Annotated in this window: 46 protein-coding genes (1 of these 46 running past the window's edge); 22 read left to right on the top strand and 24 right to left on the bottom strand. The window is 57.5% G+C overall.

Annotated features, from left to right (window positions below; all coding sequences use genetic code 11):
* Together AB0O97_RS08605 and AB0O97_RS08600 are read right to left on the bottom strand one after the other, a co-directional pair.
* Positions 1-2112: the start of a DUF3320 domain-containing protein gene (locus AB0O97_RS08605; protein WP_363881754.1), read on the bottom strand. The gene continues 3396 nt to the left of window position 1, outside the view; only the first 2112 of its 5508 coding nucleotides appear in the window; its start codon is at positions 2110-2112; the stop codon falls past the left edge of the window.
* Positions 2113-2432: 320 nt separating this feature from the next.
* Positions 2433-3944, bottom strand: coding sequence for an acetyl-CoA hydrolase/transferase family protein (locus tag AB0O97_RS08600; protein ID WP_363881752.1), 1512 nt, complete (start codon positions 3942-3944; stop codon positions 2433-2435).
* A gap of 284 nt (positions 3945-4228) precedes the next feature.
* Here AB0O97_RS08600 and AB0O97_RS08595 point away from each other — a divergent pair, with 284 nt between their 5' ends.
* Genes AB0O97_RS08595 through AB0O97_RS08585 form a run of 3 tightly spaced genes read left to right on the top strand, consistent with a single transcriptional unit; the run spans position 4229 to position 5398 of the window.
* Positions 4229-4594 (top strand): hypothetical protein, encoded by a 366-nt coding sequence (locus AB0O97_RS08595; RefSeq protein ID WP_363881750.1) that lies wholly within the window; start codon positions 4229-4231, stop codon positions 4592-4594.
* A complete protein-coding gene (locus AB0O97_RS08590) occupies positions 4594-4947 on the top strand; it encodes a hypothetical protein (protein WP_363881749.1) in 354 nt (117 codons plus the stop codon). The genes AB0O97_RS08595 and AB0O97_RS08590 overlap by 1 nt, the downstream gene beginning before the upstream one ends.
* Before the next feature lie 52 nt (positions 4948-4999).
* Positions 5000-5398 (top strand): hypothetical protein, encoded by a 399-nt coding sequence (locus tag AB0O97_RS08585; RefSeq protein WP_363881747.1) that lies wholly within the window; start codon positions 5000-5002, stop codon positions 5396-5398.
* On the opposite strand, the gene AB0O97_RS08580 is transcribed toward AB0O97_RS08585, so the two are convergent.
* On the bottom strand, positions 5391-6311 hold the full coding sequence (locus AB0O97_RS08580) for a DNA methyltransferase (RefSeq protein WP_363881745.1): 921 nt from the start codon (positions 6309-6311) through the stop codon (positions 5391-5393). The two genes, AB0O97_RS08585 and AB0O97_RS08580, sit on opposite strands and share 8 nt — an antisense overlap.
* A gap of 132 nt (positions 6312-6443) precedes the next feature.
* On the opposite strand from AB0O97_RS08580, the gene AB0O97_RS08575 reads away from it, so the two are divergent.
* A complete protein-coding gene (locus tag AB0O97_RS08575) occupies positions 6444-8954 on the top strand; it encodes an excinuclease ABC subunit UvrA (protein WP_363881744.1) in 2511 nt (836 codons plus the stop codon).
* 62 nt (positions 8955-9016) lie between these two features.
* On the opposite strand, the gene AB0O97_RS08570 is transcribed toward AB0O97_RS08575, so the two are convergent.
* From AB0O97_RS08570 to AB0O97_RS08535, 8 genes are all read right to left on the bottom strand, one after another.
* The gene (locus tag AB0O97_RS08570; RefSeq protein ID WP_363837230.1) at positions 9017-9574 is read right to left on the bottom strand and encodes a hypothetical protein; all 558 of its coding nucleotides are present in this window, start codon (positions 9572-9574) and stop codon (positions 9017-9019) included.
* Positions 9575-9718: 144 nt separating this feature from the next.
* Positions 9719-10501, bottom strand: coding sequence for a glycosidase (locus AB0O97_RS08565; protein ID WP_363881742.1), 783 nt, complete (start codon positions 10499-10501; stop codon positions 9719-9721).
* A gap of 82 nt (positions 10502-10583) precedes the next feature.
* Positions 10584-11423, bottom strand: a complete 840-nt coding sequence (locus AB0O97_RS08560) for a DUF3883 domain-containing protein (RefSeq protein ID WP_363881740.1) — start codon at positions 11421-11423, stop codon at positions 10584-10586.
* A 233-nt stretch (positions 11424-11656) separates the two neighbouring features.
* The gene (locus AB0O97_RS08555) at positions 11657-13177 is read right to left on the bottom strand and encodes a DNA cytosine methyltransferase (protein ID WP_363881738.1); all 1521 of its coding nucleotides are present in this window, start codon (positions 13175-13177) and stop codon (positions 11657-11659) included.
* A gap of 68 nt (positions 13178-13245) precedes the next feature.
* The gene (locus AB0O97_RS08550) at positions 13246-15066 is read right to left on the bottom strand and encodes a DUF1998 domain-containing protein (protein ID WP_363881736.1); all 1821 of its coding nucleotides are present in this window, start codon (positions 15064-15066) and stop codon (positions 13246-13248) included.
* Positions 15047-18163: a helicase-related protein gene (locus AB0O97_RS08545; protein ID WP_363881734.1), complete on the bottom strand. Its 3117-nt coding sequence runs from the start codon at positions 18161-18163 to the stop codon at positions 15047-15049. Before AB0O97_RS08545 ends, AB0O97_RS08550 begins: the two co-directional genes overlap by 20 nt.
* An 80-nt stretch (positions 18164-18243) precedes the next feature.
* Complete coding sequence (locus tag AB0O97_RS08540) at positions 18244-19764, bottom strand: NERD domain-containing protein (protein WP_363881732.1); 1521 nt, start codon at positions 19762-19764, stop codon at positions 18244-18246.
* Entirely contained in the window at positions 19764-24407 is a 4644-nt protein-coding gene (locus AB0O97_RS08535) for a DEAD/DEAH box helicase family protein (protein ID WP_363881730.1), read from the bottom strand. The genes AB0O97_RS08540 and AB0O97_RS08535 overlap by 1 nt, the downstream gene beginning before the upstream one ends.
* Before the next feature lie 563 nt (positions 24408-24970).
* On the opposite strand from AB0O97_RS08535, the gene AB0O97_RS08530 reads away from it, so the two are divergent.
* Positions 24971-26635: an NERD domain-containing protein gene (locus tag AB0O97_RS08530; RefSeq protein ID WP_363881728.1), complete on the top strand. Its 1665-nt coding sequence runs from the start codon at positions 24971-24973 to the stop codon at positions 26633-26635.
* A gap of 35 nt (positions 26636-26670) precedes the next feature.
* Entirely contained in the window at positions 26671-28233 is a 1563-nt protein-coding gene (locus AB0O97_RS08525; protein ID WP_363881726.1) for an SIR2 family protein, read from the top strand.
* A 65-nt stretch (positions 28234-28298) separates the two neighbouring features.
* Here AB0O97_RS08525 and AB0O97_RS08520 read toward each other — a convergent pair whose 3' ends face one another.
* Positions 28299-28964: an NUDIX domain-containing protein gene (locus tag AB0O97_RS08520; RefSeq protein WP_363881724.1), complete on the bottom strand. Its 666-nt coding sequence runs from the start codon at positions 28962-28964 to the stop codon at positions 28299-28301.
* A 110-nt stretch (positions 28965-29074) separates the two neighbouring features.
* Here AB0O97_RS08520 and AB0O97_RS08515 point away from each other — a divergent pair, with 110 nt between their 5' ends.
* Together AB0O97_RS08515 and AB0O97_RS08510 are read left to right on the top strand one after the other, a co-directional pair.
* Positions 29075-29989, top strand: a complete 915-nt coding sequence (locus tag AB0O97_RS08515) for a DUF6569 family protein (RefSeq protein ID WP_363881723.1) — start codon at positions 29075-29077, stop codon at positions 29987-29989.
* A 76-nt stretch (positions 29990-30065) separates the two neighbouring features.
* Complete coding sequence (locus AB0O97_RS08510) at positions 30066-31577, top strand: ADP-ribosylglycohydrolase family protein (RefSeq protein ID WP_363881721.1); 1512 nt, start codon at positions 30066-30068, stop codon at positions 31575-31577.
* Here the strand turns inward: AB0O97_RS08510 and AB0O97_RS08505 are convergent.
* From AB0O97_RS08505 to AB0O97_RS08495, 3 genes are all read right to left on the bottom strand, one after another.
* The gene (locus AB0O97_RS08505) at positions 31574-31963 is read right to left on the bottom strand and encodes a hypothetical protein (protein WP_363881719.1); all 390 of its coding nucleotides are present in this window, start codon (positions 31961-31963) and stop codon (positions 31574-31576) included. The two genes, AB0O97_RS08510 and AB0O97_RS08505, sit on opposite strands and share 4 nt — an antisense overlap.
* Positions 31964-32002: 39 nt before the next feature.
* Positions 32003-32194 carry a hypothetical protein gene (locus AB0O97_RS08500; protein ID WP_363881717.1) on the bottom strand — a complete coding sequence of 64 codons (192 nt, stop codon included), beginning with the start codon at positions 32192-32194 and terminating at the stop codon, positions 32003-32005.
* 191 nt (positions 32195-32385) lie between these two features.
* The gene (locus AB0O97_RS08495; protein ID WP_363881716.1) at positions 32386-33057 is read right to left on the bottom strand and encodes a DUF6308 family protein; all 672 of its coding nucleotides are present in this window, start codon (positions 33055-33057) and stop codon (positions 32386-32388) included.
* Positions 33058-33311: 254 nt separating this feature from the next.
* On the opposite strand from AB0O97_RS08495, the gene AB0O97_RS08490 reads away from it, so the two are divergent.
* A complete protein-coding gene (locus AB0O97_RS08490; protein WP_363881715.1) occupies positions 33312-34271 on the top strand; it encodes a hypothetical protein in 960 nt (319 codons plus the stop codon).
* Positions 34272-34349: 78 nt separating this feature from the next.
* Here AB0O97_RS08490 and AB0O97_RS08485 read toward each other — a convergent pair whose 3' ends face one another.
* A complete protein-coding gene (locus AB0O97_RS08485) occupies positions 34350-34661 on the bottom strand; it encodes a hypothetical protein (protein WP_363837288.1) in 312 nt (103 codons plus the stop codon).
* Between the two features lie 341 nt (positions 34662-35002).
* Between AB0O97_RS08485 and AB0O97_RS08480 the strand changes: the two genes are divergently transcribed.
* The 3 genes from AB0O97_RS08480 to AB0O97_RS08470 all read left to right on the top strand — a co-directional run bounded on the left by AB0O97_RS08480 (position 35003) and on the right by AB0O97_RS08470 (position 39080).
* Complete coding sequence (locus tag AB0O97_RS08480) at positions 35003-37528, top strand: sigma-70 family RNA polymerase sigma factor (protein ID WP_363881713.1); 2526 nt, start codon at positions 35003-35005, stop codon at positions 37526-37528.
* Positions 37529-37678: 150 nt separating this feature from the next.
* Complete coding sequence (locus tag AB0O97_RS08475; RefSeq protein WP_363837293.1) at positions 37679-38152, top strand: hypothetical protein; 474 nt, start codon at positions 37679-37681, stop codon at positions 38150-38152.
* Positions 38153-38264: 112 nt separating this feature from the next.
* Positions 38265-39080, top strand: coding sequence for a TspO/MBR family protein (locus AB0O97_RS08470; RefSeq protein WP_363881711.1), 816 nt, complete (start codon positions 38265-38267; stop codon positions 39078-39080).
* Between the two features lie 47 nt (positions 39081-39127).
* Here AB0O97_RS08470 and AB0O97_RS08465 read toward each other — a convergent pair whose 3' ends face one another.
* Positions 39128-40627 carry a SulP family inorganic anion transporter gene (locus AB0O97_RS08465; RefSeq protein WP_363881709.1) on the bottom strand — a complete coding sequence of 500 codons (1500 nt, stop codon included), beginning with the start codon at positions 40625-40627 and terminating at the stop codon, positions 39128-39130.
* Positions 40628-40883: 256 nt separating this feature from the next.
* Between AB0O97_RS08465 and AB0O97_RS08460 the strand changes: the two genes are divergently transcribed.
* Positions 40884-41051: a hypothetical protein gene (locus AB0O97_RS08460; RefSeq protein ID WP_363881707.1), complete on the top strand. Its 168-nt coding sequence runs from the start codon at positions 40884-40886 to the stop codon at positions 41049-41051.
* Positions 41052-41078: 27 nt separating this feature from the next.
* Here AB0O97_RS08460 and AB0O97_RS08455 read toward each other — a convergent pair whose 3' ends face one another.
* A complete protein-coding gene (locus AB0O97_RS08455; protein ID WP_363881705.1) occupies positions 41079-42098 on the bottom strand; it encodes a LacI family DNA-binding transcriptional regulator in 1020 nt (339 codons plus the stop codon).
* A 161-nt stretch (positions 42099-42259) separates the two neighbouring features.
* On the opposite strand from AB0O97_RS08455, the gene AB0O97_RS08450 reads away from it, so the two are divergent.
* Genes AB0O97_RS08450 through AB0O97_RS08440 form a run of 3 tightly spaced genes read left to right on the top strand, consistent with a single transcriptional unit; the run spans position 42260 to position 45023 of the window.
* Complete coding sequence (locus tag AB0O97_RS08450; protein ID WP_363881703.1) at positions 42260-43003, top strand: nucleoside/nucleotide kinase family protein; 744 nt, start codon at positions 42260-42262, stop codon at positions 43001-43003.
* On the top strand, positions 43000-43989 hold the full coding sequence (locus AB0O97_RS08445) for a zinc-dependent alcohol dehydrogenase family protein (protein WP_363881701.1): 990 nt from the start codon (positions 43000-43002) through the stop codon (positions 43987-43989). Before AB0O97_RS08450 ends, AB0O97_RS08445 begins: the two co-directional genes overlap by 4 nt.
* The gene (locus AB0O97_RS08440; protein WP_363881700.1) at positions 43986-45023 is read left to right on the top strand and encodes a zinc-binding dehydrogenase; all 1038 of its coding nucleotides are present in this window, start codon (positions 43986-43988) and stop codon (positions 45021-45023) included. The genes AB0O97_RS08445 and AB0O97_RS08440 overlap by 4 nt, the downstream gene beginning before the upstream one ends.
* A 94-nt stretch (positions 45024-45117) precedes the next feature.
* On the opposite strand, the gene AB0O97_RS08435 is transcribed toward AB0O97_RS08440, so the two are convergent.
* Both AB0O97_RS08435 and AB0O97_RS08430 read right to left on the bottom strand, forming a co-directional pair.
* Positions 45118-45942, bottom strand: a complete 825-nt coding sequence (locus AB0O97_RS08435) for a class II fructose-bisphosphate aldolase (RefSeq protein WP_363881698.1) — start codon at positions 45940-45942, stop codon at positions 45118-45120.
* 78 nt (positions 45943-46020) lie between these two features.
* A complete protein-coding gene (locus AB0O97_RS08430) occupies positions 46021-46785 on the bottom strand; it encodes a DeoR/GlpR family DNA-binding transcription regulator (RefSeq protein ID WP_363881696.1) in 765 nt (254 codons plus the stop codon).
* A gap of 250 nt (positions 46786-47035) precedes the next feature.
* On the opposite strand from AB0O97_RS08430, the gene AB0O97_RS08425 reads away from it, so the two are divergent.
* The 6 genes from AB0O97_RS08425 (at position 47036) to AB0O97_RS08400 (ending at position 53685) form a co-directional block, all read left to right on the top strand.
* Entirely contained in the window at positions 47036-48403 is a 1368-nt protein-coding gene (locus AB0O97_RS08425) for a sugar ABC transporter substrate-binding protein (RefSeq protein WP_363881694.1), read from the top strand.
* A gap of 88 nt (positions 48404-48491) precedes the next feature.
* A complete protein-coding gene (locus AB0O97_RS08420) occupies positions 48492-49439 on the top strand; it encodes a sugar ABC transporter permease (RefSeq protein WP_363881692.1) in 948 nt (315 codons plus the stop codon).
* A complete protein-coding gene (locus tag AB0O97_RS08415) occupies positions 49436-50290 on the top strand; it encodes a carbohydrate ABC transporter permease (RefSeq protein ID WP_363881690.1) in 855 nt (284 codons plus the stop codon). The genes AB0O97_RS08420 and AB0O97_RS08415 overlap by 4 nt, the downstream gene beginning before the upstream one ends.
* 97 nt (positions 50291-50387) lie before the next feature.
* Positions 50388-51896: an FGGY family carbohydrate kinase gene (locus tag AB0O97_RS08410; protein ID WP_363881688.1), complete on the top strand. Its 1509-nt coding sequence runs from the start codon at positions 50388-50390 to the stop codon at positions 51894-51896.
* The gene (locus AB0O97_RS08405; protein WP_363881686.1) at positions 51893-52693 is read left to right on the top strand and encodes a DeoR/GlpR family DNA-binding transcription regulator; all 801 of its coding nucleotides are present in this window, start codon (positions 51893-51895) and stop codon (positions 52691-52693) included. Before AB0O97_RS08410 ends, AB0O97_RS08405 begins: the two co-directional genes overlap by 4 nt.
* Positions 52690-53685, top strand: coding sequence for a PfkB family carbohydrate kinase (locus tag AB0O97_RS08400; protein ID WP_363881684.1), 996 nt, complete (start codon positions 52690-52692; stop codon positions 53683-53685). Before AB0O97_RS08405 ends, AB0O97_RS08400 begins: the two co-directional genes overlap by 4 nt.
* A gap of 87 nt (positions 53686-53772) precedes the next feature.
* Here AB0O97_RS08400 and AB0O97_RS08395 read toward each other — a convergent pair whose 3' ends face one another.
* The 4 genes from AB0O97_RS08395 to AB0O97_RS08380 all read right to left on the bottom strand — a co-directional run.
* Positions 53773-54642, bottom strand: a complete 870-nt coding sequence (locus AB0O97_RS08395) for a sugar phosphate isomerase/epimerase family protein (protein ID WP_363881682.1) — start codon at positions 54640-54642, stop codon at positions 53773-53775.
* An 82-nt stretch (positions 54643-54724) separates the two neighbouring features.
* A complete protein-coding gene (locus AB0O97_RS08390) occupies positions 54725-55507 on the bottom strand; it encodes a class II aldolase/adducin family protein (protein ID WP_363881680.1) in 783 nt (260 codons plus the stop codon).
* Positions 55488-57005, bottom strand: a complete 1518-nt coding sequence (locus AB0O97_RS08385; protein ID WP_363881679.1) for an FGGY-family carbohydrate kinase — start codon at positions 57003-57005, stop codon at positions 55488-55490. The genes AB0O97_RS08390 and AB0O97_RS08385 overlap by 20 nt, the downstream gene beginning before the upstream one ends.
* Positions 57006-57014: 9 nt before the next feature.
* The coding region (locus AB0O97_RS08380) for an SDR family oxidoreductase (RefSeq protein WP_363881677.1) at positions 57015-57671 on the bottom strand (657 nt) is incomplete at its 5' end.

Here is a 57671-nt window from a genome sequence, read left to right as displayed (position 1 = left end):
CCTTGCGCTGTCATCCAGGGCCCCATGGACGGCCGGGTTGAGCCAATCGACTTCCGGCCGGTTGCCAGCCAGGCTCAGTTCCGCCAGTGAACAGAGCACGGCAAGGGTGCGCAGACTGATGGCATTCGGGTCGGCTTCAAAGAGCCCGGCCAGCTTGATGGCATCCGGTGCCAGAGCCTGAATTTCAGCGCTCATGGCACGGATGCGGCCCTGCGCCGCGAGGGCACCTTGGACGGTGAGATTGGCCAGCCCGCCCGGCAGTGGAAGCTCAGGTTTGGCCGAGAGCATCTTTTCCAGCGGGCCCCGAAGGCTGTGATCGGCCGGCTGCCACTGGGTGAAAGAGGCGCCAAGTTGGGCCTGCCACTGAGTGCGGTCGGCGATGCACTGACGCCACTCGGCGGCCCTGTTTTCCACCGGGGAGAACGGCCCGGTGAGCCAAGCATCCGGAACAGGCGGGCGGGCTTCCAGCAGCTCCAGAGTACGTCGCCGGATCTCCAAGCTGGCGTGGCTGACGTCCAGCGTGAGGAAGGGCAGCTTGCCGTCAAAGCCGAAGGCCTGCTCCAAGACCTCCTGTGAGAACTGCGATACCTGCAGCGCGGCGAGGGCAGCGGACTTGGCCCGATCGGCGTCGAGCTTGGTGCCCGCCAATCCGCGCCAGAGGAAGTCCTCTTGCTCCAGAGCCGGGCGCCACGCACGGGAGAGATCCTCACCGTGACGCTGCACCTCGCCCAGCATTTCGGCACTGAGCCCGGCAAAGTGAGCCTTCTCCCCCGTGGGAAATTTCTCAACATCGGCCAACTGCAGGATCCGGCCCAGGACGCTGTGCAGGCTCCGGCCCAGCGGCTGCCGGATCTGATTCATGGCCGCGGCATATCCGCTCAACGCCAGTCGCGACGCCTCCAGCCGCGACTGATCGGTCCCGTCAAACTTGCTGCGGGCCATGGGCTTTTGGGTGAGTTCCTTGCTCAGGGTCTCAACCACTTGCTTCCGGGTGGCCTTGTGGCTGTGAAGTTCCAGCAGGAACGGATCGAGTTTGCGCGCTGAGAGCCTGTCCCGCACCACGTCCAGCGCGGCGGCCTTCTCGCTGACAAACAGCACGGTCTTACCCACCGCCATGAGTTCGGCGATGATATTGGCAATGGTCTGGCTCTTACCGGTGCCGGGCGGGCCGTCCATGACAAAGCTGCGGCCTTCGCGGGCGGCAATGATGCATTTGCGCTGGCTGCCATCGGCGTCCAGAATGCTGTGCAGTGTTTCCGGGGCCACCAGCTCATCGAGTTGGGAATCGTCCGCGAGCTCGAACGCAAAGCTGTCGGCGTTGCCGGCCTCCGGGCCCAGCGCCATGACGCGGATGAGGCCGCTGGCCATAATCCGTTCCTCGTTGTCAGCCAAGTCCTTGTACATGGCCTCCTTGTGGAACGTGAACGGCATCAGGATGCTGCGCGTATCCACCGACCAATCAGTTTCACCGGCTATCGCCTCGGCGGTCTGGTCAATCACGTCCTGAACCGTGAAGTCGGAGTCCTCAAACGTGGGCATCTCAAGGGCAAAGTCCCGCGCCATCTTCAGGGCTAGGGAGGAATTCACCACGGCCTCATCGCCGGTGCGCCGCAGGGTGAACCGGGTCCCGGCCCGCTCCAGCCGGACGGGGATCAGCTTCAACGGGCTGCTCACGCGTTTCCCGTCGGCCGGATCCACCCAGTTGAGCATGCCGAGCCCGATGTACAGGATCCAGACACCACGGTCCGCGAATTCCTGCTCGGAGCGCTGATGCAGGCGTTTGCAGGTGCTCAGAATTTGGGATTCGTTCTTGCCCTGCACGGTGGCCACACGTGTTTTCTTGCCCGTGGGCAGCCCGAGCGTCTCGGCCGTAGCACGGTCTTCAAGTTCGGTCTCGTGGGAGATCAGGTGCACGGCGCCGGCTTCGAGCCAGCTTTCCAGTTCCCCCATTTTGGGGAGCAAGAATTCCAGCGAGCCGACCTTGGGATGCTGAAAATACAGCAGCTTCTGACGCCGGTCCAGGGCCATCAGATCCTCGCGCCACGCCTTCATCTGACCCTGCAGCTTGGCCAGCTCGGCCCCCGATGGCACGACGCCCACTGCCGAACCCATAGTTTTCCCCTTCGGTGACGCGCACGAATCAGAGGCCGCACCCGTTAGTATTGACCCTGCTATTTAGGGTGCAGGCGCAGTGCCGAGACCGGCAATTTCCCCCTATTGTCTCACCGGCGCTGCCGCTGCTTCGCATCTTGGACCCCGTACGACGCCGGCCCGTCACTGAACGCCTGCACCCTGCGTTCCAGCCACCAACAGTGGGCGAGGAACGGGGCATTTTCCCGGAACCGACATCGATCCGTGAGGAAAGGCTGCTTAGAACGTTCTAAGCAGCCTTTCCTCACGGATCGATGAATAAGCGGGCCCCAAAAGTGGAGCTACAGCCGCATGTCCCCGGTTTCGATGTAGCGCTGGTGCCAGGACAGTGCCTCGCCCATCAGGTGCGGGGTGTGCTTGCCGTAGGAATCGCGCAGTGCACGGGTGAAATAGTCTTCCAGCATCGGCTTATAGTCCGGGTGCGCCAGCTTCTCAGTGATCAACCGGGCGCGCTGCTTCGGGGACAGTCCGCGAAGATCCGCAAAACCGCGCTCGGTAATGAGCAGCATGGTGTCGTGTTCGGTGTGGTCAACGTGGCTGGCGAAAGGCACAATGCCGGAGATGCGCCCTTCCTTGGCAACCGACGGGGACATGAACACGGAGAGGAAGCCATTGCGGGCAAAGTCGCCGGAACCGCCAATGCCATTCATAACGTGCGATCCCACGACGTTGGTGGAGTTCACGTTGCCGTAAATATCGGCTTCGATCATTCCATTCAAGGCCACACACCCCAGACGGCGGATGAGTTCAGGGTGGTTGGAAATCTCCTGGGTGCGCAACACAATGCGTGAGCGGTAGAAGTCCACGTGCCGGTTGAATTCTGCGATTCCGGCCTCGGACAAGGAGAAGGACGTGGCGGAGGCGAACTCAATGGTGCCGTCCTTGATCAGCCCCAGCATGCCGTCCTGAATCACCTCGGTGTAAGCCTTCAGCCCGCGGTATCCGCCACGAGAAAGCCCTGCCAGTACGGCGTTGGCAATGTTGCCCACGCCCGATTGGAGCGGCAGCAACTTATCGGTCATACGGCCAGACTTGATCTCCCCGTCTAGGAAATCCAGCAGGTGGTCGGCAATCTGGTTCGAGGTGGCGTCAGGCTCAGCGAAGGCAGAAAGTCGGTCCGGTGCATCAGTTTCAACCACGGCGATGATCTTGTTGATATCAACGTCCAGGTACGGTTGGCCAATCCGGTCTTCCGGCTCCGTCAACATGATGGGCTGGCGGAACGGCGGCAGTGCGGTGCCGTAGTAGACATCATGCATGCCTTCAAGTCCGGCGGACTGTTGCGAGTTGACCTCAATAATCACGGCGTCGGCCATGTCCAGCCAGGTCTTGTTGTTGCCAACGGAGGAGGAAGGAATCAGGCTGCCGTCTTCACGGATGCCCACCACTTCAATAATGGCAACGTTGATGTCGCCGTAGAAACCGAACCAAGTGTGCTGGGCAACGTGGCTGAGGTGAATATCCATGTATTCAATCTCGCCGTCGTTGATCCGCTTACGCAGCGCCGGATCGGACATGTACGGCAGGCGCAGTTCCATGCCGCCAGCCTTGGCGAGCACGCCGTCGAGTTCGGGGGCGGTGGAAGCACCGGTGAGGATCCTGATCTTAAAATCAGTGCCCGCGGCAGTTGCCGTCTCCACCTGTGCCGCCAGCGCTTGCGGCACCGCCTTCGGGTAACCGGCGCCGGTAAAGCCGCTCATGGCGACTGTCATTCCGGGCTTGATCAGCGCTGCTGCCGCCTCGGGCGACATACGCTTTTCCAACAATCCGGAGTGGCGGATACGATCGTGCACAGGGCCCTCTTTCACGTATTTCTTCGGAACATCCGTCCAAAGTCATCCAGACCACTCTAGACGGTGATGCAGGATACACGTAGCCCGGTAGATAGTCCATAGTTTTTTCGCGTTTAAAGTACGACGGCGCCTACCGCCCTCGTCTGCGCCCGTCACCGCAAACAGACGTCACCGAAAACAGACGTCACCGCAGGCAGTACAAAAATGGCGTGCCCGATCGAGCCTGCTCCTGTAGCGGTGCCACGAACTGTAGAACCTTGGAACATTGCTGATAGAACTAGAACATGACTGAGAACCCCAGCCTTCCCTCCACCCCCGGCAATCACGTGCGCCATGAGCGCTCCCCGCTTGCCGGCGCCGTGGTCTCACTCGTCGCTTGGGTCGTTGTGGTGTTGCCGATCATTTTGATGTCGGTCCTCATTTTTGCTGCCGTGATGGAACCCTCTCAGGGCATGGCGGCCCCAGCCCGGATCGCGCTGATCTTTGCCGGCGCAGTGCTGCTGTTCTGCATGATCGCTACCCCGCACCTGCTGGGCCAGGCCGTGCGATTCAAGGAAAAGGCCATGTGGCGGGCAGCCCTCATTACCGGCATCCCCACGGTCTGCGTGATTTTGTACTTTGTGTTCCGCTGGTTGAGTAACCTGGGCTGATGGCGTACCTGAGCCGTAACGGGGAAGAGCCGGCCGAGCAACCCACCGTCACCGAGCAAAAACCTACCGGCAGCGTCGGAGGTGCCATCGCCATTGCCCTCGGCGGCTGGCTGCTGTTTTCCCCAGCAGCACTGTTCTACGGCGTCTTCACACTCCTATCTGTCGGAATGGACTCCCCCAGCTCCAGCACCGCGAGCTTTTACGTCCAAGCCCTTTTTGTGGTTGCCTCGGCAGTGGGCGCACCGCTCTTGTTGGCACTGGCCCTGTACCTGCGCAAGAACAGCCTGTGGATTTTCGGTGCGATTGCAGCCATCCCGGCCATTATTGGCTTCATCCACATCACCACCGCATAGGCTCCTGAACTCAACACAGGAACCGTCCAGAGGTGCATGTCAGAATTAGTCCATGCCCCGTCCCCACCGCGAGATCCCTTCACAACGACTAGCCAGATCCGTTGCCACTTCGGCCACAACAGCCAAGCCGCACCGCCCACCGTGGCTGGCCATTGCCATCACTGTTGCCGGCTGGGCACTGTTGGCCTACCCCGCGATCCTGTTGGCGCTGCTCTCCTTCATCCTCATGACAGAGTCTGCGGACTCCACCTCTGCCGCTCCGAGCATCACCTTAGGTGTCTTGGGCTTTCTGGTGGCTCTGGCAATGCTTGCGTTCCCACTGCTGTTGGGCCTCGCCGTGAAGGCACGACGCCGGTCCCTCTGGATCGCCGCATGCCTCACCGGTGTGCTGACCGTCGCCGCATGTATTTATGTTGCGGTTGAGTGGCTGGTTCCCCTGGGTGTTATTTAGCGGCGTCGTGTTTGATGAAGGTGACCTGCTCCGGGTCCAGACGGTTGCGCATGACCTCAATAGATTCGGGGTTCTGGTCCACCATGACAAAGCGGCGTTCCAGCTCCAATGCAGCGGCGCCGGTGGTGCCGCTGCCGCCGAAGAAGTCTAGGACCCAGTCGCCGCGTTCGGTACTGGCCGAGATGATGCGGCGCAGAATACCCAGCGGTTTTTGGGTGGGGTAGCCAGTTTTTTCACGGCCATTGGGTGAGACGATCGTGTGCCACCATGTGTCGGTGGGCAGTTTGCCCAGTGCCACTTTCTCGGGAGTGACCAGGCCGGGCGCCATATACGGTTCGCGGTCCACTTCGGCGCTGTTGAAATAATAAGTCTTGGGATTTTTGACATAGACCAAGATGTTGTCGTGCTTGGCGGGCCAGCGCTTTTTAGACCGGGCGCCGTAGTCGTAGGCCCAGATGATCTCATTGAGGAAGCATTCGCGACCGAAGAGCGCATCCAGGAGAACCTTGGCGTAGTGCACCTCGCGGTAGTCCAGGTGCAGGTAAAGCGTGCCGTCGTCTTTGAGTAGACGCCAGGCCTCTTCCAACCGGGGTTCCAGGAACTCCCAGTAGTCGCCGAAGGAATCGTTGTAGCTCAGCGTGAGGCCCTTGATGGTCTCGTAGCTGCGGCCTTGGAAGCCCACACGGGATCCGGTTTCACTGCGCACATTGGTCATGTTCTGGCGGGCCTGAACCTTGCCGGTATTGAACGGCGGATCTATGTATATGAGCCGGAAGCTCTCATCCGGCAAGGTTCGCAGAAAGGTGAGATTGTCCCCTTCAGCAACGAGGTTTCCACCGTCTTCGTGCCAGGCCCCGGCAGGCTTTATCGCCGAGGCAGGGCTCAGGGTGGAATCGCTCGCGTCGCTTGTCATGCATCAAGGCTAGCCGTGCGGCAGGAATGCAACGAAACGTTGCCTCCCTCGGTGACCCGTTGTTGAATGCACGGCCGCCACGACACGCCACAGACCACAGCGCAGCTACGGGATTAGGTCTAGGGTCGAAGGATGGCTCTTCAGCACGAATCAGACATGCACTTGATGACAACGAACAAGGACCGCGCAGGCTTTCTACAGGTGCGCGGCGCCCGCGAGAACAACCTCAAGAATGTAGATGTGGATGTTCCTCGAGATGCCATCGTCGCATTTACCGGTATTTCCGGGAGCGGCAAATCCTCCTTGGCCTTCGGCACCATCTTCGCTGAAGCCCAACGTCGCTTCTTTGAGTCGGTGGCACCGTATGCCCGGCGGCTCATCCAACAAGGTAATACCCCTCATGTGGAATCAATCTCAGGGCTTCCCCCGGCAGTCGCCATGGCGCAGCGACGCGGCAGTCCCAGCACGCGCTCTTCCGTGGGAACTGTGACAACACTGTCGAACTCGCTGCGCATGCTGTTCTCCAGAGCGGGCGACTATCCCGAAGGTGCCGGCATCCTGTACTCGGATTCGTTCTCGCCCAACACTGTGGCCGGAGCCTGCCCCGTGTGCCACGGCTTGGGCACAGCCCATACGGTCACCGAGGAGTTGCTGGTACCCGATCCCAATCTCTCCATCAGGGACGGTGCCATTGCAGCATGGCCACGCGCATGGCAAGGGAAAAACCTGCGGGACATCCTCACGCACTTAGGCTACGACGTCGACCGTCCCTGGAAGAAGCTGCCCAAGAGCGAACGTGACTGGATCTTGTTCACTGAAGAACAGCCTGTTGTGGAAGTGACGCCGCAACGGGATCGGGTGGCGAAACCCTACAAAGGCAAATTTTGGAGCGCCCGCAGTCACGTGCTGCACACACTGGCTAATTCCAAGAGTGCGTCCATGCGTGAGCAGGCATTAGCGTTTATGCATTCGGGTCCTTGCCCAGTCTGCGGCGGGAGCGGGCTGAAGCCTGACGCGCTGGCGGTCACTGTGGCGGGCCACACTATCTCCGCCATGAACGCCTTGCCACTAACGGAACTCTCCGCGACGCTAGAAAACCTCAGCGCGGGCCCAGTGGGAGACGACGGCAGCCGTGAAGCGGTCGCAGCGGCGATCGCACAGGATCTAAATCACCGCATTGCCGTGCTGCTGAACTTGGGGTTGGGATATCTGAGCCTAGGGCGCAGCACGCCAACACTTTCCCCCGGGGAAATGCAACGACTGCGGATCGCAACACAATTGCGCTCTGGCCTGTTCGGTGTCATTTATGTGCTGGATGAACCCTCCGCGGGCCTACATCCGGCTGATGCCGAACCGCTTCTGGAGGTGCTGGGACAGCTCAAAACAACAGGGAACACGGTGTTCATTGTGGAGCACAATATGGACATGGTGCGTCGAGCGGACTGGCTGGTGGATGTAGGTCCGCTGGCCGGGGAACAGGGTGGGTGTGTTGTGTACAGCGGCCCCGTGGAGGGGCTTGCCGATGTTGCAGAGTCGCTGACGCGACCATTTCTGCTGGGCGAACTATCCCCCGCGGCGCCACTGTCAGCGCAGTCTGCTGCGACCACTGATGGCAGACGGGCCCCTGGCGGATGGTTGGAGTTGCGGGGCATCACCAAGCACAATTTGCAGGAGCTTGAGGCCCGGGTGCCGCAGCACGTGCTGGTGGCTCTCACGGGGGTTTCAGGCTCCGGGAAATCCACGCTGTTGCAGGTTCTAAACAGCGCTGCTGGCGGGCCATCCGATGCCGACGATCAAGGACTTGCCGCGACTGTGGCATGTGCAGGCTTTGATGGGGTTGATCGCGTGGTTCAGGTGGACCAGCGGCCTATTGGCCGGACTCCACGGTCAAATCTCGCCACGTACACCGGGATGTTCGACGCCGTCCGTCGTGAATTTGCCGCGGTGCCAGAAGCCCGGGCCAAGGGGTTCACGGCGGCTAGATTCTCCTTCAATGTTGCGGGCGGTCGCTGTGAAACTTGCCTGGGCGAGGGCTCGGTCGCCGTGGAGCTTTTGTTTCTGCCCGGCAGCTACGGACCGTGTCCGGTGTGCCACGGTTCCCGGTTCAATGAAGAGACGCTCACAGTGAAGTACCGCGGGAAAACCATTGCTGATGTTCTCCGGCTGACGGTGGATGCGGCAGCTGAGGTGTTGGCTGACATCCCGGCGGCGGTACGAAGTTTGGCGGCCCTGCGCGAGGTGGGCCTGGGCTATCTGCGTCTTGGCCAGCCTGCCACCGAACTTTCCGGTGGTGAGGCACAGCGGATCAAGCTGGCGACCGAGCTGCAGCGGCCCCGGCGCGGCCATTGCCTCTATCTGCTGGATGAACCGACCACCGGCCTGCATCCGGCCGATGTGCAGTTACTGCTGCATCAGCTCAACCGTTTGGTCGAGGCTGGAAACACGGTGGTGGTGGTTGAACACGATATGGATGTGGTGGCTTCGGCCGATTGGGTCATTGACCTTGGACCGTCCGGTGGAGCCGACGGTGGCCGCATCATGGCTGCTGGTACACCTGAGGAAATAGCGGGTGTCCCGCAGAGCCGCACCGCTGCCTATTTAGCCGCTGCCCTGCGACGTCGCAACAGCCTATCCGCAACGTAGCTGCCGCTCGGTGACTCGTTCCTGCCTACCGTGGGGCGGCAGGCAGGAACAATCAACAGTTGCTAGAGCGCACCTTTGAAGATGGCGGCTTTGTCAGTGAACATGTTGGGCCCACTGATCTCCACCCGGACAGCACCGGCATCGGCAGCGGCAATGCCTGCGCCGAACTTCACGGTCTGGGTCTCACCGGGCAGGATGGTGCTCAACATATTCAGGCCAAGGTCACTATCCATGTCGGTCACAGATTCGGTCTGGGCGTTCGTCTCACCGACGGTGACCTTCGGAAGCGACATGAGGGCAGCTTCGAGGTCCTCGTCGCTGCCATTCATGACGGTCAGTTCAAAAACGGCAGCCTGGCCTTCAATAGCGCCGTGCGCGTATTCGCCCACCGACTGGAAACCGAGCGAGGTCACGGTGACCTTCACTCCGCTTTCGTAGGTGACGGTCTCGCCCAAGGCAGCGGAGCGGTCTGCCGGCTTTTCGGCCGTCTCTGCAGCAGGCTTCTCGGCCTGGTTGACTGCCGAGTCGGCGCCAGCCAAGCTGTCGACGGTGGGTGCTGCACTGGAACAACCGGCCAACAAAAGTGCCGCCAGCGGCAAGGCAACTAACAACTTCTTCATGATTTCCCCTACGAGTGATGATGAAAGACCAACAGGACCGTTGAGAACGGTTCCGCAACCAAATCCGTGGTGGATTGGGCCTATTCACAACGTACGTTGAGGGTCTGACAAAGTTGCTCGTAGGGTGTCAGCTGCCGCTTATTGTCAGCCGCGCAGCACGTCCTTCGTGGCGTGGTTGTAGTGGAAGGTCACCGGTCCACCGGCGTGTGCGAACTCGTGGTTGGCGCCATCCAGTAGCCCAAATGCACCGTAGTTCTCATCCCAGTTACCGTTCACTACAGCCTTGTAGCTGTACTGCCCGGCGGGGAGATCGGCCGAGAGCTGCCAAACACCGTCAATGGAATCGAGCTGCATCTGCACGTTGGAGTGGCTGGGATCCCAGTTCGCCGCACCGAGCGCTTCGCCGAAGGTCCCGGCCAAGGCAACCGATGCGGGCTGGTTTTCCAGCACTGCACTGGGCTTCGACGTGTCAGCAACAGGCGCAGCTTTTGTGGGTGATGCCTTGGCGGCTGGCTTCTTGGTAGCTGCCTTCTTTGCAGGAGCCTTGGCCGCTGGCTTATCAGCCGGCTTTTCGGGCAGCGGAGTCCCCGCCGGAATCAACGTGCCGTTCTTCAGAGCATCAGCCAATGATTCAACGGTGTCGAAGGCTACCGTTGCGCGCAGTCCGTTATCCGTAATCTCCCAGCCACTGCGACCTTTAGTCATCCAGCCTGCCTTGACTAGGTCTGCGGTGGCCTTGGTTAGGTTCTTGTGACCGCGGGGAATGCCGCCTGAGAGGAGCTCTGACTCTTCCTTGGTAAAAGGAATGCGGGCCACGGCTTCAGCTAGGACCACTCCCCCGTTGGGCTTCTCATCTAGCCAAGATCCGGCTGCCATGATGTCTAGAACTTCTTTAAGTCGACGGTTGGTGTTGTTGCGAATGGCCACAGTGGTCCTCCTGTAGAAGCGGGTACAGAACTACTGTGGCACGCGCCAAAGTTACGGGACAGTAGATGACGCGGGGTGGCAACTACGCAGGGTATGCGTCAAAATCACGCGGCACCAGTGAACAGGACTCTTCCAATGAACCAGGCAATGTAAACAATCCAGGCGTCGACTTACCGAACCCAAAAACACGATACAGATGGAACTTCTCTGGAACTTCTGTGGATAACGACACCTCGTTGCGCGTAGCAACGAACGGCCAGGACTCCGCCCTACGAGTCGTCTTCACCTCGATTAGGCGCTCTGCACCAGTTGAATCAAAAGACAGAATATCGAAACCCAAACCATCACCTTGGGTAACTGAAATATGCTCAACCTCATTGGCCAGATTGGCCATTCCGGCCCGGCGCAGTCTTGCCTTCTCAAAATTTATTACTGCAAGTTCACCTGCCAATCCGAGCTCTCGCTTGCTGGCCTCTAACTGGACAAAGTCATGCTTTACGGCCTGCCGATGATAGATGCGGTCCGTCATTTCAATGACTGGTGCCACTGATTGGCGAAGCAAGAAATCTACTCCAGGCATATTTACCGGTTCATCGACCGCTTTAAGCATAAGCGCCTCAACTTCAGAATCGACTCTAAGGCGGCGTTCAACTTCCAATCGAAGCGACTTCTGCACATTGCTACGCGGTTTATAGCCATTAATGTAGAAGGATCTCAGCTGGTGGAGAACAGCGCTGATATTGGCATGTTTGAACTCAATGGCGCCCATGCTACGCCCAATTGCTTCTTGAAGATTGCGATTGAACTGGGATTTGTTCAGCACTTCTCCGGCCAGCTCAGCACGCAGCATCTCGAAATACGTGTCGACGGTCCGAGCGTTCTCCAAGTCGGTCCACGCGCTACCTACCGTGCTTGCTTCCATACGGCTAGGCTACCAGGGCCTGAAAATATCGCCCCTTTTATGCGATTACAGGATCCGTATAATTATTCAGGATCAAATTACCATTGATCGCAGCCTAAAATTGATAGAAGCAATTTTTAATATCGCCCATGATACATATCTGGTTGAACAATATCACGCAATCTGCCATCAAAGGAGAGAATTCAAAATCACTCAGGTCTACTTTTATTAAGAATCATTTGGCATCAATGATCTCATTGACGCAGATATCCATAAATTGATTCGGCAATCTTTTTCCCGAGAGCGATAGGCACAGCATTTCCAATTTGCTTGGCGATATCTGTTTTTGAACCACACCATTGAAAATCATCTGGAAAACCTTGAAGTTTCGCCGCCTCGTAGTGCGTAATTGGCCTATCTTCAGTTGGATGAAGATATCTGCCTTTCTCGGGCTTAAAGAATTCTGTTCGAATGGTAACCGACGGCATTCCAGATCTCACTCGCCCCATAACGTCACCCGCACCTGAATCATGATTATCCCACGATTTTGTCGACAAATATTCCACGGTGGCAAAACGAGTCGTTGAACCATTACTAACTTCGACACGAAATATTTCCGCCTTAACTCTCCGAGCGGATTGTAATTCGACACTCTTGTCAATCTCACACTCGGAAATAAAATATTCGTCGGAACCCACAATTCCGCCAACCACTATTCGATGATTTCCACTGGGGATCAATTGTCCTTCGAAATTCCGAAATTTTCCTATTTTCTCTAGGAGAATTTGTTCGCCATCGTCAAATTGACAGCTGTAGCGACCACGAAGATCTTTCCGGTTTCCATTGGCCGGGATGGCCCGGTATCGCGCTAGGGAAATTGGTTCCGGTCGTCGAGCAATATGTAATTCGGCCGTCAGAAATGGTCCTGCAATCTTGTCTGAGACACCTGGAATAGTCGTTGTCCGCCCAATCGGAAATTCCGTTTTTTCTAATTCCATTGTGGCACTTTTATCGAAGATGCTGTCAGCTGCCTGCCATGGGAGTATTTCAGATAGAACCGAGCGATTAGACTGCCCAGCACTCTGTTTAAGCATCCGGCGTGAGTGAGTCGGGGCTGGATACCGCATCTGCTCAATGGGGAGACTAACGTCTGTGCGAATGCCAATTACGATTACTCGCCTTCTGGCTTGTTTCGCCCCATAATCAGCTGCATTGAGCACGTATTGTCGTGCATTCTCATATTCTGTATCAGATTGTTTACTTCCGGGCGCCTCGACGAGTCGATAATTCGTGAGATCTCCACTGCCGATCCGCGATTGGAGATCATTGAACTCGACGGAACGTACGAAGCGGTCGACATTCTCAATTACGAAAACTTTTGGCTGCACCGCCCGGACTACTCGAATAAACTCAAGCCAGAGCTTGTTTCGTTCCACTCGGACCTTGTTGCGATTTAGACTTGAGAAACCCTGACAAGGAGGGCCACCTACGACGACGTCTATTTCGCCAGGCTTCCATTTGGGCTCCCATCCAACGATATCTCTGCGGTAGATCTCGGGAGGCTCGAAGTGTTGTTCTCGGCTCGATATCGCGCCAAAATTCATGGCGTACGACGCAGCCGCAGCAGGCTCCCACTCAACTGCACCTACACTCTGAAAAACAGGGCCGCTTATCCCATCAACACGGAATTGTCGAAATCCCTCAGAGAGACCGCCACATCCCGAGAACAAGTCGAGGACCTGAATCGGAGCCCGGTCAGTATTCTTTGGTCTCATAGGTCAATTCTATCTCCACAGCAAGGCAGGCCAGTCGCACAACCCCCTTCAAACTGGGGGGATAACGATCACGTCTCCCAGCTCGTTGCAGTAGCTCGAACCTCCTCCAGCACACCTTCGAGCAGGCCCCGAACACCACTCCCGCCTAAGACGAGTTGCCTATCCAGGAGCCGGTTGGCCGTTTCACACGATGTCTCACTCACAAGAGAACAACCATGACAGGCTGAAAGGTTGAGGCTGGTCGCACCCTGGCGATCACTTTCGATACAGACTGGATCGTTAGAGCACACGTCAGCGTCATCGATTGCAGCGATCACTAGTGGCATGAGTTTGTCAGGATCCCCGAGTCTGACGAGACCACCGAGAGTTCCCTGGGCATCGCCAGCCGCTGTATAGATCAAGATGCCCGCAGTTTTATCAGGCCGATCGGTGTGGGCATAGATTCGTTCTTGAAGCGATGCAGAGGAGTAGCCACTGGCAAACGACAGACGCCTAATCAAGAGGTGTGCGATCGTGTGGAGGGCAATAAATCGGGGTTCAGGAACGTCAAGTCGTTTTGCCCACTCCATACCGTTTCGTCGATCCATCAGAATGGCAGCCCGGGCCCGGACTTCGGGACGAGACTCCCACTCCGTCAGGAAATCTTCGTCAAATTGGATGAAAATTCCTTCCCCGTACACCTCGATCGCCGGAAACGTCGGTCGCCTCTTGCCATCAACCGAAAGATCAGCGCTGATGAGATTCGCTTCGGCAGTGTGTCGCCTGAATCCCTTCAGCGCGCGAACCTCGCGTACTCTCCTGACCTGTCCTACATTCCGAATGCGGGATGAGATTGTGCCTGATAGCTTCTCCAGCTGGTCCGCCGACCAGCTGTCGACAACAAAATCGCCCACGCTTTGGTCTCGTCCCGGCGTTTTCAATTTCTTGATGAATGCTGCCCACTCACCATCTTTGAGATCAAGTAAGATGTCATCATCGAGTTCATCATTATTATGTGCAACTTGGAACACTTCGTCTCGGGTCACCCCAAGCTCGTCAGCAATCCATCCGGCAACAACTTCAGCCTGCGGTCCACCATTATCGGCAACAAGCTTTTCAAAAAACATATGGCCGCGAATGGCGTCAGCCGACTGGATGGAATGCGGACGTTCTTCCGGAATATCTAGTGCAGATATCCTTTCAGCAATATAGTTGCCTGTTGCACCTCGCTGCACGGCGACGAGGCTATGTTCGCATGCACCGTCGGGTTCCGGTTGCTCCCAGGGTTGAACTCCCCTGCATCGAATGCCATCGCGACTGAGTGCCTCCGTTGTCACCAGCTCAGATAAAGGTCGCGACCGACGGCATCCGCCACATTCAACCCGCAACGACGATAGTCCTTCTCCGTGCATAGCTGAGCGAACGAACCGAAGTTCCTTGTACGAACGGCAAAAGCGCACAGCGTCCGTGGCCCCGGAATCCCAACCCCGGTGGGCCCACATGAACCAGGGGATGTCTTGAAGATGGCTGCCCTTCTCGCATACTGCTACAAATCGCATTGGAACGAGTAACCCTCCACAGGAGCATTTATTCGTCCATTTGCCCTTGTTCTTACCAGTCTGCGTAGAAAGACGCGAACACCGCTCACAGAACCGCCAGGTCGGGAACCGCCAATAAAGTAGGCCAGCCGTTTCTTTGCCCGCGCGTCCGGAGTGCGAAGGCGCCTCCCGCAAGGTGCTGGGCCCAAGCCGTTCGACTAGTCGCTGGCAATGAACTTCAGGAGAGAACCGTTTATCCCACCACGAGGTGTCGGGAGCGATGAGTGATTCCCCTCGGATGTCTACGATTGCCCCAACTCCGTAGGGGGCTATCGTTTCGGACAGTCTAAGGTCATGTTTGATTCGTTCCACGGGGCCCCTCCTCAAATGGTTCACGCACTTCAACGGCGACGTTTGGCTCAACAGACCGCATCGAGTCACCTACGAGCCAACCTTCACCTTGTTCACCGAAACGCTTGAGCAATGCGTTATCGTTCTTCTTGCGTCGGTCGTATAGCAATACGCCATCTGATCCTCTAACGATTTGAGCTCGTCGGTCCCAGTCGTTTAGGAGTCTCTGAATGCTTGCACGCGTATCAAGTGCTTCCAGTGGATCAGCACGGTGAACAATTTGTATAAATCGCTCGATCAAGTCACGTATCAGTTGGCTCTGACTGAGATTGGTCAAATCAAGCCTTCCGGCATCCTCATTTCCAGCCAGACCCGGCACTAAATGACGCACTAGTGTTACCAGTGCTCCCGCTAGCGAGCGTTCACGTGAAGCCAATGACCAAGGAGTCACACTTGTGGGTTCTACGCTGCGGTATAACGCCTCATGATAACCACGAAATGTTTCAAAATGTGATCTATCCCGCGCCCGGTTTGATCTGAAAAGAGTCGTGACAACCCCTCTAACCTCTCCGCGTCCAACCCGGCTGGTTGCCTGGATATACTCGGAGGTAGTTTTAGGCTGCCCGACCATGAGCATCAAAGCCAGTCGCGGAATATCGATGCCCACAGACAACATATTGGACGACAATACGACATCGATAGCCTCATTAGTTTCGTCTACGCTGCGTCCGAGTTCTCGTAAATCATTCGGTAGTTCTTCTGGACCGCGACGGCTAGTCAATTCGATCACTCTGCCGGCTCGGACGGTACGTACTTTATGCCCTAGACGCTCTGCCCGAGGCTCCAGCCGGCCATTAACGTCATCCACAACGAGAGTGCCGGAACGGCCCAACTCGCGAAGACTATTATGGTACATCACTGCGGTCCAATATGAATCTAGGCCGGTTTCATTATCCGAAAACTGCTCAAGCATGAATGGAATCTCGATGAGTGGCGTGGCCGCGGATACCGTTGCAGACATTTGCGAAAGCGCTTGGGGCATCAAACCAAGATATAAACGTCCTTCGCCGCTGGCCACCGGCCGGGAGAAAAATGTGCGGTCATCATCAAGCCCGGAAGGCGGATACAACGCCACCTCCCGACCATAAAGTCCCTGAACTTGCTCATGCGACGACCTAATTGTCGCAGTCGACGCAACAATTTTCGGAATTCCGCCACCTGACGCCAAAAGCATTTGCAGTATTGCATCAAATACTGCGACAGTTGTACCCAATGGTCCGGATAATAAATGTAGTTCATCCTGGATTATCAAAGACGGCTGATGATACGCCGTGTTAAGTCCTAACAGACGCCCAGCCTCAGGTAGGAATTGTAGACGAGCAAATTTATCTACTGTCGCAAGTAAGATCGTCGGCGGGTTCTCGTATAAGACTTCGTCAACCACAGCTACCGGGAGCTCGTCGCTAAATTCGCAGGTGTCATTAGTGCAATGAACTACTACGTCCTTACCAACTAGCTTCATGCCGTATTCATTCATTTTCGAAGAGCGAGCCGTGGGTAGTAGCGCAGTTGCGCACCACGGGCAGCTCTCAATCTGAAACTGATTAGCTTCTTCAGGGCGGGCTGCCTTATGCAAGCGCTCCAACGCTGCTTTTGCTTCCAGTCGAGTTCCAGGAGTCACCTCGTTCCCTACCCAAAGACCGATCGTGAATGCGGCCATCCCTCGTGCCCGTACGTCGCTAATCCGGTCCCGCCGCCGAAGCATCTCCATGGCGCAGACAAGCGATGCTGCTCGTTGAAATTGCTGCGAGGTGAGCAGCCGCAATGTATATCGAGTCAGGACGGCGGTGCCCCCGCCTGCGGGTCCATCCACGATTCGACGGCGAAAAATCTCAATCGCGGCCAGTGCCAAATATGCCTCAGTCTTGCCGCCACCAGTTGGAAACCAAATCAAATCAACGAGTTCACGTTCAGCATGTCGCTCGTCAACGGTGGAACTAAGTGCCACCAGCAAGAATCCAAGTTGAAACGGCCTCCACCGGGGCTCACTTGCTTTGCCACCAACGTTTATCGCGGACCGTTGCATCTGAATACGCATGGCGGCCATACCTAGGGCGAAAGCAGTGCGGATTTCCTTCTGATCAGCCTGACGCATCAGGTCAATCGTCTTCCGCATTCTGTCAAGGGCTGCTGCTGAACGATCTACGATTCGCCTAGCAATTACGGCATCTGAGCCGAACGAGCTCACTCGATTTGATTCAGAAATTACCCAAGTCCCAAAGGCTTCAACGAAGGCATCAAGTGAAGCCAAAACTTGTTCAGGATCTGAGTCCAATTGAGAAAGGTGTGTTAGATTCAGCGCTTTTGCTTCAGGCGTCGATTCGCTAAAGCCCACGGTTTCAACAGCTGGCACAACAAAAGAAGGGACAGGATCGAGTCGAACCTGGGTGCAGTTTTCACCCTCGTCGAGCTCCCAATCTGCGGCCATTCCGTGTCCCACAGCAAAGACACGCCGATTTCTATATCTCAGACGCAGTTCGGCAGATTCGTCGTCGAAATCGAATGCCTCTGTCAGGTTGTAGTTCAGAATTGTGCCGTTATCGGTAGGCGATACAGCAAGCGCGACTTGATACAGCATGTTGAGCGCATCCATACGTACGTCATTGGTTGCCGTTGCCAAGACTCTCACATGGACCGTTACAAGCGACGCTTCTCCAAATTTCCTCCACCTCGACCCGATCTCGATAGGGACGCCACCAGCCATGGTTTGATGGTGCTGCTGCTCCCGCGACAGTTCAACGTTGCGAAAATAAAACGGCTCTCGCTTCCATCGGGGAGGTCCATCGCCTCCCATCAAAACATATGTTGCACCTGTGAGGTCACACTGAACCGCGATGCTATTCGTAACAAAGGAAATCGCCGCCGACGACGGGCGCCAGTCCTCCGCAATGGGGACGCCAGTACCGGTTTCTTCTAGTTCATCGTTCGAGGCAGTTGCTCCATCTACGTCGACTTCGTCGTTGTCTGGGACGGCTGCACCTTCATCTGCTGTGGGAGCTGCGGTGTCAACTGGAAACAGCATTCCGACGGCATACTGACGGTTTGGTGAGTTGTCCAAGACTTCGTTCTCACCGCCATCCGGGCCCACGTAAGCCGACCTAAGGTGTTCGAGAACTCGATTTTGCACCCGGGTGAGCATCATTTCGTAACCATCCTCAGACGTACCAATTTTTGCAGACTTCGCCTGTCATCCTTGGACAGCACGATTTGAAGGGAAACGCGGGCTCGAGTGACGGCAACATAAAATGCCGCAGTGCCAACGTTGTCTAGGGATTCCGGCAACCCGCAGACAACAACGTGCTCGGCTTCAAGGCCCTTCGCGAATCTTGGACTTATAACAGTGAACCCGCCTGTATCGCTCACGGGAGGGCCATCGTAAGTAGGATCAATTATCCAAATATCTCTGCGGGGAACTCCGTCATCAACAAGCTGCCCAGCAACGACCACTGCGTCTGCAACACTCACTCGCCCAGATACAGTGTGCCAGTGTACTTTCTCGCCATGCACAATCCCAGGATCACCAATGTCCGCGCCAAGATACTCTTGGACAACGTGGACTATCGCGCGAGTGTTCCTTACGTTTAGGTCTAGATCGACCGTCACGGCCTCCTCGGCTACGATCGCAGCCACGTCTTCGTCGTAGTTTCCATCAACGTGAGCTTGATTGTTGGGGTCTAGGAACATACGCCAACGCCCTCCATCTCGACCGCCACGAATTACTGAGTCAATCTGGTCCATTGCCTCTACGGTCATCAGATCCTGGGCCTCATCGACCAGTACGACGTCATACCGTTCAGCTGCTCCTAGGTCGTTAAACGGGATTACGTCCACTGGCAGGGCGTCCAGATGTGGTGCAAAGTACTGCGCTAGCGCGGGAGATCGAAATGTCACTAGGACGGAGTGTCCTTGCTCGGCTTCCATCTTCGCAGCCTCAACTAGAACTAGTGATTTCCCTGTGCCGGCACCGCCATGAATTAGTACACGCTGATTTCGCGAAAGTGCCGCCAAGACTCGAGCCTGGCCTGCTGTTGCCCGATTTTGTTCGTCAATAACTGCACCTCGCTGCGCGTCGACGACAGGCATCCGCGCAAACTCACCGAACAGGCGAGTCCGCAAATCGCTTAGACGAGCTATTTTTTGTCCGTTTGGGGCCGTGCGAGACCCGATTGCGACGGTTTCGAGAGCATCTGTAATGCCAGACACTGTAATGCTGTCCCGCGCCAACCAATGTGAAGGAAGCCAACCGACTGCGTCAGGCGGCAAATCAATATCAGGAGTTACCACTACGGCTTCGTGAGCGTACCAACCAATCCCTTGCTCTTTGAAAATGTCTCTCAAGGCGAAGGCAGCAGAACGAGCCTGCTCCATGGGTGACGAAGACAGCTTATGCCAGTCCTTTCGCCGATCAATTGTGTACCAGACACCGTCGTGTCGACGCACTCCTCCACCTTTGACCTCAACAACGATCACCATTCCCCTCCACAGAATGACGAAATCAGCCTCAGCCTGCTGTTTATAAGAATGCGATCTAAGGTTGACAGAGAAGAAGGCAACGGCGTCAGGATCCGCGTCGACATCGCTCAATATTCGTGCGAAAGCTCGCTCGGCTGGACTGACTGATTTGCTCTCGATGTCAGCCAGCGTGGGGACAAGTATCATCAGCGTTGTTCCGTCCAGAGGTCAGCATATTCGTGGTATCCCAGGAAATCGTTCATGGCACCCCAATTGTCGGAAACATCAACGATGAGACATTCTTCCTTACCACCGTTCTCTTTTCCGCGCAGTCCGCGACCCGCCATCTGGATGTAGGCGCCGGGGCTAAAAGTGGGGCGGGCAATGTACAGGGCCCTCACACCAGGCGCGTCAAAACCCTGAACCAGCAAATCACAATTGGCGAGAACTTTGATCTCACCTTCCTTGAATTTCCTAATTACGTTTCTGCGTTCTTGGCGACCGGTCTGGCCGCTCACGGATGCCGCCTCCACTCCTCGGTAACGCAACGAAGCAGCGAGGACCTGTGCTGACAGCACACTCGGCGTGAAAACGAGGATTGGCCACTCCGGGTCCTGTTTCATGATGTGTTCAACAAGAACTCGCATTCGCTCTTCATTGCGACCGATTTGCTCGTAGACACTCCGATCAATGAGCCGCCGAGATTGAATCGTGTCGCGTTCCACATTGCTAAGTTCAACTTCAATGCCTGAAGGCAGTACCTCATGACGAACACTCGCCAGGACTCCAAGTTTTACGAGCTCCTGGTAGGCATCTGAGTCGAAAGCAGTAAGTCGCTTCGATCCAAACCTCGCCACAAGGTCTTTGGTCGCCTGGTCATCACCTGCTCGCCCCTTAAATGGTGTCGCCGACAGGCCAACAAGAGGACGTTCCCAACTGCGCCCGTCGACCCCAAGCCATCGTAGGATCGCGGTGTATCTGGTGGAACCACCAGCACGATGCGCTTCATCGATAAAGACTGCAGCTGGCTGACTCAGCCACTCATAGTCAGGTCGATCCATAATCGCTTCAATTTTCGCGTCCGTTGCAACTATAATCGAGAGGCCCGTTTCCGGTTCACGGACTGTATTTGTATCCCAGAGGCGGCCGATTGTTAGTGGCCGTTCATCGCCTAGATAACGCCAAACTGATTCAAAGGTCTGGACTGCCTGTTCACAAAGCTCAGCGGACTGCGCAATCCAAAGGACAGTCCCAGACAAGACTTCATCAAGAAACAGCCTGAGTACAGTCTCTGTCGCAACTCGCGTTTTGCCAGCACCAGTTGGTAGCTCAACCATTCCCTTCTGAGCAGGTCCGTACTCAGATTTCTGCGTGAGTACTGTCCGAAGATCTTCACTTATCTTCTTCTGATATGTATGCAACCTGTTGAGGTGAATAGCGCCTGGGACAACGAATTCCTGAGGTCGTTTTTGACTTCTCTGCCCCGCAAATTCTGGCCCAAAGCCCATCTTTCGTACCCAGGACATTGCTGCTGGGGTTCCTGCCCAAGCTGAAGGAACGTCGCCAAAACCTTCCTCTCGGAAACGGTCAGCCAACATAATCAACGAGTCAGACCCGTAAACAGTCACGAATAGATCCGCTACGGAGGTTTCATCATCAACAAGGCTTTGGGCTTCCAACGCCGTCCACAGCCCACTTGGCAGTGCGTCTCTTAAGTCATCCGGACCAATGTACAAATCTAGGCGCTCGGCGTCCGATTCGATGGTTTTCGCCTCTTGACGCAAAAGTTCGAGCCGGTGATCGAGCCCGGCCTGAAGGACTGCACTTAGCTGAGAATTGTCCAGGCGAAGTGTAAACGCCTCATTTATGAAATTTAAGATCCGTGCTGCGTCGGCGTCGCTCCGAACCACCAGCTCGGAACCGTCAAGGTGCCAGTCCAAGGGCTGATCCTCAACACCGCCTTCGGTTGTGACGCGCTTCGCAATCTGAATGGCTCGGGATACCCCGCAATTCCGCAGCCGGACACCAAATACTTGGCGCAGCCCGGTGTAAACATCTAGAATCCGTTGGGATTCCTGCACTCCCTCAATAACCATAGAAAATGAGAAGCTGTCTTCAAACCGTCGGCAACCAACGACTTCCACCATGGCATTAACATCTTCAAGCTTCACCCGCAGATAGGGCCGCTGTCGCGAGCGAAGAAATTCCTCCTGCTCATCTGTTGTGGCGAGATATACAGCTGACGGTTCGTGTGCTTCGACCATCTGTTTTATGCGGGCTGGAATTGTTGCTGGTCGAGTCCCGTCAAATCCAAACTCGCAGGCTGTCAATATAAATTGTGCCAACGTCTCGTCGTCAACTCTTGGAAAAGTATCCCCCTCGAGCATCTCACGCAGAACACGACCGGGCACATCTCCCAAATCGGCCGGCAAGTCAAGTGAGCTCAAAGCTTGCTGAGGACCCCTGTACAAAGGCAGGAGGCCAGCAAATCGTACTAGTGATGGCGCCACAACATCAGATACACGACGGTACCCCCGAGTTGTTTCAAGCAGCCCCACTTGGTCGACGGCCCACCGGAGCGGTGACGTCGCAGTGAAGGAACGACTCGAGTCAGTTTCCTCGACTATTAATTCACGGTCGCCAAGAGACAGTAAGGTTGATGTCCAGTTCGCCCGCACCTGAGATGGCGCGTCCGCATCCCGCAGCATGAATAGTACTGAAAACGGGCCCGGACCATCCGCTGTACTCAAATCTATGGCCTTAACTGGGAGATCACCTGGCCCCATCCTTGCATTCAAGTCTCGAAGAGTAGCATCCACGAAGGCTGCGAATTTAGGTTCATCTTCAAGAGCAAAATCCTTGACAGGTTTTTGGATAACGCCGATCTGATGGGCCACATCAGGCACACACCGGCTACGGTCCAGTAGACTGGCGGCTACGTCGTCAGACAAAGTGATGTCCAGATCAAACACTTGTTGAGGCCACGCCCAGCTGCCATCACGCGTTGGTACCTTGATTGAAGCCTGAGACAAAGCCATCATTTTGCCAGCTGCCGGGACAGGAACAGACAATGCCGCATCCCAGAGTTTAACAAGATCTTCGTCACTCGGAGTTATTGGGAGGGTGACAAGCCGCGCATTGAGAATTGATTCAGGATCAAGATCGCGGAAGCCATGTTCTCGCAGCAACCGCTCGATCCCAGCCTCTGCCAGGAAACCGGGCGTTACGAAGACTCCTCCCTCTACGTCGAGATCCTCATCTCGATGTAAGAAAACAACCGCGCTGTCCGCAAGCGCCCGCATTCCATCCGTGGTCGGCACCACTTTCGATAGCCTTATCTCGGCCAGACTTAGATTCTTTGTTACAGTACGGAAAGCATTGGCTGAGGATTTTGGGTCATCACCTTCTGCCCATTCACGAAGCCACGACAGGAGTCCTCTTTTGGGCATTGTTTCAAGCGCAGTTCTCGCGTCTCTAGCGCTGGGCTCCCAATCGGCATCAATGGCAGATATCAGGAGATCGCGCAGTCGACTTGCCCTCGTCGGTGAGGAATAGCAGCGCCAGTGAGGGACGTCGTTGCCCGTGTTCGGCGACTGAATCCACCCCTGGTGAACTTGCGAATCAAACCGAATACTCGAGTCGAGTGGTCGAAGATCAGATCCGTTCCGAAGCACCCCCTTTGCGTCCGGGATATAGTGGCCGAGACTCGCCATCCGCAGGACATGCGCTGCCAATATATCGTCCCCAAATCCGTGGCTTTCCTGACCACGTCCTCGCGCCGGCATGAAGTCCAGATGCGCAGCTGGGTCTTCACCGGTTTTTGCCGACGGCAGAAGCTCGACAAATATTTCAGCAAGTGACTTTAATATTTCACGGTTGTAGTCGTTCTTAAGCAAGGTCGTCCGATCGTCATTGACACTCCATGGAGCGTTAAACAATGCAGAAGCGGATGTCGTATCTTGCAAACGAAAATAGGACCAGAACTCACCAATTCGCAGCTTACTGTGCTCAACTGGGACAGCCACGGTCACTTTGACTTCTTCCCGTGAAACGGCCTCTCCAACAAGCTTGCGTGCGTCAACTGAAGGAACATGCATCCGGCTCTTTACGAACCAGTTCATACCTTCCCCATTGGGACGTTCGATTCTAAGCTGACCATTTCCCAGGTCCTTTGAAAAGTGGCTGGTCTCGAATGAATCTGGTCCAACTACCCGTAGTTTGACCTCGCGGACAGATCCCACAAACAGCAAGAATTCCGAACTAAAATCCTCAATTTCTAACCGAAGGCGTTCCATATTGGAAACGTTTGGAAGCTTCACGATCGTCGACGCCCAGCCCGCGAGTTCAGCAAGAATAGGGTCCTGTGCAATCTCTCGCGGACCATCTAAGACATTTGGTGTTCTCAAGACTGGAAAATTCTCAACCGCAGCGATACCTGCCATCGCTTGGCGCGCTTGCGGAGAGTTAAATCCGAATGAGACAGATCGACTTATCACCTGCGGAGATGTTGTTACCGCGAGCACTGATTTGAAACCCAGTCCGAAACGCCCGATTTCATCTCCACGTTTTGCGCTCAGAAACGCGTGCGTGATGGTGACTAAGCCGTCCTCCGTAAAAGGGAGGCCCGAGTTCGCGACATAGAGCGAACGAGATGCAGGGTCTAGGACTATCTCGATCTTTCCAACATCAATCTGGCCTGTGTCGCCAGCGCTAACGATCGCATCAGCTGCGTTCTGGGCCAGTTCAAGGAGCGTTCGTTGGGCGTATCCACCTGTCCGAATGGACTCCTCGTGATTCGCATGCTCGGTAATCAACGTGGGCTTGGCCTCGTACGACGCGATTGCGCTCATGAATTGTTCGTTAATTTCCCGAACCAGAGCCTCGTCCGCTACCCAGCTAGTCGATTTTTCCACTTTGAGTCCCCCACAGTCAATAAGATGTTGATACCATGTCAATGCAAAAATTACGTGTAATGAACCGCCACTAGGCAAGATTCCGACAGCAACTATCGGCGATTTTTTATCGAATGGCCGACATGGCTTCCTAGTCCCTATAGCAGTTCCTTGGCATGACAATAGTCGTATAGCGGTCCCCCATAACTCTGTTACATCACTTCGCAATATACAGCGAAGACTCCCGTCTGCACGTTGTTATTTTGCACGATGTTCGTGATATATGGACCTGTCAAATGCAGCACTGGTTATTTTGCACTGGCAGATCCACTTAGACCAGAAAAGGCATGTAACCAGTCACGTTGTCCACCCACAGGTAAGAGGTATCAAGACTTGTTCATGCCCCGCAGCAAAGCCGTGCCAAACTATGATTGCTGAATATGTCCCGTCGGTCAGCCCTGGCTGCGGTGTTGAAGCCGTAGATTGATGGCAATACCGTTCAACGTTGGAAGGACTCGTCCTTGCGCCTCATTCCGCCGAACCCTGACTTCACCGAGGACCAGCTTGCCGAGAAAGCTGTCTGGGACGTTCTGAAGCTCGATCTCCCCGATGACGTCGTGTTGGCGCATTCCGTCCAGGTGCGGCACGGCCGGGCCGAGCATGAGATTGACATTCTTGTGCTCTGGCCAGGTGTCGGAATTGCAGCCATTGAGGTGAAGGGCGGACTGGTCACCAGCGAGAGTGGGCAGTGGTTCCAGTCGGGTGGGCTCGACGGCAAGCGCAAACTTCAGGATCCGCTTGCCCAATCGCAGGGCTCCGCACATGCCTTGAAAGACTGGCTGGCCGACCAGATGGGTTCACTTTTGACCAGCCGCTTCGTTTACATGGCTGCCTTCCCCTATTCGGCCATGTCGCAGGAGTGGGTCAAATCAGGCAACCCCCGGGCACTCTTTCTTGATCAGAACGATCTGAAACATCCGGCCGAGAAGCTACGCCGCGCCATCGAGTCTGAAGGCGGCGGAACTGTACCGCTGGCTACGCGATTCATGGAAAGAATCCTTCCCCACCTCGAAGGGAACCTCGACCAGCCAACGGGTGCTGCTACCGGCCACGAGCAGGATGAGATTCTCCAAGACCACCTGACCGAGCGGCAGGCCGTGCTGCTGTCGGCCACGCGGTCGCTCCCCCGCATCCGGTTCACCGGCGGTGCCGGCAGCGGCAAGACGTGGCTGGCCGTGCAGAAAGCTCACGAACTGTGCAAGGACGGCAAGAATGTAGGGCTGTTTTGCTACAACAAGGGCCTCGGCATGCATCTGGCCAGCCAGGTGTCGAAGTGGCGTAGCGCGAAGCCTGCCTTCACCGGCGAGTTCCATGAATATGTACTGTCGCTGGGAGTACCGGAAGGCAAGGGGCAGGACTATTTCGACGTCGAAATGCCCCGGCTGCTGCAGGAGCTGGCCGCAGAGTTGCCGGATGGCGAGAGGTTCGACGCGATCATCGTGGATGAGGCGCAGGACTTCATGCCAAGTTGGTGGGATGCACTCCGGAACTGTCTGAAAGACCCGGAGAAGTCGGAGATCTACGCGTTCATGGACGACCGGCAGGACGTCTATAAACGCTGGGATTCAGCCAAGGCGCTCCAGGACCTGACGACGATCCACGTCGACGACAACCTCCGCAATACGAAGAAGATTGCCGAGACATTCAAGAGTTTTGCTGGGGACAAATTCACCCCGCGGGGCAGCACAGGATTGGACGTACGCCGGGTGGAATGTTCTCCGGAGGAGGCCATTGACGTGGCCAGCGACTGCGTCGACGCCCTCATCTCCGATGGCTGGGCCAATAACCAGATTGCGCTGCTGACCACCAATACCCGCCATCCGATTCACCAGGACTTCTTCGAGTCGGACACCATCGACGAGTATTGGCGCGAATTCCATGCCAACGAGGCCGAGTTCTACGGACATGTCCTGGGCTTCAAGGGCCTGGAACGCTCGGTGGTGATTCTCAGCGTAGATGGGTTCCGGGACATGGAACGCGCGGCCGAACGGCTGTACGTGGGGCTTTCTAGGGCGCGGACTTTGCTGGTGGTTGTTGGCGACTCGAAACAGCTTCGTGAAGCAGGCGGGAACCAGCTGGACCTAGCGTTGTCGCGCGCGCAGGCGTGGAGCCCTTACAAGAGCTGAAGGCAGTACTGAATATTTCTTACTCGAAAGGCACCATGAGCACTCCACATGTCTTCGTCACCATGGGCAATTTGCTCAACGTTAGGTGCGATGCCTGGTTACTTCCAACAGATTCGTCCCTTACCTTTAACCCGTATTGGACGACAGCGATGCCGCATTTGGTGGAGTTGGTGGCTGCACAGGATATGAGTTCCGTTGAGGCAGGCATGCAATTAGCTGTTGCCCTCGATGACTGGCCAGTCGAGGATCCTCTGCCAGTCTTGACAACCGTTCCGCTACACGGTGTCAGGGATCCCGAGGAACTCCGCCCGCGCTTTCGAAACTTTTTCGACGAATCCGTACGGGCGTTGAAACATCGTAGCTTGCTGGATCGTCCGTTCCCACTTCTAGCCGTACCATTCTTTGGAACCGGGCTGGGCGCCGGCAATATCTACCGCGGAGACATTCTCCGAGTTCTCCTCAGCGAGGCACATGAGGCTGCACGTGCGCTGCTAGTCGACGTAGTTTTTGTGTTCCAGGATCAAGCGGCCTACGCGCTAGCTCAACAGCAGCGCAAGGAATTCACTGTTCAATCGTGGGAAAACCTCAGCCCCCGACTGCAGGATCTTGTCCACGCGCTGGCTAATCGTGCAGCGCAAGGCCACGTGGTGCCATTCATGGGTGCCGGTGTGAGTGTGAGCGCGGGAGCCCCGGACTGGCAAGGACTCCTCAACATAGTCATGAGCAAGGGTCAGTTGCCAGAAGGACTACACGAGTCGCTGAAGAACCTCCCCGTTCTTGATCAAGCCGGCATCATCAAATCCCTCTACGAGTCAGATCCCACCCGCCAAAAATCGTTTGGCGAGCTGGTGGCCGAAGCAGTCGATGTGGACCGATACGGTCTAGCTCCAGCCCTTTTGGCAGCACTCCCCACCGACGCCGCCATCACTTTGAATTACGATCGCCTCTTCGAACTGGCGGCAAGCGATGCCGGGTCGCCTCGCACAGTCATCCCGGATGACATCTCAGCCAATACGGGTCGCTGGCTGTTAAAGTTGCACGGCTCTGTCACCAATCTAGGCTCAATTGTGCTGACCCGCGAGGACTATCTGGGGTACAACACCAACCGGGATGCCCTGTCTTCGATGGTCAAGGCCCACTTACTCACCCACCACTTGCTGTTCGTTGGTTTTGGCCTGACCGATACTCATTTCCACGAGATCATCTTCGACGTTCGGCGTGCAATCCCGCTCGATCAGCAGAAGCACTTCGGCACGGTTCTGACCCTTAGCTACGACGAAATGCAGAACAAGATATGGAACGGCCAACTGGACATTGTGCCAATGTCCGAAGCCGGCGAAGCCCTTTCGATCCCCGAAGCCGCCCACCGCTTGGAGATCTTCCTCGACATGCTAGCTGCTTGCTCCTCGGATTCACACGCATTTTTTCTTGCCCCTCACTACTCTGGCGGAATGTCGGCAGACGATCTGAAGTTGCGCAACCAGCTTCTCGATCTTGCAGAAGCCAACAAGGGCCAGATCGGTCAAGCTGCATGGCAGGTGCTGGAAGTTTCACTCAAAGCCATGGGCTGGGATCCACACCACCCATACACTCGCTGACTCACGTACGCCCAAGACCGGAAGCTGCAGCCGTCAGCCCGACATTCACGGAGATTTGAGGCCGACTACCCTCGCCGCACCCTGAACAACGCGGCTGGGCGACCCTGCGTCCCGTCCGACATCTCGCCCGTCGCCTCCAGTTCGCGTTCCATGGAGCGGCGGAAGGTATCGCGCTGGAGGGCCTCTCCCAGCACTGCCTCATGAACCTCTCGCAATTCTTTTAGTGTGAACGACTCCTTCAAGAGGCCGGCCGGATCTGGTGTTGTCGCGTACCGGCTGCGGACCTGCTCCACAGCGAAGCCAATGATCTGAGCATGGTCATAAGGGAGCTCGCAGTTGTGAATTTCCTCGACTGCCACCACTGTTGCCCGTTCACTATTTAGAGGCTCAAGCAGCGCTGACGCTGGCAACACGTCAACATGAGCCACGGACAACACCCAGCCACGTGCATCCCGTCCGGGTTCATCAAAAACATGCAGCTGCTGCGGAGAACGCCCAGTAACTCCCGCCTTTTCGCGAAGAGAGCGAAGGACAGCGTCAGCCAGCCTCTCCCCCGGATGGAGGAAGGTCCCCGGCAAAGCCCACCCGCCCCCAGGCGAGTGGACCAAGAGAACTTTCAGGCCGCCGTCGTGCGCTGTCAGTAGAGCAGTGTCCACCGCGACTGAGGGTCGGGGGTAGTCCTGCAAGGTCTTGCCATGCTGGTCCGTGGGCAACTCATGGGAGGAAGTCATGACTCTATTTTGCGCAGACTTGCGCAAAGTGTGCAACATGACTTACATTTGACTTAGCGCAGAAATGCGCAAATGATTATTTCACCGAGATTAGCTAAAGGAGAACCGCCATGAAACTGCCCCAACTTCACGTAGGCTTCGGCACCCAGTGCGGACCGGCCACCATCTTCCCGGTCTGGGCGGATTCCCCAGAAGCACAGGGCTTGGTGACAGGTTCCGATACCCAACTGGTAGTCCAAGAACTTCCCACACCGGAGGTCGGCCGACTCACCGTCACCAACGTGGGCGCCAAGGCGGCTCTATTGACGGAGGGGCAGCTGCTCGAAGGCGGCCAGCAACACCGCATCGCGGAGCAGACGGTTCTCATTGGCGCATCAGAAACTGCCGTCATCAATGTCCTGTGTGTAGAAAAGGGCCGTTGGAGTGGAAGCGCAGAGCACCGCAGCTCCGGACGACGCGCACCGCTTCAGGTCCACGCCGGACTTCACGGGAGGGGAACTGACCGCCAAAGCGACGTCTGGCACCGAGTTCACCGCTATGAGGGAAGCCGCACCACCAGCGCCACAGGCTCCCTGCTGGACCACCTCGACCAGCCCCGGCCGCAGGACATTGTGCTGCCGAACATCGTGGACGGCCAGCGCGGAGTCATCATCGGTTTTGACGGGCGGGTCTTGTCTCTGGAGCTCTTCGGTTCCCACAAGTTGTTCCGCCAGCACTACGCCGAACTCATGGAATCCATGGTGCCGGACCTGCTGCTTTTCAATACGCCTGCAGGCCGCGGTGTACCAACGATAGTGCGGGCGCAGTCTGCCAGGGACTTCATTGTCGCTATCGCGTCCAACGGTTTTGGTTTCCGAGACCATGCCGTGCACCGTAGCGGAAACCGCACCATTCCGGCACGGCGCTTTGAAGGCAACCACCCCCAGCTACCCCTCAAGGGCGTGAGCATTGGGGGAACGGACGGTGCTGACCCGCAGATTGCCCACCTCATTGCGTGGAACGGCAAACACAGCATGCTTGCCTAGCCGACAACTCCGGCTCAACAGATTTCAGGGCCTTAGCGGCCCGACCACCAGCTTTTGAGAACCGTAAGGGAGCACCATGAAACTCACCACCGCACAGCTCGACCGCGCAGCCGGCGTCCTCGTTGCCACCGCAGCAGGCGACGCCCTCGGCGCGGGCTACGAATTCGGCCCCGCACTCCCCTCCACCACGCCCGTCACCATGAAGGGCGGCGGCCCCTTCGGCTTCGCCCCTGCCGAATGGACCGACGATACCTCCATGGCGATCGTCATTGCCCACTCCATCCTTGACGGGTTCGACGCCGGACACGCACCTTCCGCTGGCACCACCCTCGCATCGATGGTCACCGGTTGGCAGGCGTGGGCCGCTGAGTCCAAAGATGTGGGCGCACAGACGAGTTCCGTCCTGCACCGGGCGGCTCGTCTCATGGTTGATGGCCTGGGCGACGACGCCGCTGCCGTCGCTGCAGCGCGTGCTCACCACGAGGCAAGTGGGCGGTCTGCCGGCAATGGTTCCTTGATGCGGACGGCTCCGGTCGCCTTGGCGCTGCTGGACTCAGATGTTGCCTTGTGGGACGCCGCAGCTCAGATCAGCGGGCTAACCCACTACGAGCTCGACGCCACGGAGGCCTGCCAGCTGTGGACTGCTGCCATCCGCCACGCTGTACTGACGGGTCGGCTGGATGTGCGGATTGGCCTCTTGCAGCTGGACAGCGAGCGGGCGCAGCTGTGGCTCGAACGGATCCGGACTGCTGAAGCATGGCAGCCACGTGACTTCACCCAGAATGGCTGGGTGGTGGAGGCGTTCCAGGGCGCATGGTCTGCGATTCACCACGGTGTTGCCGCGGCCGGATCTGTTGGCCCGGAGGCGCTGCGACTGTCCTTGGAGAATGCCGTTCGAGGCGGCAACGATACCGACACCGTTGCAGCTATTGCGGGCGGACTCATCGGAGCCGCTGCTGGCTACTCCGCTATCTCTTCTGGATGGCGCCGGAAGCTCCATGGCTGGGGTGCCGACGGCGAGCGCGAGCTCGTAGCGCTGGCACTGGAACTCGTTGCAGGTGGGAACCGACCGGGTTCGTGGCCGCGTCTTTCAGCTGTGGATTACAGCGGATGGCGGGGAATTGGCACGGTTGTGCAGCACCCCGATGATGCCGGCGTCTGGATTGGCGGCTCAGCGCAGCTGCCGTTCCTCGGTTCGGCTGAGGCCGCCACTCGCGGCCTGCCGGCAGCGCTGGGTGAGGTGTCCGCCGTCGTTAGTTTGTGCAGGGTTGGGCAGGAAGAGGCTCCTGCCATCGCGGCCGAGAATCACGCGACATTTTGGCTCATTGACAATGCCGATTCGGCTGAGAATACCCATCTGGAGTTTGTGTTGCGGGATGCGGCGAAGGCGGTGGCCCGGTTCCGTGCCGAAGGCCGGACCGTGTACCTGCACTGTGTCCAGGCCGAGAGCAGGACGCCCACGGTTGCCGCGCTGTATGGGGAACTGCTGGGAGGGCATGCCATGGAGTCGTTGGAGCGGATCCGCCGCACACTGCCCAACGCCCAGCCGAATGGTGCGTTTATGAAGGTGCTGCGGGGAACTGCCTAGTCACCCTGGGCAGGAGCAGGCGTTTCCTCGCTGGTACTGGGGGGCGCGGCGAAAAACGCGGCCCGCTTAGCAATCCAGTCGGCTCGGTATGGAGAGCGGGCATCTGCGATGTCTGCCTCCAGCACTGGCAGTGTGGCGGGCGCAAGCTCGGCGGCGTCTTGATCTTCAGTTGCGTACCCAACGCCCCATGGGAGGACAAAACGGTTGCGGAAGGTTTCGAGCCACAACACCACTAGATCTCTGTCGCTGGCGATGGTCTCTTCAGTGACGCTTCCTCTCTCGTGCCGGATGATGATCCAGCTGCCGCCGGTGCCCCGTTTGGCGGCGAATTCGGGATCCTGCCCCCAGTAGCAATCACCCCATTTTTGTGTGGGAGTGCTAGGCACTGCAGCCTGCGCGAGGGACTGAGCCAGCGATTTCGGGGTTCAGGGCGCAGGGAAACAGGTATCGAGACTGATTTGAAGTTCGTGGGGTGTCAGCCACTGCGGGAACTCGCTGACGCTCAGATGCTGCAGGCTGATGGAGGCGGAGAGGGACCGAGTCGGCAGTGCGGGGCCTCCGACATCAAGGAGTGCCAGGTGCGACTGCAGCATCTTGATGTAGCGCCGGTACTCCACTGCCGAGCTAGTCTGCCGAACGAAAAGGAGGAAGCGGGATGGAATCCACCACGAGGCTGCCCCACGGGGCCGTTTTGCTCAGGAAACTTATGTGGTCCAGTTTATTCTGTTACCTTCATGCCTGCCATTCTCAAACGAGCACGGCAAGCATGAAGAATAAACCCGTCTAGGACGGCTGAGTCCGGTCCCCTCTAGTTTTTCTTCGCCGTTGCCAGCTTTTTGCCATGCTTCCACAGAACAACGTCCATGATGCGCAGAGCTGAGGCCTCGGAGGCGACGCCCGATTTCTCTTGAATTTTTTTCAGCCGCTCGGGCAGTCCCGATCCGTCTGTCAGCACCTCATGCCAGAAGCTCCACTGCTTGTCTGAATTCTTCATTTCCATCACTGAGCCGATCACGGAATCGTAAATGGGAATCAGCCGTGGACGCTTTCGGGCCATGATTTTGCTTGCCGTGGTGGGACCAACGCCCCAACGTTCCGCATCAGATTGACGCAGAAGCCGCCAGAGTTGGATGGCTGCACTGTCCTGACCCAGTGTTGAGGCGAAGTCCTCGACAGAAAGGTTCGCAAGGTCAAGGTCGGCCGGGATCTGTTCTAGCAACTCGGAAATCTTGACCTTGTAGGTTTCCAGAATCCCAATGGCAGCAGGTGCGGGGAAGTTCACGGAGAGGAAACTGACGGCAATCAAGTCGTTGGCCGTAATCGTATTGACCACCTCAGTGGCCTCTCCACCACCCATCCATGATTCAAAGTGCGCGCCAGTCTGTATTTCGCCGCGCTTGTGGGTCTCGGTGTAGTAGTCCTTGACCAGTGCCGCGGCCTGCTCGACATGGGCAGAATCTAGGATCTTGGGGAGCATCATGCTCTCAATGAATCACAGGGGCACGACATCGCAAGATTGTTACGGCATCGGGTGGCTACGCTCCCCCGCGATGTCCACATGGCCGCCGCGCTGGGTTTATCAAGAAATCGAGATAATCGCAGATAAAGCTTGATCGTTGAGGTGAGCGATTCCGCGAACCCGGGTGTCCGGCGTCGAGCATTCAGATCACAATGTCAGTCCCTGCCCCTAGGCTCACACTCAATAGCCACATCGACGATTCAGAGAGTGCCCTCATGGACAGCAGCGCATCAGCAACAGTTGCCACAGCGAGCCGCAAGCTGCCGCTGCCCGGGCCCGGACTCCTCGGATTGCGGCCGGCCTTCATGGAAGTTGGGGCCAGACACGGTATTACTGCTGCGGTGCAATTCCGGTGGGGCCGCTGCGTGTGGGTTGTTGTGCGGACCCAGGGTGCGGATGTTGTTGAAATGCGTGTTGGTTCCAGACTGACGCCCAATTCCAAGGACCGATGCGGAGGGCAACTCGCAGAAATTCTGGCTGCCATCAAGTCGCTCCAGCCTGGCAGTGACGTCCCGGTCTATGCGGACACGCTGAGCGATCTTTTGGAAGCTGCCGGCATCACAGTCAGCCCATTGTTTCCGCCGGCCGCAGCGACTGCAGCTATTGATAGGGCGGTTCCCGAACACATTGAATCGCTGCTCACCAACCTTGTCATCGCTACCGATGCGTCCAAGGGCACCCGTAGCTCGTGGCGCGGCCACGGTTGGGTCATGGACTTCGGCTTGGACAGCCCTCCCATCCTGGGGCTGCGGACCAGCCAACATGGAAACATCCTGAAGGCCGAGCTGCACTCCATTTATCTGGGACTGTTGGCCGCACGTGCCCGGTTCGCTGGCACGATGGACGGCCGCTGCGCTGTCACCGTACTTTCTGACAACCTGACCGCTGTCAATTTGCTCACCACCCACTCTGCTCTTCCTTCAGGTCTCAGTACTGGTTGCCGCGAAGAAGTGTCGGCCATCCGTGCACTGACGCAGAAGTCTCTGGTGGCGTTCAACTGGGTCAAAGGCCACGGCAGCAACGACCTCAACAACACCGCCGACAGACTCGCTGTCTTGGCCCGGCGCGCCAAGGAAGCGGAACTGACAAACGAGCAAAGAAACGTGCTGTTGTCAGGTATTCAGGATTCGGTGCTGGGGCTGGCTGGCCAGGGAGCGTTGGCTCTGGCGGCGTAGTGGGTTTGCGTTGCCTAAGCGGTTCCGGCAAGCGCTAATTAGTAGGAGGGTGCCGTGAGGCCGGAGCCGTGAGGCGGCTCAGCCTTTTGCCGGGTTGTCCAGATTGGTGTTGGCAAAAGCCCGCACAGACGCTTTCCCATTGAATCGGTCCCACACGTCAACCGCATTTTCGGTGACGTGAGCAGTGCCGGCGTCGGCAGGAACATCTAGGTGGTCGTGGGCGACCCATTCCCCGTCGAGGCGATACACGCTGGTGCCAGCAGATTCGTCCGTTTTAGCGAGGCGAATGGCACGACCATTGGCACCGGTTAAGTAGTACTTCACCGCGCTTGGCACGTAGTGCTTGCGCGCATCATAGGAAAAGTACGGTTCATCATCGAGGTATTCCATCGATGAGTCCAAGGCCCCCGGGTGCGCCAAATGGTCTGTCGAGCTCGTCCAACCTCCGCTCTCTGCGAATTGTCGCCGCGTCGCCCGTAGGCTTCCCCAAGTTGCGTCCATACTCCACATAGCCAGTCCATTCTCGGCAGGTCATCCATGCAAAATTACGGGATGTCTGTCGATTCTCACCGGAAGAATCTGGCCCGTCAAACGCGTTATCAAAACTTTTGTAACTCACGGTTTGTCAATTCAAGAGTTACAAAATTTTTGTAACTCTTGAATGTCAGACCCTCCTCCTAGTCTGAGACCACCATCACGTTCCGGTGGACCGCGCAGGAGAAGGAATCATCATGACACAGGTAGTGGACACACCATTGGCAAGTGCCGACGAGGTCCTTCATGACAGTTTGCCGCCCGTCCTCCGAAACATTCCTGCCGCAGCTGATTACGGTTTCCTCTACCCCTGGCAGCAGGAGGCGCTCGACGCTTGGCATAACAATGCTCGCCGTGGCGTCATTGAGGCTGTCACTGGTTCCGGCAAGACCCGCCTTGGTGTCGCGGCTGCCCACGAGGCTGTCCGGCAGGGCATCAAAGTACTCATTCTGGTCCCCACCGCAGAGCTCCAGCGTCAATGGCTCGCTACGCTCAAGCGTGATTTTCCCGCCGCGTCTCCAGGACTACTCGGCGACGGACGCAAGGACTCTCTGGACGATGTGGATGTCCTCATCGCCATCGTGCACTCGGCAGCGACGCACCAGACGCTGCGTGCGCACAAAGCCGGGCTACTGATCGCCGACGAGTGCCACCGCTATGCGGCTCCGCTCTTCGCCGCGGCGCTGGGTCAGGGCTACAACTGGCGTTTGGGATTGACTGCCACGTATGAGAGGAACGACGGCGGCCATCACGAAATGTTGTCGCCCTACTTTGGCGGAGTGGTCTTCAACCTTTGGTATGACAGGGCATTGCGTGACGAGGTTATAGCCCCGTTCGATATCGCCTTGGTCGGTGTTGGGCTCACACCAGCTGAGCGGGCTCAATACGACGAACTCTCCGACACCATGTCCAAGGCCGCCCGTTATCTGAAGCAGTACGCCAACCTGCCATCAACGCCATTTCCCGCGTTCATTGCCGCCGTTGCAGCGTTGGCTGCCTCGGCGTCATTGACAGCTGAGGCCGGATTGGCTCGCAAATATATGAAGGCTATGTCCGTGCGCTTGTCCTTATTAGCCGAAACCAAAACCAAGGGGCTGACGCTGGTCGCTCTGCATCAACCCGTTGCAGAGTCGGGAGGAACCTTGGTGTTCACCCAGACCCAAGCCTCTGCCCGAAGTGCCCAAGACATCTACCGCAGGGTGGGTTGCACCGCTACGGCGATCTACAGCGGCATGCGTCCCGAGGAGCGCAAGCAGGGACTCGTTGATTTCAGCAATCGCGATGCCCAAGTATTGGCTGCTCCTCGAATTCTCGATGAGGGCGTGGACGTACCCGAGGCAGATTTGGGCATCATCGTGGCCGCCAATCGCAGCCAACGTCAGATGGTGCAGCGGCTGGGACGAGTGATTCGTAAAAAGAAGGACGGGCGGGTTGGTCGGCTCGTGGTGCTGTTTGCGATCAATACCGTGGAAGACCCTAATGTGCAGGGTGAAGAATTCCTGGGCCGCGTACTTCCCTTTGCGCGTCGCTATGAGTTCTTTGAAATAGTCACCGATCTGAAGGAGATCGAAGATTTCCTGAGGTACCCGGAAATTGAAGTGCCGGATGATGCCGCATCAGTTGGCGGTAAAGGTGAGGCCACATCCGGTGATGAGAGGTCCACTCCTTCGCCGCAACCGGAACCCGACGTTGCCGTTCCGAAACCGGCTGCTCCCCTGTTTGAGCTGCCAGAGGAGGACGACGACGATGAGCCGGTCGAGTTGTTGGCTCACGTTACTGGTCTCACGGACGACATTGTGGCCGACTATCTCAAACGGATTGGCAAGTTTCCACTTCTCGATGCAGCCGCCGAGGTGGATCTAGGTCAAGCTATCGAGGCTGGTTTGATGGCCTCTTACAAATTGGAAAACTGCGCTTTGGACTCCCGCCGCGAACGCCACGACTTGGAAAAGCTGGCCCGGTTTGGTGCCAGTGCCCTTGACACGATGACGAGCGCAAATTTGCGGCTCGTTGTCTCCATTGCGAAGAAGTACCTAGATCGCGGCCTCGATTTCATTGACATCATCCAGGAAGGAAATCTGGGCCTGCTGCGCGCCGTCCAGAAGTTTGATTACACCTTGGGCAACAAGTTCTCGACCTACGCCACTTGGTGGATTCGGCAGGCAATTACTCGTGCCATTGCTGATCTTGGGCGCTCCATCCGCGTTCCAGTCCATATCACGGAACAAATCAACAAGCTGCTCTCCGTGAGGCGCCATCTGTCTGTGGAGTTGGGAAGGCCCACAACGTCAGAAGAATTGGCGCAACAACTCGATTCCACCGTGGAAAATGTTCTCAAGCTCCTGAGGTACGCTGCCCCGGTGTTCTCCCTAGACATACTGGTTCCCGACGGTCGCGGCGGATCAGAACCATTATCGGAGCAAATGTACGACCCGCTAGAGGCCACAGTTCACGAATACGCTGAGCGCACGGATATGCGTGCCGCCTTGCATAGCGTCCTCGATTCCCTCAGTGAACGCGAGGCTGGAGTTATTTCTATGCGATATGGCCTTGGCGACGGGGAACCAAAGACCCTTGACACAATCGGGCAGATTTATGGCGTCACTCGCGAGCGCATCCGTCAGATTGAATCCCTAACCATGAAAAAGCTCAGGGAACCCGGTTACTGCACTGCACTTGGGGAGTTCGTGGATATCTCTGCACCTCAAGAGCAAGTGGCCTGACCACCCGAGGTGAGGGCCCGGCGTCGTACTTCCTCCGCGCACTTCATAGGCACACTTCCTAGTCACCGCGAGAAACCGAGCCGCCGCACCCTAGGACCTATGGTTAAGGGACCAGCCGGCCCTGAGAACTATGGAGATCCTGATATGGCAATGAGTTCGAGCAGTGGCAGCGGAACGGTGCTGATCGCCGATTTCGTGAACGTTGACGCCGCGGGCAAAGTCAACATCATTGGTGGCGGGATTCAGTTTCTGGGGTCTGATCCGGAGTCCGGGCTGACCGCGCCGTTTGCCGTGTACGTAAACATCACAGTCACGATTCCGATGTTTGAAGAGACGTCGGCGGTGGTGGAGGTGTTGCTCGTGGACGCCGATGGGCAGCCGGTCACTCTTCCCGGGCCCGACGGCGGCAACACCATGGCGTTCAAGCAAGACGTTGATTTTCGCCATTCTGCCAAGCCTGAGATGCAGCAACCGCCCATGGGGTTTCCGGGGACATCGAACATTGTGCTGAACTTCCCCGGCGGGCTGCCGCTACCCACGGGCGCCACCTACGAATGGGTGGTGCTGCTGGACGGATCGCGCCTTACCGCGAGCACGTTCTTTGTGCCGGGGGCGGCGGAGTAGCCGGCATTCATCCGGCCGCGGCTAGTCCCCAGGCCTATGCATACGGACGATTATGTGCTGGCAAGGCTCCAACTCCATGACGCAGACCTCGCCCGGACGCTAGGGTGAAAGGATGAACCAGACACCAGCAAAAAACGACACCTTACGCCAGCTAGTAGTTGCCGCAAGCGCCGTGGTAGCAATCATTGGCTCATTCATTGGCTCCGGCGCTGCCGGCGGAACTCAAATCCAGAATGCTTCTAATGGAGCACTCTCAGCGGATTCAACACTCATTGCACCGGGTGGTCCGGCATTCTCCATTTGGAGCGTTATCTACCTAGGGCTAGTGGCTTACGCTGTCTGGCAGTTCCTGCCTAGTCAGAAAACCGAGCACAGGCATCGCCTACTGGGCTATCCCGTGGCGGCATCACTGCTGTTAAACGCCGCATGGATCCTCAGCGTTCAATTTGATCTATTGCCGCTCAGCGTGCCGATCATTGTCATCCTGCTCGCTGTTCTGGCCTATATTTTTGTGCTGATCCTTCGCCACCGGCCCACAAACACCGTGGACGCCATCATCACCGACGGCACTATGGGCTTGTATTTGGGCTGGGTTTGCGTGGCAACAGCAGCTAATATTTCCGCCGTCTTAGTGGCCGCTGGCTTCAACGGCTTCGGTGTAAATCCAAACGCTTGGGCCTTGTTTGTTCTGGCCGTCGCCGCTGCCGTTGGAATTGCTCTGGCCATCTATGGCAAGGGCCGGCTGGCTCCGGCCGCAGCGCTGAGCTGGGGCCTAGCTTGGGTGTCCGTTGCTCGTTTCAGCGGTGATCTCGTGTCCACGCCTGCGGCCATAGCGGCAATGGTGGGAGCCATCCTGGTGGTTGCTTTCACCGTGATCATCCGTTTGCGCACGGCGACCAACAACGCACCCGGCACTCGGGTGAGCTGACCGCTGTCGTACTTCCTTGTCAGGCGAGGGCTCCTGCTGCAGGAAAATTAGCCGCCCAGTTTTCCGGCCAGGCGCTGGCGCATCTGAGCGCTAGCGTCGTTCATGCCGACGATTTCTACGTCCTTGCCGTGGCGGCGGTACTTGTCGGTGATGGCGTCCAGGGTGGCGCTGGTGGAGGCGTCCCAGAGGTGCGAATCGCTCATATCGATGATGACGCGTGCCGGATCTAGCGCGTATTCGAACTGAGTGTAGAGGTCATTGGAGGACGCGAAAAACAGCTCGCCGTTGACCACGTACGTGACACTGTCCTCGCCTTCCACGCGTTTGACGGTGACAAAGTGGGCCACACGCCGGGCGAACATGACCATGGCCAGCACGGTGCCGGTGCCCACACCAATGGCCAGGTTGTTCGTGGCGACGGTAGCGATAACCGTGGCAACCATGACGAAGGTTTCACTCTTCGGCAACGTTTTGAGGGTGCGGAGGCGGATGCTGTGCCAATCGAACGTGGCCCAGCAGACGAAGATCATGACGGCGACCAGCGCGGCCATCGGAATCATCGAGACGACGTCACCGAACACCACCACCAGCAGCAATACGAAGACGCCGGCGAAAAACGTGGAGATGCGGGTCCGGGCGCCGGAGGCTTTCACGTTGATCATGGTCTGGCCGATCATGGCGCAGCCGCCCATGCCGCCGAAGAAACCGGTCACGATGTTGGCCACGCCCTGGCCCCACGCCTCGCGGGTCTTGTTCGAGCGGGTGTCGGTGATGTCGTCCACGAGCTTGGCAGTCATGAGGGATTCCAGCAGGCCTACGAAGGCCATGGCCAGTGCAAACGGGAAGATCACCTGCAGGGTTTCGAACGTGAACGGCACGTTGGGGATGAGCGCGGCGGGAAGGGACTCCGGCAGCTGACCCTTGTCACCCACTGTGGGAACCGCGATGGCTGCCAGCACCGTGACAAGTGTCAGCACCACGATCGCCACGAGCGGCGCGGGGACCGCGTTCGTGAATCTGGGCAGCACAAACATGATCACCAGGGCGGCTGCCACCAGCGGGTACACGAGCCACGGGACGCCGATAAGTTCCGGCAGCTGGGCGATGAAGACGAGGATGGCGAGGGCATTGACGAAGCCGACCATGACCGAGCGCGGGATGAACCGCATGAGTTTTGCGACGCCGGACACCGACAGGATGATCTGGATGACCCCGGCCAAGATGACGCAGGCGATGAGATAGTCGACGCCGTGGCTCCTCACCAAGGGTGCGATCACCAACGCCACCGCGCCTGTTGCCGCCGAGATCATGGCGGGCCGTCCACCTGTGGAGGCAATGGTCACGGCCATGGTGAACGCTGCAAAAAGCCCGATTCGTGGGTCGACGCCGGCGATGACGGAGAACGCGATGGCTTCCGGAATGAGCGCCAGCCCCACGACGAGCCCGCCGAGAATCTCCGTCTTTAACCGGCGCGGAGACTTCAGCGTTCCCCACACCGATTGCAACTGCTCGGGTGTTGGTGTGGCCATTGGCGGCTTGACGGCCATGGTGAGTCCCCTTCAGGATTGATTGGGCGGATCGGCGGTCCGGTTAGGTGCTCAACAGGAGCTGATCCAGGCCCAGGAATTGCGGAAATATAGTCTCTACCGGGCTTCTCTACTTTAACTCACAGTTATTGATTGGGCGGCAACAGTATTGTTCTGACCGCCGAGCGCCGGGGCCCGGCACCTGCCCCGGCCGACCGCCGTCGACCGTTCCGGCGGAACCGTGGCGAGACCGCGCGTCCCGGACTAGGGTGTGAATATGACTGAAAACCCAGACTATGACGACAAGGATCTGATCAACGAGAGCCCCAGCCATGATCATCTGGCTGAGGTTTACTCCGAGATGGTGACACCGGATATCGAGGAGATCAACGAGCATGCAGCCGCGCTGGCTCAGGAATCCGAGAGGGAAGCAGATCAGCTCTAAGTTTCAGGCGTGGCTTGGTCCAGCTGGCTAGCTAGTGAAGGGTGGCAATTCGCCTGAGCCGCGCTCGATGAGCAGCAAGCGCAGCACCTTGCTTACCGGCCCGGCAACCATGCCGTCCATTTGTTCAAAGAGGATCTCGCCGGTGAGCCGTGCCAAGCCCTCAGGATTCTGATCGATGACAGTCACGGCCGGCGTCAACGCATCAGCCATGGGGAAATCACCAAAACTAACAAAGGCAATCTCACCGCGGTGGGCGCGGTGCAGCGCAGCAGCCAATCCCATGCTGCACAAGGCATTGGCGCCGAAGATGGCGGTAGGTGCTTCGGGCAGCGCCAGCAGCATTTGAACATGGTCATCAGCAATCGAGCGATCAACGTAACCAAAGCTCAGCAATCTGGCGTCCATGAGTTCCAGACCGGTGTCATGGGCAATTCCAGCCGCAGTCAGTGCCGAGCGATATCCGGCGAGACGTTTCTTGGTGGTGATGAGGGAAGTATCGTCGCCAACAAAAGCTATGCGTTCATGACCGTGGCTGATCAGATGCGCCACAGCCTCTGCAGCATGGAGCTCATCGTCGACAAAAACACTGCTCCCTTCAATGTTGCTCGCTTCACGGTCAACGAACACTGTGGGGACGCTGCTGCCCCAACTTTTCAGATAGCTCTGATCCCCCGCGACTGGGGCGATCACCATCCCGCTGATATTGCGTCGCATCAGCCGCTCCACTCGCTGCTCCTCCAGGGCGGGGTCCTGACCTAGCGTGGTCACAAACACGAACATGCCACGTTCCATGGCCAGCTGTTCAATGGTCCTGATGATGGTGGCGAAGAAGGGATCACCGATGTTGGGCACGGCGATGCCAATCGCCGAGTCCTTGCCTTCCCGGAATCGGCGGGCCAGCATGTTGGGGCGATAGTTCATGTCCGCCATCACCGCCTGCACCTTGGCGCGGGTTTTCTCGGTGACATTGGGGTCATCGTTGAACACTCGGGAAACCGTTTTGGCGCTCACCCCGGCTCGCGTTGCTACATCCTGCATTGTTGCCATGAAAGTTCCCTTGCTTGACATCTTCCGATGAAATTCACTGTCACAGTTCCTTAAATGACATCGATGACATAGGGTGACTCTACAACAGATATTTAGCTGCCGCAGCATGATTTGCGCACACATTCACTACGGCGCCTCAGGCGGTGCGAAGGAGCCCCCATATGGTTGAAGAAGTAGACTTTGCCGATCTTGTCATGCGCGCTCGGCAGTTGGTCGAGAGCGCCACTGCCACCGGTACAGAAACTGGCCAGGCAGCCGGGACGCGACGAGTTATTTTGGGCATCACCGGTTCCCCGGGGGCCGGAAAAAGTACCTTGGCGCAAGCCTTGCACCGAGAACTCGCAGATGTCTCCGCGCTAACTTCCATGGATGGTTTTCATTTGTCCAACACCGTCTTGGAAGCAGCTGGCACGCTCTCGCGTAAAGGCGCACCGGACACTTTTGATGTTGCAGGGTTCGTGAACCTCTTGGCCAGGTTGCAATGCCAGACAGAAGAGATTGTGTATGCACCGGAATTCAACCGCTCCCTCGAAGAATCCATCGGTTCAGCCGTCGCGATTCAGCGCAACACTGCGCTGGTCATCGTCGAAGGCAATTACCTCCTGCACACGGCTAATGACTGGCACAAGGTGGCATCTTTCCTGACGGAATCTTGGTTTGTTTCGCCTCCGGACCAGCTCCGTAAACAGCGGCTCATCACACGGCATGAGGCATTTGGCCGCAGCCCTGACGATGCCCAAAAGTGGGCTCTCGGAACCGACCAAGCCAACGCGGAACTTGTTGAAGGCACCAAAGCCCGTGCCACGAGAATTCTTTACGTCCCCACTATTCCAAGCACCACCGCCAGTACCGCCAGTACACCCGCCATGCACGAAGCTAAGCAAGAATCGAGGGTCACACCGTGAGAGCCGCAGTCTTCACCCAACCCGGCGTTGTCGAGATGCAAACAGTTCCGGATCCCACACCGGGCCCTGGCGAAGTGGTCATCCAAGTAGCTTCCAGCGGGATCTGCGGCACGGATCTGCACATCCTTGAAGGCGAGTTCGCCGATACTTTTCCGATCATTCCCGGGCATGAGTTTGCCGGCGAAGTGGTGGCAATGGGCACGGGAGTTCATGACCTTGCTATTGGCGATCGAGTCGCCATCAACCCTTCCTACATCTGTTACGACTGCCGCTACTGCCGCAGGGGACAAAACAATATGTGTGAAGTTGGCGGAGGCTACGGCACATCCTTCAACGGCGGCTCCGCCGAATTCTGTGTAGTGCGCAGTTCATACTGCCGCAAACTTCCCGAGCATGTTTCCACCAAGGACGCCTCCTTGATCGAGCCATTGTCCTGCGCCATCCGCGGCTACGACATCGTCAAGGGACAGATGGGCTCCAACGTCCTGATCTACGGTTCTGGGACCATGGGCCTGATGATGATGGAATTGGCCAAACGCGCCGGCGCAGCATCAGTGAGCATGGTCGATATCAACCACGACAAACTAAAAACGGCCATCCAACTTGGTTGCAATGCCACAGCAGTCTCCGCCGATGAACTGGCCAATCCCTACGGCTGGGATCTGGTGGTAGATGCGACGGGCAGTCCGCACGCCATCCAAGATGGGCTCGGACGGGTGGAAAAGGGTGGCACGTTTTTGCAGTTCGGTGTTGCCGCTTATGCTGCCCGGGCAACCATTGAGCCGTATAAGATTTTCCGCAATGAAATCACCATTACGGGCTCCTTTGCCACCCTCAATTCCTATGACCGCGCCGTAGACATGTTTGCCGCTGGTGTCTTGGACCCAGAGGTGTTCATCAGCGATCGGCTCCCCCTAGAACAGTACCCACAAGCGCTCAAGCTTTTCAGCGAAGGCAAAGGCAGAAAGATCCAGGTAGTGCCATGACAGCAAACACCATGAAGCGGGTTGAAGTACGTACGGGAGAAATCGTCCTCGTGGACGCACCGATCCCAACACCGTTGCCGGGCGAGGTTCAGGTGGAAACCACTGTTTCTGGCGTGTGCGGTTCCGACACCCACGCCAGTCACGGACGCCACCCCTTTGTGCCGCTCCCCTACTTCCCCGGCCATGAGGCAGTGGGCGTCATTCGCCAGGTGGGCGACGGCGTCACTGGACTGAGCGTGGGCGACAGAGTGACGGTGGAACCCACCCTTCCATGCTGGGACTGCAAGATGTGCACCACCGGACGCAGCAACATCTGTGAGAATCTGCGCTTCTTTGGCTGCGGCTACGATCAGGGCGGCATGGCTGATTTCTTCACTATCCCAGCGAACCGAATCCACCAGATCCCCTCTGATCTGGACGACTTCCAAGCCGCCCTCATCGAGCCCCTCTCCACCCCCGTTCACGCGGTCCGCCTCTCAGGCGGCGTCAAGAACAAAGCCGTGGTCATCATCGGCTCGGGCACCATTGGGCTCATGGTGCTGGCGGCAGCAAAGCACGCCGGTGCCCGGCGTATTGTGGTCACCGATATGTTGCCCAGCAAGCTGGAAAAGGCCATGAAGGTGGGGGCCGATGCCACCGTCGCCGCAACTGTCACCGATCCGGTGGCGGCGATCCGCGCAGAACTGGGCGAAAGCGCCGACGTCGTCTTTGACTGTGTGGCCATCCAGTCAACCGTGGATCAGGCCCTGAAACTGGCGATGAAGGGCGGCACCGTCATGATCGTTGGCGTGCCGGAGAAGGATGTGGTGGTGCCGCTGCCGCAGATCCAGGATCTTCAAATGCGCATCCAGGGCAGCGCAACGTACATGCCAGAGGACTATGAGCAGGCCATCGAGATCATTCGTGCCGGCGGCGTGACCTCAGAAGAGTTCATCACCAACCATTTCTCCCTGGAGGAAGTCTCCGCCGCGTTCGCCGCATCCTCCAGCGGCCTCGAGGTCAAAGTAGTGGTCACCGCCCGCAGCACGAAATAACCACGTACCACTTGAGAAGAAGCCCCGGGATCCTGAGCGGGTCCCGGGGCTTCCTTGTGCGGTGCACCTCTGTGCTTCCAGCAGATGGTTCCAGCTAGGGGGCGCTGATAAGCGTCACGAGTCGGTGCACTTCTGCCGCCACAACATCGCGGGCGGCGCCAAGGTATTTGCGGGTATCCACCATGGCGGGATCTGCGTCCAGGCTCTTGCGCACCGAGTCCGTGAACAGCACGTTTAGATGCGTGGCTATGTTGATTTTCCGCATTCCATGTTCGACGGCGGAGCGAATGTCCGCGTCGCTGACTCCACTTGATCCGTGCAGGACCAAGGGAACGGGCACCTTGTTCTTCAGCTCAGTGATGAGGCCGAAGTCCAGACTTGCGCTGCGTTCGGTCATGGCGTGTGAACTGCCCACCGCAACAGCCAAGCCGTCCACACCGGTCAAGCGAACGAACTCTACGGCCTCATCCGGGCTGGTGCGAACTCCGGGAGCGTGCGCCCCGTCTTTGCCGCCAATCTCGCCCAGCTCCGCTTCGAGCCACACATCATGTTGCCGGGCCAGCGCAGACACGGCGGCCGTGCGTTGCACATTAGCGGCATAGTCCAACGTGGACGCGTCAAACATGATCGAGCTGAACCCCAATGCCAGCGCCTCTTCCACCAGGCTTTCACTTTCAGCATGGTCAAGATGCACTGAAACCGCTATCGATGCGGTTCGGGCTAGTTCCAAAGTGGCCAACGCAATCGGGGCTAGGGCACCGTGGTATTTGGCGGCGTTCTCCGAGATTTGCAGAACAACGGGAAAACCTGCAGCAGTTGCCCCTTGCACAATGGCTTCGGCGTGTTCGAGCTGAATGACGTTGAAAGCTGCAACAGCGGAGTGTTCCGCCAAGATCTTATCTGTTGAAACGAGGGGCACCGAGGTGTCCTTTCCGTAGCTTCTGACTTCGTAATTTATGGCGATGCTCTAGAACCGCGGCTGTGCTTTCGCTAACCGCTACACAACAACTAGTGGCGCACCGGCGGCGCGTAGCCGAGCCTGCTGCTGCGTATCAAGCCTGCTGTCGGTGACAATCAGATCGAATTCATCGCACGCAGCGACATGGGAAAAAGAGACCTGCCCAATCTTGCTGGAGGTTACCCCGAGGATTCGACGCCGGGCGCTGAGCAACATGGCCCGCTTAACTTCCGACTCCTCGGGAATGGTGGTGGTCGCGCCCTCCTCAGCAGAGAGACCGTTAGCACCGAGCACCACCAGGTCAACATTGAGGCTGCTAATTCTGCTGCGTGTCCATTCGTCAACCGCGCCCTGGGTCATGGCACGGACACGGCCGGGCAGAGCCATGACGGTGAGCCCTTTTTTCGCAGCGAGAATGGGCACCGCCGCCAAGTTGTTGGTGACCACGATCAAATCTCGGTCCTCGGGAAAAAGCCTGGCCAAGGCCAACGTCAAGGACCCCGAATCAAGAAGAACCACACCATCGGGCGGAAGTTCCTGAAGAATCCGCAAACTAATGCGTCGCTTCTCTGCGCCCTCGCTGAGGTCACGTTGGGCAAGCCCCACTTCAAAGGGTAAATCCCGAGTGAGTCTGGCGCCTCCGTGCTTGCGATTCAGCACGCCTTGCCGTTCCAAAACAGCAAGATCACGCCGAATGGTTTCCGGAGTGACATTGAGGGCTTCGCTGAGCGCCGTCACGGAAATTTCTCCGTCTCCTGACTGGGCAGTGGCAATGATGGCCGCTTGCCGTTCAACCGGATACATGATTCCCCCTCGGTGCCGGCACAGTGCCGCCGCTCTATTCCAGAGTCCGAGACTAGCATCCTCGGGCAGTCAATGCCCGAATGTGTAACTTTTATTGTTATAAACCACTTAAATCCACATCCTGAAGTAGACTCACATCACATACCGACATAAACCTCCATAAATCGGACAGTTTCAGGCGGTTTAGCTTGGTAATGGCCCTCTTCGGGCATCTTGGCAATGACGACAAGGAATATAAGGAAGGTCTGGCATGACTCGCATGCACTCTTTAAGACGCAGCCTGCTGTTAAGCACAGCAGTGCTCACCTCCGCCGCACTTCTACTGACTGGTTGCAGTGGAGCAGGCTCCAAGGCCGGTGAAGGTGCAGATGGTGACGTCACCCTGACGTTGGCCACTGTTAACAACCCACAGATGAAGGACATGGAAGAGCTCAAAAGCTCTTTTGAGGACTCTCACCCGGGTATCAAGGTCAACTTCATCCAGATGGAAGAAAATGATCTTCGTGACGCTGTCACCAAGGACGTTGCCACCAAGGGCGGTCAGTATGACATCGTCACAGTAGGCAGTTACGAGGTTCCGATCTGGGGCCAAAACGATTGGCTGATGGATCTCACCGATCGTGCCGCTTCAAAGGCCGATTACGACGTCGATGACCTGCTGCCGCCTGTGCGCGACGCCTTGACGGTGGATGACAAGCTCTACGCCGTCCCGTTCTACGGCGAGTCTTCATTCCTGATGTACAACAAGGAAATGTTCGACGCCGCCGGCCTCACCATGCCGGAGTACCCCACTTGGCAAGAAGTCGGTGACTTCGCACGTAAGCTCAAGACGCCCGATGTCAGCGGCATCTGTCTGCGAGGTAAGCCAGGCTGGGGCGAAATGTTCGCTGCCCTGACACCTGTTGTGCAGACCTTCGGCGGGAACTGGTTCGATAAGGATTGGAACGCCACGGTCAACTCCCCCGAATTTACTGAGGCTGTTACCTTCTACACCGATCTGCTCAAGGATGCTGGCGAACCAGACCCCGTATCCACTGGCTTCACCGAGTGCCTTAACCTGTTCACCAAGGGCAAGGCTGCGATGTGGTACGACGCCACCTCAGCCGCCGGTTCAGTGGAATCTCCTGAGCTCAGTGATGTTGCTGGCAAGGTCGGTTACGTCCACGCACCCGTTGTGAAGACCGAGGAATCAGGATGGTTGTGGGCCTGGAACCTTGCCATCCCGAACACCTCCAAGAAGCAGGATGCTGCGTGGGACTTCGTCAGCTGGGCCACCAGCAAGGAATACATCAACCTGGTAGGAACCACACTGGGCTGGAGCCGCGTTCCCCCGGGCTCACGTACCTCCACCTACAACATTCCTGAGTACAAGGATGAAGCCAGCGCCTTTGCCGGTATCACCTTGGACATCATGAATGCGGTGAATCCCAAGCAGCCCGGCGTCGACCCGCAGCCGTGGGTAGGCATCCAGTACGTGACGATCCCTGAGTTCCAGTCATTGGGTAATCAGGTTTCGCAGGACCTCGCAGATGTCCTGGCCGGCCGTGACACGGTAAAGAACGTCCTGGACAAGGGTCAGGCCCTAGCCCAAAAGGCCGGGGACGCTCAAAAGAAGTAACGCCCTCACCCAACCGGTGGCTGGCCCCGCATGATGTGCGGGGTCAGCCACTGCCCTCCCTTTCCGAACAAGCATTAAGGCAGTCATCATGACAGCGACGCTAGAGCGCCCCGTAAAGAAGCGGGCGGTCAAAAAACAAAAGCTGGTGCTGAGCCCTTCACAAAAGAAGGGTCTGCGGCTTTCCCGCGCACTCCTGTGGCCCGGACTCATTGTTGCCATTCTTATTACGCAAGTCCCGTTCCTGGTGACAATCTACTACTCGTTCCAACAGTGGAACCTGCTCCGGCCCGGATCACGGGCCTTCGTGTGGTTCGACAACTACGTCACAGTTTTTACCGGCGGTGAATTCCTCGGGTCCCTTCTAGCTACAGTCCTGATCACCGGCAGCTCAGTGGTGCTGTCCGTGGTGTTTGGTCTTCTCATCGCCTTGTTGCTGGACCGAAAATTTCACGGCCAGGGCTTGGCTCGCACACTTTTGATCACCCCGTTTTTGATGATGCCCGCCGCCGCTGCACTCATCTGGAAATGGTCCATCTTGGATGCCAACGTTGGCATGCTCAACTGGGCACTTTCCCTGGTGGGTGTTGACCCTGTCCAGTGGAACACCAACCACCCGGTCTTGACCATCATCATGGTTTTGACCTGGCAGTATGCCCCCTTCATGATGCTCATTCTGCTGGCCGGCTTGCAGAGCCAATCCGGTGAAATCTTGGAAGCTGCCTCGGTTGATGGTGCAGGCCCCATCCGCACCTTCTTCACGATGACGTTGCCGCACCTTCGCCAGTACATCGAATTGGCTTCCCTGTTGGGCGGCATCATGCTGCTCCAGGTTTTTGACCCCATCGCCATCATGACGCGTGGATCCGGCGGCACCAAGACCTTGTCATATCTCTTGTATGAGCGGGCCTTTGTGGGCCTGGAAATCGGCGAGGCTGCAGCCTACGGTGTCATCACGGTCCTTCTGACCATCATTGTTGCCACAGTGGCCCTGCGCCTACTCTTCAAGATCTTCAGCAACGAAGGAGCACGTCCATGAGCACCGCAACAATTTCCACAAAACGAAAGAAGCCACTGCGGACCAGGGCAAACTCAGCCATCCTCACCACGGTGACATGGATAGTTGTCGTTGCGTTCTTCTTCCCGGTTGCATGGATGGTCTTCACAGCCTTCAAGTCCGAAAAAGCCGCGGCAACATTTCCTCCCACGTTCATTACTGAACTCAGCTTCGACAACTTTGCGATCGTTCTAGATCGTGGATTTGGCGTCTACCTGATCAACTCGTTCTCGGCCAGCGTTGGTTCTACCTTGATTGTGCTTCTGCTGGCCATCCCCGCCGCCTACGCCATGTCGATCCGACCCATTTTCAAGTCCACTGACGCACTGTTCTTCTTCATCTCTACTCGGTTCATGCCCGTTGCAGCAGCCATCATCCCCATTTATCTGTTGCTGCAGTTCATGGGCTTGCTCGATAATATTTCCGCGTTGAGCTTGTTGTACGTCGGCATGAACCTACCCTTGGCTGTATGGATGATGAGATCATTCTTCATGGAAGTTCCGGTGGAGATCGTAGAAGCCTCCCAGTTGGACGGGGCCAACTTCTTTACCGAAATAGTTCGCGTAGTCATGCCTTTGGTGGCACCGGGTATCGCTGCGGCGGGCCTGATCTGCTTCATCTTCTCCTGGAACGAATACTTCCTAGCCAATCTGCTCACCTCTACAGCCGCCCGCACCACACCACCGTTCTTGGGTAGCTTTGTGGATGGTCGCGGCCAGTTCTTGGCCGTCCTCTCAGCCGCTTCAACTTTGGCCGTGCTGCCTGTTGTGATCGCTGGTTGGGTTGCGCAGAAGCGGCTGGTTCGCGGTTTGGCCATGGGAGCTATCAAATAGTCCCTAGCTAGAGCGTGAACTATACAATCTATGAGCCCCACCTTTCGGATCATGGCCCGTCCCATGACACGTCTCCCCTAGAAGGACCAACCACAACGTGACGAATCAACGCTTCGTGCTCGGCATCGACGCCGGCCAGACCAATGTCAAAGCGGTGCTGCACGATCAGCAGCTGCGGCCCGTAGCCGTGGCACGCCGCTCCAGTCCGGTCACTACCAGCCAGCCACGCTACGCAGAGCGTTCCCAGGACGAGCTTTGGGCCGCCACGGCCGACGCCATCGCCGAGGTCATCAAGTCCTCCGGCGTCTCGCCCAAGGACATTGTTGGTGTGGGTCTTGCAGGGCACGGTGATGGTTTGCATCTGGTGAAAAAGTCCGGGCAGGCTGCCAGCATGGCTATCACCGCGATGGACAGCCGCGCGTACCGGTATGCAGAAGAAATTCTGGCTGACCCTGCCCGGCGCAACATCATCTTAGAGAAGTCCGGCCAGTTGCCAGCAGCGAGTTCGCCCGGCGCGCTTCTAAAGTGGATGAGCGTTCATGATCCGGAGGCGGTGGAGAACGCCGATTACATGATGTCGTGCAAGGACGTCATCAGGCTGCGTCTGACGGGTGAGATTGCCACGGATATATCCGATGCCTGTTCCTCCTTCCTGGATACAAATTCAGCCCAGTGGAGCAGCGAGATCATGCAGGCCTACGGCGTGGCTGGGTTGGAGCGGCTACTTCCGGAGCTCCGGCTGGGCGGCGACATTGCAGGCCACATCACGGCCGCTGCAGCTCAAAGAACTGGTCTGGCGCAGGGCACGCCGGTGGTTATTGGCGTCCACGATGTGCAGGCGGCATCGATCGGGATGAGCGCCTTGACTCCTGGCCGGCTGGCCTTGGTTGCAGGCTCTTTTAGCACCAATGGCGTCACCACGAGGGAAAAGCATGTGGATTCCAGGTGGCAGTCGCGCCTTTCGGTGACCCCGGATTTGCGCATTGCCATGTCCACCTCCCCCACCGCGTCGCCAGCCGTCGAGTGGACGCTGCGACTCCTGGGCGTTGCCTCCGCCCAGGAGCGTGACGCGCTGTTCCACGAAACTGCGCAACTCTCGCCGGAGGCCCATGTGCCGCTGACCTTGCCCTTCCATTTCGCTTCCCCTTTGGGCGCTCATGCCTCCGCGGCGGTGGCTGGCATCCGCGGGTGGCACGATCGCCGCCACATGTTCCGTGGCACGCTGGAAGGAGTCGTTCTCATGCATGTCTGGCACACGCAAGCTCTGGCCGAGAAATTTAGGTGGGAGTCCGACGTCGTACTGGGAGGTGGGCTGTCAAACTCACCTTTGTACACCCAACTTGTTGCAAATGCGCTGCGGACGCCTATCTCTGTGATCGGCAATGAGGAGGCTGGCTCCTTTGGTGCCGCTGCTCTGGCGGGTGTTTCGGTTGGTTTGACGGCCAGCCTTGAGCAGGCCCAAAGGCTTGTTGAACGCGAACATCCCGTTGAGCCAACGGCGGCCTCAGCCGGGTACTGGGAGGATGTGATTGGGCAGTTCAACGAGCTCACACAGGAAATTTCGCCGTGGTGGCTCAATCATCACGGTGGGATTCAGGAACCATGACCACCCCAGCGACGGCTCCCAAGAATTCCTCGGGACAACGCCGCTCCCTCATCGTTGAAGCCATCCAAAAAGACGGCCGAGTTGAAGTCTCCGAGCTATCTTCCCGTTTTAACGTCTCAGAAGAGACCATTCGGCGCGACCTGAAGACCCTGGAACAAGCTGGCCAACTGCTTCGTGCCCATGGTGGTGCCATCCCGGCACGGCCGTTGATCGGGAACCGTTCCCAAACTTTCCGCGAATTATCTGGGGCGAATATTGCCTGCTATGCGCTGAGTTTGCTCCCTGCGCAGGGCACCGTGTTCATCGGTCCGGGCCGGTTGGGAGAATCGTTGGCGTCAATGCTGCCGAACTCTTCCTCGCTTCAAGTCATCACCAATTCCATCCATGTTGCATTGGAGGCCAGCAACCATCCCAACCTTGCTGTCTTTAACCTTGGTGGCACAGTGGACCCCACGGACGGCACACAAACCGGTCAGTGGACCAGGGAAGAATCCCAAAGCCTGCGTCTGGATATCTCCTTCATCGCCCCACGTGGGATGAGTACCGATGGTTATTTGACTGCGCCAAACCCACAATTGTCATCGCTTTTGAGAACCATCATTGATGTCACGGACCGCACCGTTATTTTGGCCGACCAGGAATCGCTCACGAACACCGGGTTGGTCAAAGTTGCCGCACTCAGTTCCCTCAGTGACGTGATCATAGAACCCGAAAGCGCCGGTTACATCCGTGCACTCCTGCACGGCCACGACACGCTCATCCACATCGCCGACGAATCGCCGGAGTACACATCATGAACGCAGTAGTAACCCTGACCCCAGCAGCAGCCATCGACCACACCTATGTCATGGATTCGCTCACCCTCGACCACGTCAACCGGGCCGCAAGTTCACACACCGAGCTCAGCGGCAAGGGAGTCAATGTGGCGCAAGCGATCTCACTCGCCACGGTTGAAGTCAGCGCCGTTCTGCAACTGCATGCCTCGGATCGTGACTTGGCCGGCCGGTCCCCTGTTCACCCGTTCATCAGTGCCACCACTGCGGAACGCCCCACACGCATTAACACCACCATCATTCACGATCACGGACACACCACCAAGGTCAATCAGTCACCGGTCCCCCTCACCGCTGCGGAATGGCAGAAGCTGTGCCAACGCACCAAGGACGAGATTTCTCGGTTAGGGGCCGGCTGGCTCGTTATCAGCGGCAGCATTCCCACCTACACCACCGGCGGCGCTGTCGACATCACAGAACTGTTGGAGTGGGCCGCAACCCAAGGTGTCAAAACCGCGCTCGACACCAGCGGACCTGCCCTTGAAGGTGCACTGGGCGCATCCGTACCCATCACCCTCATCAAACCCAACACTCATGAACTTGCCGCCCATCTTGGCCGGTCGCTGCGAACAGTTGGCGACGTCATCGCAGCAGCGCGCGAACTGCTTACCGGGGCGCTGGAGATTGTTTATGTCAGCATGGGAGTTGATGGCGCCTTGTGCATCACCAAGTCCGGTGTGTGGTTGGCTCGGGCCACTGCTGCAACAGTGGCCAATACGGCCGGAGCAGGCGATGCCTCGCTAGCTGGGTTTGTCTCGGGATATATGGCTGCTGGCATGGATTCAAACAATGGCGGTGCCGCGTTTGAACAGGCCATCACGAGGGCTGCTTCGTGGGGGGCCCATGCCGTGTCGCTTGAAACCACCATGCTTTTTTCCGTAGCCACCGCCCCGCCGGCCAACACACAACAGAACCCAGACCCTGCCCAGGCTCTCAACGACCCCGCGATTCTCTAGAGCATTCGATTGGATGGTTCCAGCTGTTGAGAATCGCGGCCCGGTTCACGGGGTCAGCATCTGGTGGAGATTGTCAGCGTTTGGCGATCAGTGCAGCGCAATGGTGTTGACTGCCGTGAATTTGTCCCGGATGTACGCATTTGCATGTGCCCCCAGCTCCTCGCTGTTATCCCATAGATTGCGCCAGATACCGAGCATGCCGGCCACATCAGGGGCAATAACAGCCGATGAGAAGGACTCGAAGACAACGGGCCCGTCGTAGCCAACATGTCCCAGGGCTTTGAAAAAGGTATCGAAGTCCACGTTCCCGGTGCCAAGGTACCCGCGGTGGCTCTCACCAATATGGACATACCGCAGTGCTTCCGCGGTGTTCAGAACGGGTGAGAACATATCCGACTCTTCGATGTTCATATGATAGGTGTCCAAGTGGACACCGAGGTTTGCCCGGCCAAGCTCTTGCACGTACTTTAGTGCCTGGCGAGCCGTGTTCAGGATGTTGCTTTCGTACCGGTTGACAACCTCAACTGAGACGTTGACGCCCAGATCTGCAGCTCTGTCTGATACTCGCCCAATGACAGCCATGCTGTTGTGCAAGCCTTGGCTGGACACCGGCTCTAGGTACTTCTTCATGCCGCAGTAAATCACCCCGCACAGATCGGTGCCACCTACTTCGGCGACGACATCCAAGGCGCGGTTCAGCAACAACTCCCCTGTTCGGACCACATCTGGGTCCTCACTGCTGATGTCAGCCTCAGCGGAAAGCCCCAAGGACCCCGTTGCACCCAGGTCATAGTCTTTGAGGGCAGATTTGGCCGCCTCAACATCAAAGGCGAAGGGGTCCATGAGCGGGAATTCAATCAGGTCAAAGCCCGCTTCTTTCGTCTTGTTCACAGAATGACGGATGCCTGCAGCATCGAAGAGACCGGTCCAGACCAGACCGTGGCAGCCAATTTTCATTAGTTTCCTCACTTAGGGTTAATTGCTGGATATTGCTACTGCTTAGGTGAAGCCCGCAAGGGACTTCTGGCGTGGTTTCGACTCAGAATTTCGCCAGTAATGCGCGGCGGTGCTCTTCATCGGGACGGGTATGAATGCGGTCTGCGTTTTCCGGGGCAAGAAAAGTTGGTGTCCCCACGGACAATGCCCCCAGCATGACTCTGGAGACCTTGACGGCCATTTGGGTGATTTGCAGGGCTTCTTCGGGTGTGCTGCCCAGGGCGAACATGCCATGGTTGAGAAGGTAAATGACCTTCGGATGGCTGCCGTGCTCGTGGATATGAGCAGCCAACCTAGCGAGAACTTCCTGTGCCAGCGGCAATCCTGGATCAATGTAGGGGATCAACAATTGAGCTTTCCCCATCACCACAATTTGGTCAGGGAACATGCTCCCTTGCATCAAATAGGAAGCTTTGTCTGAGCACAGGAGCGCGTTGACGGGAACTGGATGGGTATGTGCCACAGCAGTGACCCCGGGAATCTGCTGACACACTGCGTGCAACAGCGATTCAACTGAGGGGCGCTTTGTTCCCCCAACAGTGGCCTCCATCAAAGCAGAAGTCACATGCTCATCTGACGCCGGACCTGACTTAATCAGGGTCATCAGCATTCTAAGATCGACTTCAACAAAGTCCTGTTCACCGGAAGTGTAGAGGTTGGCCCCGGAGGCTTTCACCAGCATTCGATCCTCTGTCGTGCGCACAGAGGTGTTGCCCTCGGCCAGGATAGTCAGATCAGACTGAGGGTCACCGATCATTCTGGAAAAACGGATGATCTCGGCAAGCTTGTCGCCGGGCTGAGTTTGATTATTCATGAATTCCTTCAAGGGCGGGGACAATCGGGGAGCTCTCACGGGCAGGGAAGAATGTGCTGGTTTCAGTTCCGGCACCATGCAGCGTTGCGTACACCTCGGCAATGCTCGTGCAAGAACCGGTGGCAACGGCTTGAACCGCAATATTGCCGATGCTTGAGGCCTCTGCGGGTCCAGCCACGACGATCAATCCAGTCAAATTTGCTGTCAATTGGCACAACAGGGCGTTCTTTGACCCACCACCAACGATCCGTAGCGAGGTCATCGATGTTCCAGTAACTGCCTCCGCAGACTTCAGCGCAACGCCATAGGCTGCAGCAAGACTGTCCAGAATGCAGCGGACCGTTTCGCCGCGTGATGTAGGCTGTGGCCGCCCAACTTCCTGGCAGAGAACACCGATGCGTTCAGCCATCTGGCCAGGAGCCAGTAGCCGATCATCAGCAACGTCGAAGACTACTGTGTTGCCTTCCGCCGCTTCCGCCAAAGCTAAGAGCGGCACGAGCTCAGGAGTCACACCGTCTTCTCTAGCCCAGTCGCGCAGGCACTCCTGCAAAATCCACATACCGTTGAGATTTCGAAGGAGCAAAATGCCGTCTACACCACGCTCATTCGTGAACTGGGCTTCCAGAGCAGCTGGGGTTTTTACCGGCTCATCCACAGCAACCCCAACCAATGACCACGTACCGCTGGAGATCAGGCCTTCTGTGTCGTGTGCGCTTCGTTGGGATGTGGCAAACGCGAACGCGCTTGCCGTGTCATGGCTGGCCACACGATACACCGGGACTGCTGCACTGGCACCGATATGTTCGGTGATCTCCGAGGTGGTCAACGCCGCGAAGGTACCTGGGGCGTTGATCTGCGGAAAGTCCAGATCAACCAGCCCGTGGGCTGCAATCAGTTCTTGCGACCACTCATCCGTGGACGGGTCCATCAGCTGACTTGTGGAAGCAATGGTCGGCTCCGTGCCCATGGAGCCGGTGAGCAAGTAGACCCAAAGATCAGGCACAAACAACAACTTTTCATGGTCGAAGGGCTTGCGTGCGTTGAGTTCGGACAGCCGGAATGAGGAATTGATGGCCTGATCCGGGACGCCGCTGATGCCATAAACAGACTCGGTGTTGAGGCCTCTTACCTTGATTTGGGAAGCGGGGTCAGCAGCTCCCCGATGGTGGCGAAGAGCTCTGATCCGCGGATTGTTTCGCTCCAGCACCGCAAAATCCACTCCCCATGAATCCACACCGATACTGCTCAGCGCGGAGCCTGTCTCAGCACATCTGGCAACGGCCCGTTCAAGTCCCTTGAGTGACTCGGAGAACAACTTGTCGATGTCCCAGGACAGATAGCCAGCGTCCATGATGGGTTCGTTGCTGAATCTGTGCACTTCCTCAAGTTCAAGCCCATTGGCCGTGAGTAAGCCGAGCATCACGCGTCCGCTGGATGCACCGAGATCAATGGCCGCATGTGCTGCGTGCGCTGGGTGTGTGGGAATCGCCGTAGTTTCAAATCCTGACATGATCTACTCCTATCGCAGGAAGGCTGCTGCCACGCCGGCGTCTACCGGGATGTGCAGTCCCGTGGTGTGCGAGAGCTCAGCGCTGGTGAGCACGGCGGCGGCGTTGGCCACGTTTTCCGGCAGGACTTCGCGCTTGAGCAGGGTCCGCTGAGCGTAGTATTCGCCCAGCTTCTCCTCATCCACCCCGTACACGGCCGCGCGCTTGGCGCCCCAACCGCCGGCGAAGATGCCGGAGCCGCGGACCACGCCGTCGGGGTTAATGCCGTTGACGCGGATGCCGTATTCGCCCAGTTCAGCAGCGAGCAGGCGCACCTGGTGAGCCTGATCAGCCTTCGTAGCGGAGTAGGCGATGTTATTCGGACCAGCGAACACGGAATTCTTAGAGGAGATATAGATGATGTCTCCACCCATGTCCTGTTCGATCAGGACCTTGGCCGCAGCCTTGGAAACCAGGAAGGAGCCCTTGGCCATGACGTTGTGCTGGAGATCCCAGTCCTTCTCGGAGGTTTCCAGCAACGGCTTGGAGATGGACAGACCGGCGTTGTTAACCACCAAATCCAGACCGCCAAATGCCAAAACGGCGGCGTCAACAGCGCCCTGCACAGCGGCTTCGTCGGTGACATCGGCACGGATTCCGATCGCCACATCCGGGCCGCCCAACTCCAG

Origin of the sequence: Specibacter sp. NPDC078692, from assembly GCF_040686835.1 — a bacterium.
GTDB lineage: Bacteria > Actinomycetota > Actinomycetes > Actinomycetales > Micrococcaceae > Specibacter.
The sequence above is the reverse complement of the archived record's forward strand: the minus strand, read 5'-3'. Positions and strand labels throughout refer to the sequence as shown.

Bases quoted from the DNA above. Each gene is read 5' to 3' on its own strand.
- AB0O97_RS08585 (WP_363881747.1), top strand. From the start codon at position 5,000: ATGCCCCGTCCCCACCGCGAGATCCCTTCACAACGACTAGCCAGATCC.
- AB0O97_RS08405 (WP_363881686.1), top strand. From the start codon at position 51,893: ATGACCACCCCAGCGACGGCTCCCAAGAATTCCTCGGGACAACGCCGC.
- AB0O97_RS08460 (WP_363881707.1), top strand. From the start codon at position 40,884: ATGACTGAAAACCCAGACTATGACGACAAGGATCTGATCAACGAGAGC.
- AB0O97_RS08520 (WP_363881724.1), bottom strand. From the start codon at position 28,964: ATGACTTCCTCCCATGAGTTGCCCACGGACCAGCATGGCAAGACCTTG.
- AB0O97_RS08580 (WP_363881745.1), bottom strand. From the start codon at position 6,311: ATGACAAGCGACGCGAGCGATTCCACCCTGAGCCCTGCCTCGGCGATA.
- AB0O97_RS08575 (WP_363881744.1), top strand. From the start codon at position 6,444: ATGGCTCTTCAGCACGAATCAGACATGCACTTGATGACAACGAACAAG.
- AB0O97_RS08455 (WP_363881705.1), bottom strand. From the start codon at position 42,098: ATGGCAACAATGCAGGATGTAGCAACGCGAGCCGGGGTGAGCGCCAAA.
- AB0O97_RS08590 (WP_363881749.1), top strand. From the start codon at position 4,594: ATGGCGTACCTGAGCCGTAACGGGGAAGAGCCGGCCGAGCAACCCACC.
- AB0O97_RS08570 (WP_363837230.1), bottom strand. From the start codon at position 9,574: ATGAAGAAGTTGTTAGTTGCCTTGCCGCTGGCGGCACTTTTGTTGGCC.
- AB0O97_RS08485 (WP_363837288.1), bottom strand. From the start codon at position 34,661: ATGGAATACCTCGATGATGAACCGTACTTTTCCTATGATGCGCGCAAG.
- AB0O97_RS08515 (WP_363881723.1), top strand. From the start codon at position 29,075: ATGAAACTGCCCCAACTTCACGTAGGCTTCGGCACCCAGTGCGGACCG.
- AB0O97_RS08400 (WP_363881684.1), top strand. From the start codon at position 52,690: ATGAACGCAGTAGTAACCCTGACCCCAGCAGCAGCCATCGACCACACC.
- AB0O97_RS08465 (WP_363881709.1), bottom strand. From the start codon at position 40,627: ATGGCCGTCAAGCCGCCAATGGCCACACCAACACCCGAGCAGTTGCAA.
- AB0O97_RS08495 (WP_363881716.1), bottom strand. From the start codon at position 33,057: ATGATGCTCCCCAAGATCCTAGATTCTGCCCATGTCGAGCAGGCCGCG.
- AB0O97_RS08420 (WP_363881692.1), top strand. From the start codon at position 48,492: ATGACAGCGACGCTAGAGCGCCCCGTAAAGAAGCGGGCGGTCAAAAAA.
- AB0O97_RS08450 (WP_363881703.1), top strand. From the start codon at position 42,260: ATGGTTGAAGAAGTAGACTTTGCCGATCTTGTCATGCGCGCTCGGCAG.
- AB0O97_RS08480 (WP_363881713.1), top strand. From the start codon at position 35,003: ATGACACAGGTAGTGGACACACCATTGGCAAGTGCCGACGAGGTCCTT.
- AB0O97_RS08595 (WP_363881750.1), top strand. From the start codon at position 4,229: ATGACTGAGAACCCCAGCCTTCCCTCCACCCCCGGCAATCACGTGCGC.
- AB0O97_RS08425 (WP_363881694.1), top strand. From the start codon at position 47,036: ATGACTCGCATGCACTCTTTAAGACGCAGCCTGCTGTTAAGCACAGCA.
- AB0O97_RS08560 (WP_363881740.1), bottom strand. From the start codon at position 11,423: ATGGAAGCAAGCACGGTAGGTAGCGCGTGGACCGACTTGGAGAACGCT.
- AB0O97_RS08415 (WP_363881690.1), top strand. From the start codon at position 49,436: ATGAGCACCGCAACAATTTCCACAAAACGAAAGAAGCCACTGCGGACC.
- AB0O97_RS08475 (WP_363837293.1), top strand. From the start codon at position 37,679: ATGAGTTCGAGCAGTGGCAGCGGAACGGTGCTGATCGCCGATTTCGTG.
- AB0O97_RS08440 (WP_363881700.1), top strand. From the start codon at position 43,986: ATGACAGCAAACACCATGAAGCGGGTTGAAGTACGTACGGGAGAAATC.
- AB0O97_RS08490 (WP_363881715.1), top strand. From the start codon at position 33,312: ATGGACAGCAGCGCATCAGCAACAGTTGCCACAGCGAGCCGCAAGCTG.
- AB0O97_RS08395 (WP_363881682.1), bottom strand. From the start codon at position 54,642: ATGAAAATTGGCTGCCACGGTCTGGTCTGGACCGGTCTCTTCGATGCT.
- AB0O97_RS08385 (WP_363881679.1), bottom strand. From the start codon at position 57,005: ATGTCAGGATTTGAAACTACGGCGATTCCCACACACCCAGCGCACGCA.
- AB0O97_RS08555 (WP_363881738.1), bottom strand. From the start codon at position 13,177: ATGAGACCAAAGAATACTGACCGGGCTCCGATTCAGGTCCTCGACTTG.
- AB0O97_RS08510 (WP_363881721.1), top strand. From the start codon at position 30,066: ATGAAACTCACCACCGCACAGCTCGACCGCGCAGCCGGCGTCCTCGTT.
- AB0O97_RS08540 (WP_363881732.1), bottom strand. From the start codon at position 19,764: ATGATACTTGTCCCCACGCTGGCTGACATCGAGAGCAAATCAGTCAGT.
- AB0O97_RS08430 (WP_363881696.1), bottom strand. From the start codon at position 46,785: ATGTATCCGGTTGAACGGCAAGCGGCCATCATTGCCACTGCCCAGTCA.
- AB0O97_RS08525 (WP_363881726.1), top strand. From the start codon at position 26,671: ATGAGCACTCCACATGTCTTCGTCACCATGGGCAATTTGCTCAACGTT.
- AB0O97_RS08535 (WP_363881730.1), bottom strand. From the start codon at position 24,407: ATGAGCGCAATCGCGTCGTACGAGGCCAAGCCCACGTTGATTACCGAG.
- AB0O97_RS08470 (WP_363881711.1), top strand. From the start codon at position 38,265: ATGAACCAGACACCAGCAAAAAACGACACCTTACGCCAGCTAGTAGTT.